Source organism: Flavobacterium sp. J372, assembly GCF_024699965.1.
In the GTDB taxonomy this organism is placed as follows: Bacteria; Bacteroidota; Bacteroidia; order Flavobacteriales; family Flavobacteriaceae; genus Flavobacterium.
On record NZ_JAJOMZ010000004.1, the window covers coordinates 2,026,124 to 2,083,794 of the forward strand.

The 57,671-nt window shown below is 42.1% G+C and carries 48 protein-coding genes and 3 pseudogenes (2 of these 51 running past the window's edge); 21 read left to right on the top strand and 30 right to left on the bottom strand.

The annotated features are described in order from the left end of the window. On the bottom strand, positions 1–556 hold the 5' portion of the coding sequence (locus tag LRS05_RS10020) for an ABC transporter ATP-binding protein (protein WP_257868203.1). It extends 104 nt beyond the left edge of the window; the window shows 556 of its 660 coding nt (coding positions 1–556); the start codon lies at positions 554–556; its stop codon lies beyond the left edge, outside the window. A 245-nt stretch (positions 557–801) separates the two neighbouring features. On the opposite strand from LRS05_RS10020, the gene msrA reads away from it, so the two are divergent. Beyond that, positions 802–1,350 carry a peptide-methionine (S)-S-oxide reductase MsrA gene (gene msrA / locus LRS05_RS10025; protein WP_257869262.1) on the top strand — a complete coding sequence of 183 codons (549 nt, stop codon included), beginning with the start codon at positions 802–804 and terminating at the stop codon, positions 1,348–1,350. A 17-nt stretch (positions 1,351–1,367) separates the two neighbouring features. On the opposite strand, the gene LRS05_RS10030 is transcribed toward msrA, so the two are convergent. From LRS05_RS10030 to LRS05_RS10045, 4 genes are all read right to left on the bottom strand, one after another. After that, positions 1,368–1,697 carry a DUF6787 family protein gene (locus LRS05_RS10030; RefSeq protein ID WP_257868204.1) on the bottom strand — a complete coding sequence of 110 codons (330 nt, stop codon included), beginning with the start codon at positions 1,695–1,697 and terminating at the stop codon, positions 1,368–1,370. A 186-nt stretch (positions 1,698–1,883) separates the two neighbouring features. Continuing rightward, on the bottom strand, positions 1,884–2,378 hold the full coding sequence (locus LRS05_RS10035) for a sensor of ECF-type sigma factor (RefSeq protein ID WP_257868205.1): 495 nt from the start codon (positions 2,376–2,378) through the stop codon (positions 1,884–1,886). After that, the gene (locus tag LRS05_RS10040) at positions 2,371–2,802 is read right to left on the bottom strand and encodes a hypothetical protein (RefSeq protein ID WP_257868206.1); all 432 of its coding nucleotides are present in this window, start codon (positions 2,800–2,802) and stop codon (positions 2,371–2,373) included. The genes LRS05_RS10035 and LRS05_RS10040 overlap by 8 nt, the downstream gene beginning before the upstream one ends. 12 nt (positions 2,803–2,814) lie before the next feature. Then, positions 2,815–3,357, bottom strand: a complete 543-nt coding sequence (locus tag LRS05_RS10045) for an RNA polymerase sigma factor (RefSeq protein ID WP_257868207.1) — start codon at positions 3,355–3,357, stop codon at positions 2,815–2,817. 125 nt (positions 3,358–3,482) lie between these two features. Between LRS05_RS10045 and LRS05_RS10050 the strand changes: the two genes are divergently transcribed. Continuing rightward, positions 3,483–4,139: an HAD family phosphatase gene (locus LRS05_RS10050; protein WP_257868208.1), complete on the top strand. Its 657-nt coding sequence runs from the start codon at positions 3,483–3,485 to the stop codon at positions 4,137–4,139. Continuing rightward, positions 4,136–4,798 (top strand): HAD family phosphatase, encoded by a 663-nt coding sequence (locus tag LRS05_RS10055; protein WP_257868209.1) that lies wholly within the window; start codon positions 4,136–4,138, stop codon positions 4,796–4,798. Before LRS05_RS10050 ends, LRS05_RS10055 begins: the two co-directional genes overlap by 4 nt. On the opposite strand, the gene LRS05_RS10060 is transcribed toward LRS05_RS10055, so the two are convergent. Both LRS05_RS10060 and LRS05_RS10065 read right to left on the bottom strand, forming a co-directional pair. Continuing rightward, the gene (locus LRS05_RS10060; protein WP_257868210.1) at positions 4,795–6,078 is read right to left on the bottom strand and encodes a deoxyribodipyrimidine photo-lyase; all 1,284 of its coding nucleotides are present in this window, start codon (positions 6,076–6,078) and stop codon (positions 4,795–4,797) included. The two genes, LRS05_RS10055 and LRS05_RS10060, sit on opposite strands and share 4 nt — an antisense overlap. 2 nt (positions 6,079–6,080) lie before the next feature. Then, positions 6,081–6,545 carry an SRPBCC family protein gene (locus LRS05_RS10065; protein ID WP_257868211.1) on the bottom strand — a complete coding sequence of 155 codons (465 nt, stop codon included), beginning with the start codon at positions 6,543–6,545 and terminating at the stop codon, positions 6,081–6,083. 140 nt (positions 6,546–6,685) lie between these two features. On the opposite strand from LRS05_RS10065, the gene LRS05_RS10070 reads away from it, so the two are divergent. Continuing rightward, on the top strand, positions 6,686–7,537 hold the full coding sequence (locus LRS05_RS10070) for a DUF2911 domain-containing protein (protein WP_257868212.1): 852 nt from the start codon (positions 6,686–6,688) through the stop codon (positions 7,535–7,537). Between the two features lie 57 nt (positions 7,538–7,594). On the opposite strand, the pseudogene LRS05_RS10075 reads toward LRS05_RS10070, so the two are convergent. From LRS05_RS10075 to LRS05_RS10110, 8 genes and pseudogenes are all read right to left on the bottom strand, one after another. Then, positions 7,595–9,300: pseudogene (locus tag LRS05_RS10075) on the bottom strand (sodium:solute symporter). A gap of 145 nt (positions 9,301–9,445) precedes the next feature. Beyond that, positions 9,446–11,935 carry a PIG-L family deacetylase gene (locus LRS05_RS10080; protein WP_257868213.1) on the bottom strand — a complete coding sequence of 830 codons (2,490 nt, stop codon included), beginning with the start codon at positions 11,933–11,935 and terminating at the stop codon, positions 9,446–9,448. A gap of 1 nt (position 11,936) precedes the next feature. After that, positions 11,937–12,465: pseudogene (locus tag LRS05_RS10085) on the bottom strand (mechanosensitive ion channel domain-containing protein). Positions 12,466–12,472: 7 nt separating this feature from the next. Then, on the bottom strand, positions 12,473–13,057 hold the full coding sequence (locus LRS05_RS10090; protein ID WP_257868214.1) for a Maf-like protein: 585 nt from the start codon (positions 13,055–13,057) through the stop codon (positions 12,473–12,475). Then, complete coding sequence (locus tag LRS05_RS10095; protein ID WP_257868215.1) at positions 13,050–13,946, bottom strand: hypothetical protein; 897 nt, start codon at positions 13,944–13,946, stop codon at positions 13,050–13,052. Before LRS05_RS10095 ends, LRS05_RS10090 begins: the two co-directional genes overlap by 8 nt. A gap of 51 nt (positions 13,947–13,997) precedes the next feature. After that, positions 13,998–14,525, bottom strand: coding sequence for an HAD family hydrolase (locus LRS05_RS10100; RefSeq protein ID WP_257868216.1), 528 nt, complete (start codon positions 14,523–14,525; stop codon positions 13,998–14,000). Continuing rightward, a complete protein-coding gene (locus LRS05_RS10105) occupies positions 14,509–15,270 on the bottom strand; it encodes a Rossmann-like and DUF2520 domain-containing protein (protein ID WP_257868217.1) in 762 nt (253 codons plus the stop codon). Before LRS05_RS10105 ends, LRS05_RS10100 begins: the two co-directional genes overlap by 17 nt. Before the next feature lie 119 nt (positions 15,271–15,389). Continuing rightward, the gene (locus LRS05_RS10110) at positions 15,390–17,309 is read right to left on the bottom strand and encodes a M1 family metallopeptidase (RefSeq protein ID WP_257868218.1); all 1,920 of its coding nucleotides are present in this window, start codon (positions 17,307–17,309) and stop codon (positions 15,390–15,392) included. 148 nt (positions 17,310–17,457) lie between these two features. On the opposite strand from LRS05_RS10110, the gene ccsA reads away from it, so the two are divergent. The 3 genes from ccsA to menD are packed head-to-tail and all read left to right on the top strand — an operon-like array spanning position 17,458 to position 22,919. Next, the gene (gene ccsA, locus LRS05_RS10115) at positions 17,458–20,643 is read left to right on the top strand and encodes a cytochrome c biogenesis protein CcsA (protein ID WP_257868219.1); all 3,186 of its coding nucleotides are present in this window, start codon (positions 17,458–17,460) and stop codon (positions 20,641–20,643) included. 24 nt (positions 20,644–20,667) lie between these two features. Further along, complete coding sequence (locus LRS05_RS10120) at positions 20,668–21,258, top strand: glutathione peroxidase (RefSeq protein ID WP_257868220.1); 591 nt, start codon at positions 20,668–20,670, stop codon at positions 21,256–21,258. Positions 21,259–21,263: 5 nt separating this feature from the next. Continuing rightward, on the top strand, positions 21,264–22,919 hold the full coding sequence (gene menD / locus LRS05_RS10125; protein ID WP_257868221.1) for a 2-succinyl-5-enolpyruvyl-6-hydroxy-3-cyclohexene-1-carboxylic-acid synthase: 1,656 nt from the start codon (positions 21,264–21,266) through the stop codon (positions 22,917–22,919). Here menD and LRS05_RS10130 read toward each other — a convergent pair. Continuing rightward, positions 22,903–23,418 carry a hypothetical protein gene (locus LRS05_RS10130; RefSeq protein ID WP_257868222.1) on the bottom strand — a complete coding sequence of 172 codons (516 nt, stop codon included), beginning with the start codon at positions 23,416–23,418 and terminating at the stop codon, positions 22,903–22,905. The two genes, menD and LRS05_RS10130, sit on opposite strands and share 17 nt — an antisense overlap. Positions 23,419–23,494: 76 nt before the next feature. On the opposite strand from LRS05_RS10130, the pseudogene LRS05_RS10135 reads away from it, so the two are divergent. Both LRS05_RS10135 and LRS05_RS10140 read left to right on the top strand, forming a co-directional pair. Next, positions 23,495–24,324 (top strand): annotated as a pseudogene (locus tag LRS05_RS10135) (S1 RNA-binding domain-containing protein). 500 nt (positions 24,325–24,824) lie between these two features. Beyond that, complete coding sequence (locus LRS05_RS10140) at positions 24,825–31,736, top strand: fibronectin type III domain-containing protein (protein WP_257868223.1); 6,912 nt, start codon at positions 24,825–24,827, stop codon at positions 31,734–31,736. 221 nt (positions 31,737–31,957) lie between these two features. On the opposite strand, the gene LRS05_RS10145 is transcribed toward LRS05_RS10140, so the two are convergent. Beyond that, complete coding sequence (locus tag LRS05_RS10145) at positions 31,958–33,130, bottom strand: serine hydrolase (protein WP_257868224.1); 1,173 nt, start codon at positions 33,128–33,130, stop codon at positions 31,958–31,960. Between the two features lie 221 nt (positions 33,131–33,351). Here LRS05_RS10145 and LRS05_RS10150 point away from each other — a divergent pair, with 221 nt between their 5' ends. From LRS05_RS10150 to LRS05_RS10185, 8 genes are all read left to right on the top strand, one after another. Next, on the top strand, positions 33,352–34,194 hold the full coding sequence (locus LRS05_RS10150) for a 1,4-dihydroxy-2-naphthoyl-CoA synthase (protein WP_257868225.1): 843 nt from the start codon (positions 33,352–33,354) through the stop codon (positions 34,192–34,194). After that, positions 34,195–34,719 (top strand): PH domain-containing protein, encoded by a 525-nt coding sequence (locus LRS05_RS10155; protein WP_257868226.1) that lies wholly within the window; start codon positions 34,195–34,197, stop codon positions 34,717–34,719. Then, positions 34,712–35,719, top strand: coding sequence for a PH domain-containing protein (locus tag LRS05_RS10160; RefSeq protein WP_257868227.1), 1,008 nt, complete (start codon positions 34,712–34,714; stop codon positions 35,717–35,719). Before LRS05_RS10155 ends, LRS05_RS10160 begins: the two co-directional genes overlap by 8 nt. A 62-nt stretch (positions 35,720–35,781) precedes the next feature. Beyond that, on the top strand, positions 35,782–36,219 hold the full coding sequence (locus LRS05_RS10165) for a PH domain-containing protein (protein WP_257868228.1): 438 nt from the start codon (positions 35,782–35,784) through the stop codon (positions 36,217–36,219). Between the two features lie 107 nt (positions 36,220–36,326). Continuing rightward, entirely contained in the window at positions 36,327–37,235 is a 909-nt protein-coding gene (locus tag LRS05_RS10170) for a 1,4-dihydroxy-2-naphthoate polyprenyltransferase (RefSeq protein WP_374707790.1), read from the top strand. Between the two features lie 41 nt (positions 37,236–37,276). Continuing rightward, positions 37,277–37,954, top strand: a complete 678-nt coding sequence (locus tag LRS05_RS10175) for a metal-dependent hydrolase (protein ID WP_257868230.1) — start codon at positions 37,277–37,279, stop codon at positions 37,952–37,954. A gap of 33 nt (positions 37,955–37,987) precedes the next feature. After that, on the top strand, positions 37,988–38,341 hold the full coding sequence (locus tag LRS05_RS10180; protein WP_257868231.1) for a four helix bundle protein: 354 nt from the start codon (positions 37,988–37,990) through the stop codon (positions 38,339–38,341). 22 nt (positions 38,342–38,363) lie between these two features. Next, positions 38,364–39,404 (top strand): o-succinylbenzoate synthase, encoded by a 1,041-nt coding sequence (locus LRS05_RS10185; protein ID WP_257869263.1) that lies wholly within the window; start codon positions 38,364–38,366, stop codon positions 39,402–39,404. A 5-nt stretch (positions 39,405–39,409) separates the two neighbouring features. Here the strand turns inward: LRS05_RS10185 and LRS05_RS10190 are convergent, their stop codons facing one another. The 13 genes from LRS05_RS10190 to LRS05_RS10250 all read right to left on the bottom strand — a co-directional run bounded on the left by LRS05_RS10190 (position 39,410) and on the right by LRS05_RS10250 (position 53,320). Beyond that, positions 39,410–39,877, bottom strand: coding sequence for an acyl-CoA thioesterase (locus LRS05_RS10190; protein ID WP_374707769.1), 468 nt, complete (start codon positions 39,875–39,877; stop codon positions 39,410–39,412). A 65-nt stretch (positions 39,878–39,942) separates the two neighbouring features. Beyond that, positions 39,943–40,518, bottom strand: a complete 576-nt coding sequence (locus LRS05_RS10195; RefSeq protein ID WP_257868233.1) for a Crp/Fnr family transcriptional regulator — start codon at positions 40,516–40,518, stop codon at positions 39,943–39,945. A 45-nt stretch (positions 40,519–40,563) separates the two neighbouring features. Next, complete coding sequence (locus tag LRS05_RS10200; protein WP_257868234.1) at positions 40,564–41,646, bottom strand: endonuclease; 1,083 nt, start codon at positions 41,644–41,646, stop codon at positions 40,564–40,566. Positions 41,647–41,771: 125 nt separating this feature from the next. After that, a complete protein-coding gene (locus tag LRS05_RS10205) occupies positions 41,772–42,935 on the bottom strand; it encodes an endonuclease (protein ID WP_257868235.1) in 1,164 nt (387 codons plus the stop codon). After that, positions 42,932–44,152, bottom strand: coding sequence for an RsmB/NOP family class I SAM-dependent RNA methyltransferase (locus LRS05_RS10210; protein ID WP_257868236.1), 1,221 nt, complete (start codon positions 44,150–44,152; stop codon positions 42,932–42,934). The genes LRS05_RS10205 and LRS05_RS10210 overlap by 4 nt, the downstream gene beginning before the upstream one ends. Positions 44,153–44,262: 110 nt before the next feature. After that, positions 44,263–45,015, bottom strand: a complete 753-nt coding sequence (locus tag LRS05_RS10215; protein WP_308224869.1) for an Asp/Glu racemase — start codon at positions 45,013–45,015, stop codon at positions 44,263–44,265. A gap of 17 nt (positions 45,016–45,032) precedes the next feature. Next, positions 45,033–45,956, bottom strand: a complete 924-nt coding sequence (locus LRS05_RS10220; RefSeq protein WP_257868237.1) for a fumarylacetoacetate hydrolase family protein — start codon at positions 45,954–45,956, stop codon at positions 45,033–45,035. A gap of 99 nt (positions 45,957–46,055) precedes the next feature. Then, positions 46,056–47,162 carry a cupin domain-containing protein gene (locus LRS05_RS10225; RefSeq protein ID WP_257868238.1) on the bottom strand — a complete coding sequence of 369 codons (1,107 nt, stop codon included), beginning with the start codon at positions 47,160–47,162 and terminating at the stop codon, positions 46,056–46,058. Between the two features lie 114 nt (positions 47,163–47,276). Next, entirely contained in the window at positions 47,277–48,260 is a 984-nt protein-coding gene (locus tag LRS05_RS10230) for a carbon-nitrogen hydrolase family protein (RefSeq protein WP_257868239.1), read from the bottom strand. Positions 48,261–48,335: 75 nt separating this feature from the next. Continuing rightward, the gene (locus LRS05_RS10235) at positions 48,336–48,773 is read right to left on the bottom strand and encodes a thioesterase family protein (RefSeq protein ID WP_257868240.1); all 438 of its coding nucleotides are present in this window, start codon (positions 48,771–48,773) and stop codon (positions 48,336–48,338) included. Beyond that, positions 48,773–50,389 (bottom strand): AMP-binding protein, encoded by a 1,617-nt coding sequence (locus LRS05_RS10240; RefSeq protein WP_257868241.1) that lies wholly within the window; start codon positions 50,387–50,389, stop codon positions 48,773–48,775. The genes LRS05_RS10235 and LRS05_RS10240 overlap by 1 nt, the downstream gene beginning before the upstream one ends. A 4-nt stretch (positions 50,390–50,393) precedes the next feature. Beyond that, positions 50,394–52,706, bottom strand: a complete 2,313-nt coding sequence (locus tag LRS05_RS10245) for an FAD-dependent monooxygenase (protein WP_257868242.1) — start codon at positions 52,704–52,706, stop codon at positions 50,394–50,396. Continuing rightward, positions 52,703–53,320, bottom strand: a complete 618-nt coding sequence (locus LRS05_RS10250; protein WP_257868243.1) for a flavin reductase family protein — start codon at positions 53,318–53,320, stop codon at positions 52,703–52,705. Before LRS05_RS10250 ends, LRS05_RS10245 begins: the two co-directional genes overlap by 4 nt. Before the next feature lie 199 nt (positions 53,321–53,519). Between LRS05_RS10250 and acs the strand changes: the two genes are divergently transcribed. From acs to LRS05_RS10270, 4 genes are all read left to right on the top strand, one after another. Next, positions 53,520–55,430: an acetate--CoA ligase gene (gene acs, locus LRS05_RS10255; protein WP_257868244.1), complete on the top strand. Its 1,911-nt coding sequence runs from the start codon at positions 53,520–53,522 to the stop codon at positions 55,428–55,430. Positions 55,431–55,514: 84 nt separating this feature from the next. After that, on the top strand, positions 55,515–56,645 hold the full coding sequence (locus LRS05_RS10260; protein ID WP_257868245.1) for an NAD(P)/FAD-dependent oxidoreductase: 1,131 nt from the start codon (positions 55,515–55,517) through the stop codon (positions 56,643–56,645). Beyond that, on the top strand, positions 56,642–57,355 hold the full coding sequence (locus LRS05_RS10265; protein ID WP_257868246.1) for a methyltransferase domain-containing protein: 714 nt from the start codon (positions 56,642–56,644) through the stop codon (positions 57,353–57,355). The genes LRS05_RS10260 and LRS05_RS10265 overlap by 4 nt, the downstream gene beginning before the upstream one ends. After that, positions 57,352–57,671, top strand: partial view of a type III polyketide synthase gene (locus tag LRS05_RS10270; protein WP_257868247.1) — the 5' portion only. 733 nt of this gene lie beyond the right edge of the window; only the first 320 of its 1,053 coding nucleotides appear in the window; the start codon lies at positions 57,352–57,354; its stop codon lies off the right edge, out of view. The genes LRS05_RS10265 and LRS05_RS10270 overlap by 4 nt, the downstream gene beginning before the upstream one ends.

Here is a 57,671-nt window from a genome sequence, read left to right on the forward strand (position 1 = left end):
GCTGGAAAAATAGCTTGTGCAGGTTTTCAGCGGAAGCAGTATCAAGATTTCCGGAAGGTTCATCGGCAAATATAACAGCAGGGTCATTTATTAGCGCCCGGGCCACTGCAACGCGCTGCTGTTCACCGCCTGAAAGCTCTCCCGGCTTATGATTTATTCGATGCGAAAGCCCAAGATAGTCAAGCAGCTGCTTGGCTTTACCTGAAGTTTCAGATTTAGATTTACCTGAAATAAAAGCTGGTATACAAACGTTCTCCAAAGCGGTAAATTCAGGCAGCAATTGATGGAACTGAAAGATAAATCCAAGTTGCGTGTTCCTGAATTTTGATAATGCCGTATCTTTGAGTGAAAGAACATCTTGTCCGTTGATAACCAAACTTGTACCGGCCTCTTTTGATGGTTTGTCAAGTGTGCCGAGTATTTGCAGCAGTGTTGTCTTCCCTGCGCCGGAAGCCCCCACAATACTTACAATCTCACCCTTAGCAATGTTGAGGTCAACCCCCTTCAAAACGTGGAGCTTATCATAATATTTATGAATGCCTGAAGCCTGTATCATGTCAGTGTTTTCAACAAAGAAACAAACAAATTTATAGACAGAAAAATCTTTTTTGGCACAATATTTCATATATGATTTATAAAGTTTCGTTAAGTAGCAAAAACCCAATCCGCAAATAAGTAATTTAGCATATGAAAACCATCATAATTGCAGCGCTGGCAATGGTTACGGCATCATGCCAGGCAAAAAATAATGAGCCCCAAAACGATATAACTGCAGGGCTGACTAAAGACAATAATATTGAAATGGAAGAATCAAAAAATACTGAAATCGCAATTTTTGCAGGTGGGTGCTTTTGGTGTACGGAAGCATTTTTTACTGATATCAAAGGAGTTACAAAAGTAGAGTCAGGATATATTGGCGGAAAGACTGAAAACCCGACATATAAAGAAGTCTGCAGTGGATATACGGGACATGCCGAGGCCATCAGGATTACATTCGATCCGGCGCAGGTGGGGTATGAAGACCTGCTCGAGATATTTTTTGCAACACACGACCCGACGACTCTTAACCGCCAGGGAGCCGACGTCGGGACGCAATACCGCAGCGAGATTTTCTATACTACAAACGAGCAAAAGGCTAAGGCTGAGAACTTTATAAAGCTTTTAACCGACCAGAAAATCTTTGATAAGGCTATTGTGACCAAAGTTACGGCGGCTCCAAAATGGTACCCGGCGGAAGATTACCACCAGGATTATTACGCGAACAACCCCAATCAGCCTTACTGTCAGGCGGTTATAGCACCAAAGCTGGCTAAGCTGCAGAAGAACTACAAGAGCAAGCTGAAATCATAAAGTAAGATGTAAATAATTCAAGCCCTGCTAATTGCGGGGCTTTTCTGTTGGTAGTAAGAAGCCGAGACCGCAGGCGCGCAGCATCTTTTTTCGAAGGCCCAAAAGAACTTAAACTGACCGAACACAAACCCGAAAAACATCAGTAAAACCTGGTAAATCGGGAAGATGAGCACTATGTAAAGCGGGTAGTAAAAGTAAAAAGGCAGCGTTTCTTTAGTGATGCTGATGGCTCCCAATACAGGTTTCGACAAATATGCAGAGCTGGAACCGGTAATTGCAAACACAATAAATATCATAACTAATTGATAATTAGATGTTATGCCCCAACGCTCCTTCAACTTTTTCATAAAATATTCTTAAAGCACAAATATAAGCACTCTTTTCATAGCTTTTTGCTTCACTTATAGTAAAGTTAGCGAGCAGCATTTAACAACTCGTTTGTAGTCCGTTCTTACAATTTTGTTTAGTTTTATGGTATAAGCTATTTGGATAAACTATTCTAAACTTTTCTACATTAAAAAAATAAGGAACCATTATCGGTTCCTTATTTTTTGTCTTTCATTAATTCTCACCTCACGATTCTTACCCCGCATTTTTGACAAAAGTTGTTTGTTGAAATTATCTTCAGCTTTTTTTAGCCTCAATACCTTAACTGGGCCAATTATAGGCTTCAGTTCATTTATAAGTTTTCGCCGCAGGCCAAAAAGCTCTTCTTCATTAGACTGGATTTCAGCGAGATATGTATTTGCTTCCTTATCAGAAATTTTGTCAAAATTGCTATCGTCCAATTTCTGTAGTAACGGGCGTATCTTGTTGTGCCGCAGTTCAAACTGTTTCTCTTCAAAAGAGTTATACACCGGCCAAAACTTCGCCGCTTCATCGCTGGTGAGGTTTAATTCTGTAGTAAAGTATGATACTTTCAGGGCTTTAATCTGTTCCCGTTTTTCTTTATGTTCCTGCGCAAATACTGTTACACTGCATAGCAGTAAAAGCATCACTAAATTCTTCAATTTCATAATCTTATTCATAAATAGTTATATTTTGTTCATACAAATATTCTTCGGCGGCATTATAATTAACTTCATTAATTGACAACGCGCTTTCAAGCTCGTCAATATCCTGTTGGTCAAGCTGTTGTATGATATCATACGAGCTGATATTGCTTTGGTATGCGAGGTAATTTTCAATCGAAGCGTTATCAGGCTGTACCGCCTGCACACCTGATTTAAAATACATCGTCAGCCCCAAAGCCAATATTAAAACTGCAGCAGCAGTTGATATCCAAACAGTTGCCTTACGGTACAGCGGCATAACTTTAGCTTCTTTTTCAGGCAGCTGCTGCATCAGCCGTTCGGTAAAGCTGTCAAAATAGCCTTCAGGAGTTGTGAAGCCGGTCTTTATCTTATTATTCTCATCCAGTTTAAATCGTTCCATATCATTTAGACTCTGCATTTTACAGAGGGTTTAATTGTTGTTGATGTAATCTTCAATCTTTTTTACTGCGTGGTGGTAGCTTGCCTTCAGCGCTCCGACAGACGTCCCTAAAATCTCGGACATGTCTTCATATTTCATATCTTCAAAATACTTCATCCTGAATACAAGCTGCTGTTTTTCAGGTAGTGATGTCACTGCTTTCTGTAATTTCAGCTGAAGCGCATCGCCCTCGAAATATTCATCGGCCTGCAGGTTATTTATTGCTTTTTCCTGCACCTCACCGGGTTGAAGATTATTCTTTCTCGCTTTTTGGCTGAGGAATGTCAGCGCTTCATTGGTTGCAATACGGTACATCCAGGTAAAAAGTTTGCTGTCACCCTTGAAATTCTCCAGATTTTTAAAAATCTTAATGAACGTGTTTTGCAGCACATCATCTGTGTCATCATGGTCAATCACCATTCCGCGGATATGGTTGTACAACGGCCTGCTGTATTGCTGCACAAGGCTATTAAACGCTGTATTTTGCGTTTCTGGGTCAAGCAATGCTGCAATAAAAGCCTTTTCGTCCTGCAAGTGTAATCGCTGTTTTGGTAATATGACTAAAGTTAGGATAAATGGTTTAATCCCGACATTAATTTTAACTGCAAGTTAATAAGCTATACTTCATCATTTGTCTGTAGAATCGTACCTTTACAGCCATGATTAAAACAGTTATTTTTGATATGGATGGGGTTATTGTTGATACCGAACCCGTTCATTACTACGCTTACCGACAGCACTTTATTGATTTAGGTATTGATGTTTCTGATGAGATGTATGCTACCTTTACCGGTAACTCTACTAAAAATGTTTATGAACGGATTAAGCATGCATACGGCCTTGATCATGACGTTGAACATCTTGTAAACAGAAAGCGGGAAATTTTCAACAATGCGTTTGACGAAAAGGAAGACCTCGCAACGCTTGAGGGTGTGTTTGAACTTATTAAAAACCTGCACAACAACGGTATGCAGCTTATATTGGCATCATCATCTGCAAAGGTTACTATTGAGCGCGTATTTGGACGGTTTGCACTGCATAAATACTTTACGCACATCGTGAGCGGGGAGGACTTCCCGAAATCTAAGCCACACCCGGCCATCTTTAACAAGGCCGCAGAACTTTCAGGGCATGATAAATCAGAATGTATTGTAATTGAGGATAGCACCAACGGGATTGAGGCTGCAAAAGCTGCCGGCATCTATTGTGTCGGCTATAAAAGCTTCCATTCAAAACTTCAGGATTTAAGCAAAGCTGATATGGTTATTGAAAGGTTTGATGAGCTTGATTACGAACGCATAAAAAATCTGCCATGATAAGATGCGTAATTTTTGACATGGATGGCGTAGTGGTTAATACCGAACCGCTTAGCCACGCTGCAGGAAGGGAATTATATAAGTATCTGGGCATCAATGTTCCTGATGAAGTTTATAGCAGCTTTGTTGGCAATTCAGACAAGATGATTGTGGCTAAGCTTAAAGATTTATATGATATCAAGCTTACACATGAAGAACTGCTCGAAGAAAAATACAAGTACTTTTTTTCTGCTTTTGACAATGCGACAGACCTCGACCTGATGCCGGGTGTCAGGATTTTAATTCAGGAATTGCACAGTAAAGGTATAAAATTAATATTAGCCTCATCGTCGTCAAAAAGAAAAATTGAAGCGGTGTTTTCACGATTTGGATTGCATGAATTTTTTGATGCGAAAGTGAGCGGAGAAGACTTTGAAGAGTCTAAGCCTAACCCTGCCATCTTTAATGAAGCTGTACGGATGTCCGGATTTTCAAAAGAGGAATGTCTTGTTATCGAAGACAGTACTAACGGTATTAAAGCCGCCAAAGCCGCGGGATTGTACTGTATAGCCTACGAAAGCGGATATGGACTGCCACAGGATACCTCTGAAGCTGATAAAGTAATCACTGATTTTGCTGAACTGGATTACAACACAATTGTGACGTTTGGAATGGCCTAAGCAACAGCTGCTTTGTACGCTTTTAAAGTGCGTTCACGGGCTTCTTTGTGGTCAATAATAGGCTGGTAATCAATCTCCTGAAATTCAGGTACCCATTTTTTGATGTATTCAAGGTCTTTATCAAACTTCTTTACCTGTTCCATAGGGTTAAATATCCGGAAATAAGGTGCTGCATCAACACCGCTTCCTGCTGCCCACTGCCAGTTGCCTACATTGCTTGACTGCTCATAATCAAGAAGTTTCTCGGCGAAATAGGCCTCACCAAGCCGCCAGTCCATGAGCAGGTGCTTGCATAAAAAGCTTGATACTACAAGCCTCACACGGTTATGCATATAACCTGTGGCATTCATTTGGCGCATACCTGCATCAACCATTGCATAACCGGTTTTACCTTCACACCAGGCCTTAAATTCCTTTTGGCTGTTGCGCCACTGTATATTATCATATTGCGGACGAAAAGCTTTGGTAACGGTTTCAGGAAAATGCCACAATATCTGCATGAAAAACTCACGCCAAATCAACTCCTTCAGGAATGTGTTATTACCTGATTTAGCTGCTGTTTTTACAATCTTCCGTATACTTACAGCACCAAAGCGCAGGTAAGGGCTTAATCGCGAGGTACCTTCAATAGCCGGGAAGTTACGTGTTTCGGCATAATCGTTTATCAGCCCTGACGAAATATCATATGGCTCAGGTTTAATTTCAGAGGCTGTAAAGCCAATATCTTTCAGGGACAGAAAAGGGTAGGAGTGTTTTGCGAATTTTTTAAAATCAGAAGGCTTATTGTGGATTTTTATTTCGGTTTTGCCAAATTCAGAAAGCCATTTTTTTGAGTAGGGTGTATATACAACATAAGGCTCGCCATCGTCTTTAGTGATTTCGCTTTTCTCAAAAATAACCTGGTCTTTAAAAGTATGGAAATCAATGTCCTTAGCTTTAAGTATTTCACCAATTTCTTTATCACGATTGCGTGCGTATGGCTCGTAATCATGATTGGTGTAAACAGCTTTTACATCGTGTTCTTTACTAAGCTTTTTGAAGATGCTTTCAGGTGTTCCTTTAAATATCGCAAGCGACCGGCCATGTTCTTTCAGCTCAGAATTAATAGTGCTTAACAGTTCATGTATGAACGTTATACGCGCATCATCTTTAGGAAGGTCGTCAATTATATTTGTGTCGAAAATGAAGATGGGCAGCACTTCTTCACCCGTGGCTAATGCTGCGTGAAGTCCCGTATTATCTTCAAGGCGTAAATCTCTCCTGAACCAGAATATATTCATGCTTATCCTTTAAATTCACCAAATAGCTCTACCAGCTTTTTATGACGGTAATCAAATATTTCTTTTAGTCTCGGCTTCACAAGAAACGGATGCACCAGCCTGCCTAAAAAGCCCATTGGCACTTTGTAATGAACGATATCTTCCATCTCGACACCTCCGGGTATCTCTTTTAAAAAGTGCTTGTGATGCCAGAAAGCATAAGGGCCATAGCGCTGCTCATCTACAAAAAAAGCTTTTTCCTGTACATGGGTAATCTCTGTCACCCAACTCATTTTCAGTCCGAATAGCGGCGTGATGGTGTATTCAATCACCTGGCCTGCAAACATCTTACGGTCATCTCCTGAAATTGTCTTAAAACCCATGCTGTCGGGTGTTATTACAGCCAGATTCTTGGGGTCGGCAATGAAATCCCATGCATCCTGCAATGAAATCGGCAGGTTTTGTTTTGTGTGTATAGAATAGAGCATGAAGGAAAATTATTACGTGAAATTACAGAATATTGCCTGTATTAAGGGCTGCGAACTCATATTTTTATCAAAGATTAACTTTTGTAAAACCTTAATGTGTAATTTTGTTGTGGTCATTAATTAAATCAAACAAATAAACTATGAAAAAACTTATTGTTTCTGTGGCACTATTGCTGGCTATGGCGGCTACAGCGCAGATACGCACACCACAGGCGAGCCCAACAGCCGTGGTTGAACAAACTGTTGGCCTTACCGAGGTTAAGGTAGAATATTCAAGGCCAAGCGCCAAAGGCAGGGCCGTTTACGGAGAATTGGTTCCGTTTGGAAGGATGTGGAGAACCGGCGCTAACAACAACACAATGATAACTTTCAGCCAGGATGTTGTTATTGCGGGCAAAACGCTTCCGAAAGGCAAATACGCACTTTTCACGCAGCCAAAAGCTGACAGCTGGGATATTATATTTTATGCTGATACCAACAACTGGGGCCTGCCTGAAAAATATGATGACAAGAAAGAGGTGTTGAGGACATCGGTAAAACCTGAGTTCCTGAGCAGGCCGGTAGAGACATTTACAATCGGTATCAATAATCTTGACATTGACTACGGGCATATTGAAATTGCATGGGAAAAGACGATGGTTGCCCTCAAGTTTGAAGTGCCGACCAGAAAAATGGCGCTGGCAAGCATTGATGCTGTAATGGCAGGCCCGACTGTAAATGACTATTTTGCTGCAGCGCAATATTACTACCAAAGCAACGGCGATCAGGCAAAAGCATTGGCGTGGATGAACTCTGCAATTGCTAATTTGCCTAAAGGGCAGGAGGTTCCGTTCTACTTCCTTCGCCAGAAATCTTTGATACAGGCAAAAATGGGTGATAAGAAAGGCGCTATTGAAACGGCTAAGCTTTCACTTGCAGCTTCAGAAAAAGCGAACAATGCTGACTATGTGAAGATGAACAAAGACTCTATAAACGAGTGGAGCAAGAAATAATTCTTTACAGATAATAAACTGAAACTCCCGCATTGCGGGAGTTTTTTTATTTGTAAGTTATGCCGATTCTATTTCTTCAGCAACACCCTTTTGCGGTAATATGGCTTGTAGTATTGAGGACAGTACAATTGTTAGTATTGCACCAATAAAGTTAAGCCACAAAAAGCTGACAACATCAATAGCATAGATATAAAAGATAACACACTGGGTAATTGCAGCTCCCCAAAAAATAGCCTGTGCTTTTACGTACTTCACATAAAAGGCCACCAGGAATATGCCCAAAACCGTTCCGTAAAAAATTGAGCCGATGATATTCACAAGCTGGATAAGGTTCTCAAATAGCGTCCCTACGCATGCAAACAAAATCGCAATTACACCCCACATTAGGGTAAACATTTGTGATGCATTTACAAAATGCTGTTCTGATTTTTCTTTTGACACGTTTCTTTTATAGATGTCAATTGCTGTGGTTGATGCCAGCGCATTTAACCCCGATGCCGATGATGACATGGCAGCTGAAATAATAACTGCCAGCAAAAGCCCAATCAATCCTTTTGGTAGGAAGTTGAGTATGAAGTAGAGGAAAACGTAGTCTTTGTCATTCGTTTCCGCTTTTTTATCAACTTTTTGAATAAGGTCCTTAGCCTGGTTACGCAGGTCTTTTTCGCGGGTGTTCAGCGAAATCATCCGGTTGTGGAGTTCCTTATTGTCAAAATCCTGACTAAGCTGGTCAACATAAAGCATGCTGATTTCTTTTTTTCTGTTGCAACCTGTTCAAGGTCAGCTTCCAGCGCCATATAATCAGCCTTGAATTGAGATTTATCTACAGCAGCCTTATTGTTGGGGTTGAAATGCAGCGGGGCGGAGTGAAACTGGAAGAAAACAAACACCATTACGCCAATCAACAGTATAAAGAATTGCATAGGAACCTTAAGCAATCCGTTCATTATAAGTCCCATCTGGCTTTCGCGGATAGATTTACCGGATAGATAACGCTGTACCTGGCTCTGGTCTGTCCCGAAATATGACAGCATCAGGAAGAAGCCGCCGGCTATACCACTCCATATTGTGTAGCGCTCTTCCGGATCAAACGAAAAATCAACGATATTCATTTTATCGTTAGCTCCGGCAATATGTAATACGTTATTGAAGCTCAGCCCTTCGGGCATGTAATCGAGAATGATAAAGAATGTCAGTATAAGCCCTGTGAGTATTACAAACATCTGCTGTTTGTGGGTGACATTCACGGCTTTTGTTCCACCCGTAAAAGTGTAAATTATTACCAGGACACCTATAATAACGTTCATCAGCGTAAGGTTCCAGCCAAGCAGGGACGACATAATAATGGCCGGTGCGTAAATGGTAAGGCCTGTGCCTAGACCTCTCTGTATAAGGAAAAGCACCGCGGCGAGTGAACGTGTTTTTACGTCAAATCGCTGCTCAAGGAATTCGTAGGCGGTATATACCTTCAGCCTGTGATAGATAGGAATGAAGGTGAGACAAATAACAACCATGGCAATAGGGAGCCCGAAATAGAATTGTACAAAACCCATACCGTCATGATAAGCTTGCCCGGGGGTTGAAAGGAAGGTAATGGCACTGGCCTGTGTGGCCATAACCGAAAGGCCCACTGTCCACCATGGGGTTTCGTTATTGCCGAGAATGTATTCCTGTACGTTTTTGCTGCCTTTGGTCTTCAGTGCGCCATAGATCACTATGAACAGCAGCGTACCGCAGAGTATGAGCCAGTCAACTAACTGCATGCTACGAATATATTTGCATTAAAAAATAAAACACAAGGATATAGAGGATATTCAGCAGTAATACCAGCGAATAGCTTTTTTTCCATGATCCGGATTTATCTTTCATAATCTTTTTAAAAAATCTGACGGCAATCGCGCCGTTTTGTTACTGTTTGCCTAAAGCAATCATATTGGCCATAAGCCTGTAGGCGCCCGTAACGCCTTCAGGCAGTTCACGGAAAAAGCTCAGGCCGGTATAAATATAGTAACCTTTACCATACTTCGCTATAAGCAGTGCACCTTTTTTGGGGCTCTCCCCTTTATCAGCAGATGAAAGTATCGGCGTAAACTCAGGCGCCCATTCATCAGGGTAGTATAATCCCTGTTCCTGAACCCAGCCTTTAAAGTCATTATGTGTTATCTTGTTAGGATAGTTCAGCACTGGGTGATTAGGCGCGAGAAAAGTCACTTTTGCATTTTCTTCAGTTACCCTGTCTCGTGAAATACGCAGTTGGTAGGGCGCGATATCGCGTGTTACAAGATCGCCTGTAGTGTTATATTGGACAATCATATTACCGCCATTGGCAACATAATCAAACAATACCTGCTGCTTGTACACAATATTATCAAGTGTATTATAGGCACGGATGCCTAAAATTACGGCATCAAAACCTTTTAGCGTTTCCGCAGATAGTGCGTCAACGGTAAGCATCGATACTTCATAACCCATCTGCTTCAGGCTTTCAGGTACGGCATCGCCTGCGCCCGCAATGTAAGCAATCTTATGTCCGCGTATTGCAAGGTCGGCTTTTGTAAATTTAGCTGTTGATGGCAGCAAAACCTGCTGGCCTGCAATGTGCGGATAATTTATAGTTACTTGTTCACGGTCATATTGCTTACCGTTAATGGTAGCAACAACTTTTGCTTCAGCCTCCATTGGTGTGGCGGGAGGTGTCACATCAAACGTAACAATCATACCACTTCCGGCTTTTTTCAAAGAAAATGGGGCAGAGGCGGGGTTCACTTTCCATCCGGCAGGCAGTTCAAGTTTTACAGTGCCTTCACAATTATCTTTACCTGTTTTTACAGAAACTTCAATCTTTTGGCTGCCATTGTCTTTAAACAGGTTTACTTTTGTATTTACTTTAGTAGTAACCGGCGGAACAACATCAAGCGGCTGGTACACCTCACCCTGAACGGGATCATTGAATTTATGTACTGCTGTTCGCTCAAATGGAATCTGTACGCCATTCACTTCAACCAAAAATGTAAACGCCAGTTCCCTGATAATGTCCGGTTGGCCTATCTTCTGTAGATCATCCACGCGGTACATGCCTGATGTGCCTTTCTCTGCCAGCCAATATGGTGACGTGTATGGTAGATTTGCAGGGATGATAATGTCAAGAGCGGCTTCATTGTCAACATTATCCTGAAGGGCTATATTTTGTTGTATTGTCTTCTGTTCCGGGAGTATGGTGATAGACTTCAGTGTCATTGGAACGCCGCAACGGCTTATTGCTTCCCATCTGAATTTTGCCGTGCTTCCGGGTGTTACCGAACGGCTGTCGCACACGGCTTCCAGGTAAAGCCCCGCGCACGCGGCTATGATTTCTTTAACTTCTTTTTGCTTGATGGCTTTCCAATGACTGTCTTCAATTTGCCCGATTAGCTTATAAATTTCTACAAGTGCAGGGATAGATGCCGATGGGTTTTTGAAGTCGTATTTACTAATAACAGCATCAACGGCTTTACCTATAGCTGATCCATTTTTTAAGCGGTTCCAGCTTGTGTCTATGCCTTCAAAAAGGTTTTGCTTATCTACAAGGTTATCACCTTTTGTAAGTTCCAGGTATTCCATATCATCACCACGCGCCCCGGTTGCGCCAAATCCCTGAGACTTATGCCTGCTGCGGCTGAGGGCTGCAATCTCCTGGTTTGATTTGCCCAGCAACGGGTAGTAAGTGCCGGTATGCAGGTTGATATATTTTGATTTATCGGCTTTATCAAACTTATCCTTTCCGCCAAAGAACCACCATGATACATTAAAAAGCACGCGTTTCGGTTGCCATGGTTTTACAAACTTAAGCTGCCCCGGTTCATATTTTGGGTCAAGCGCAAGGTTGAAAGCATCCATAGTAAGCATTGCTGATGATGTGTGGTGTCCGTGTGTTGTACCGGGGCTGCGGTGGTCAAAACGGTTGATGATAACATCCGGCCTGAACTTTCGTATTACCCAAACCATATCGTGCAGAACCTGTTCTTTATCCCATATCTCAAGCGTTTCATTCGGGACCTTGCTGTAACCGAAGTCGTTAGCACGGCTGAAAAACTGTTCCCCGCCGTCAATCTTGCGTGCTTCAATAAGTTCTTGTGTGCGGATAACCCCTAACAGTTCACGAAGCTCCGGGCCGATAAGGTTTTGTCCGCCATCACCACGAGTAAGTGATAAATAGCCTGTGCGGGCTTTTTTATCGTTGGCAAGCCAGGAAATAAGGCGGGTATTTTCATCATCAGGATGTGCCGCAATATAAAGCGCCGACCCGAGGAAGTTAAGCTTTTGTAATTTGTTGTATATCTCTGCTGATGATGGCTTTTCCGGCTGTGCATACCCAATCGCAAAGCACAACAGCAGCAGGGCTGAAATGTAATTTTTCATCTTAATCGTAAAATTCTTTTTCTTCCTGTTTTACTGGCACAATGGTTACGCCTTTCTGCAAAAGCAGGCTGTTAGGGTAAGTTATGAGTTCTCCCTGACGTGTTCGCAATAATGTATGAAACGCCTTTATATCTTCAATCTGGGCTTCAATAGGGAAGTCCTTATCATGAACTTTGATAACGTCTCCGATGCGAAACGGGAAGCTGAAAAATAAAACCATCCCGGAGGTGATGTTGCTGAGGATAGACCATTGCGCAAAAAATGCTACACCTATAACTGCGAGCGTACTGGTAAGGAAACCAAATAAATCGTCTGATTTAATTCCCCATATCGCGAATATGATAATAAAGAATACAAGCATCATAAAGAAATTTATGTATTTCATTATTAGGTTAGTACGATGCTCGCTTAAATGAGATGCCTTTGCATACTTTTTTAGATAAACCTGTTACTATAGAGCCCAAGATAATAAACACCACAAGTACAATTGCGGTGGTAAAGCCCTGGGTAAAGTAGGGGTGTTCAGTCATTTTACTTTCAAATAAATTTACAAAGACGCTGGTAAACTTTATCAACCGGCAGGCCTACAACTGTAGCATAAGAACCCTCTACACGGGCAATGGCAACCAGGCCTATCCATTCCTGTATGCCGTAAGCGCCGGCTTTATCATACGGCCTGTAATTATTAAGATAATATTTTATTTCTTCGTTACTCAACTTGTTGAAAGTGACTTTAGTAGTCTCATTAAACGTTTCACTATTGCCTGCATTTTTAATGCAGACTGATGTGATAACTTCATGCGTTTTACCTGAAAGAGACTGCAGCATGGCAAAGGCATCATCATGGTCTGCCGGTTTGCCCAGTGCCTTACCTTCATGCCATACAATAGTATCGCTAGTAATCAGGATTTCGTCATCGCTAAGTGAGTCTGTCATCGCTTTTGCCTTAAGTTCTGCAAGAAAATCTGTTATTTCACTGCCCTGTAATTCGGGCGGATAGATTTCTTCCACATCCTTCAGGCGTATCTCAAAATCAACATCCAGCTCCCGCAGGTACTGTTGCCGACGGGGCGAACCCGATGCCAGTATTATTTTATAGCCTTTAAGTTTTTCCCTAAGCATAGTTCTGGATGTTATACGTTAGTACCATAATTGAAATTGCCGTAAGGGCCATTACCAGCTTTACCACAGTAGCCAGCAGGCTTAAATCTTTTTGTGTCTTTGCACCAAGAACTTTGATTGCGAAGAAAATAAGCGGGCCAACTATAAACACAAGCGTATAAATAAGCATGTAAGTTAGTGAAACGAGATAGGCATTGATATATATTAGTATAGCAGCGATGGTAACAACAGAAAAGCCAAAAACTACTTTTGCAGCGCGGTCACGGCCAATGGCTATTGGTAATGTTGTCTTATTGTTATTGTAGTCGGTATCCATGTTCTGCATGTCTTTTGTCATGGTATATAGCATTGTTAGCAGGAAGCCAATTGCAGCATAACAAGCCAGGAGCAGAAAGCTGTCGGCATAAAAAGCTTTAATCTCTATAATCTGAAGGAAAGGGTAGAAGTTGAACACAGCTATAGACATTATCGCCGCCGAAACACATAGGGATATTAGGGTATTGCCCACAAGTATTGTCTGCCTGAAATTTGTTGCCGAGATGAAAAGCATACATGCCGTCAGTACAAAAACCGCTACAAAACTACCGCGCCCTATAATGTCTGCAAGATAGTAGCCAATACCTACAGCAATAAGGTTAAGCGCACCATAAATATTATAGCCTTTGCCTTCGGAAATGGTATTGCCGTTTTTGCCGGGGCCTGAGATAGCATCCATTAATGCGCCGCCTGCACCTATAAGCACAAAGGCCATGATAAGTAGCAAGTATTGCCAGTGGTTAAGCGCCAGGAGTAATGCCGGCTGCTGTTCAAGATACCCATACCTGAAGACCAGCATGGCAAAAACAAAAAGCATTAGGTGTAAAGGCTTAAATAATTTTATAATGTTCATTTTATAGTTGATTCTATTTGTTATTTGAGATTTTTGAGATTTGAAATTTTCCTAGTCGTATCTCGCATTAAAATGTTCCATCCATTTTCCCTGCACTTTCATAACCTGCTCAATAACATCACGCACACAGCCCGTACCGCCATTTTTGTGTGATATATATTTACTTATTTCTTTAATTTCCGGGGCAGAATCCTGCGGGCATGTAGGCAGGCCAACAAGCTGCATTACATGGTAATCCGGGATGTCATCGCCCATATATAACACCTGCTCCGGCTTTATATTGTATATGTCGATGAACTCATCAAAAGTCTCTACTTTATTAGGTACTCCCAGGTAAATATCCGTAATACCAAGGTTGCGCAGGCGTATGCGCACACCTTCATTTAACCCGCCGGAGATTATACAAACCGTGTAGCCGTTTTCTACAGCCGCTTTCATTGCGTAGCCATCCCTAATGTTCATATTACGGAGCATCTCACCGGTAGGGGTAACATGTATAGTACCATCGGTAAGCACACCATCCACATCAAATATAAATGTGGTAATGTCGTTCATAAGTTCCTTATAGCTTTTCGGCATGGGCTTGTATAGATTGTGTAAGTGTTTTGTAAATGTTTCTTTGGTTATCATTTGTAAGCATCTCCAGATGGGCCTCAATAGTTTTACTGTCGTGACGGATAGCCGGGCCCGTTTGGGCTTTTAACGGAGATAGTTCTTTAACCTTAGCGGCAGTTTCTGTAATCAGTGGCTTTAGTATATCAAACGGCATCTTGTGTTCTGTGCAGATTTCATTTGCCAAAGCGTACATGTGATTGGTAAAGTTTGAGGCAAATACTGCCGCTACATGTAAGGCTTTTCTTTGATTTGATGTGATATTAAAAATATTGCCTGAAATACTGTTTGCCAATGTTGCAAGCAGTTCATAATCTTCGGCTGATTCGCTTTCTAGGCAAATAGGAATGTTATTAAAGTCAACTTCCTTATTTTTTGAAAATGTCTGGAGCGGATAAAAAACTCCGCGCCTGTTGTTTGAATCCAGTGCATCAATTGAAACGCTTCCTGATGTATGAACCACCAGCCTGTTTTTAAAGGGCAGTTGTGCTGATACTTTCGTAATTGCATTATCTGTTACCGCAATGATGTAAATATCAGCTTCTTTCAATCCGGAAAGGTCAGTGGTAATCAATTGCTGTGGAAACAAATGTAACAAGCTTTCAGCACTTCGCGCATAAACCTGAACGATGCTCACACCACCAGCCTTAGAGAAAGCTTTTATAAAGTGCTGCGCTACATTGCCCGAACCTATCACTGTAACCTTTAACATGTGGCTAAATTAAAGAAAATGTAGCAGTGTTGCAATTTACCAATACCTGTAATGTATCAATGTAGCAATTTATCAGCATCAATAAATCGCTACATTGAAAAATTAAAAGAATTGCTATATTATTTGCGTTCCCACTTATTGTCTGAATCATCAACATCAGGCAGGATACGTGCGGGGTCAATGTCAATTAGCCGTACTTTTTTAGCAGATTGCAGTTCGTGTTTCCATTTATTGCCTTTGTACCAGACTTCTACAGGGAGTGTCTTTGTTTCCTCACTGCCATCGGTATAAACAACTTTAAACGTTATCGGCATCGGGATTCCTTTATTTACAAATGTGATGGTAGTCGATTTATTGTTATCTACAACCTCTGTAACTCCTAAGTCAATATTATCGTTGTTGGTAAACCAGCCTTTCCACATCCAGTTCAGGTTTTCACCGGCTCCATTTTCCATTGCTGCAAAGAAATCGCTTGGCTGCGGATGCTTAAATGCCCAGTTTTTTATGTAAGCTTTAAAAGCATTGTCAAAACGTTCAGGGCCAAGTATGTATTCCCTTAGCATCATTAACCCGAAAGCAGGCTTATAATAAGCGGTATATGCCAGGTTCATAGATTTTACAACATCAGGGTATGTTGCAATGCTCTCCCTGTTTTTCCATTTAAACCAATGCACATGATTTTTAGACTTCATCATGTCATTCTTATATTCGCCATTGTTGAACTCGTTTGTGCTGTAGTAGTTTATAAAAGTATTGAGCCCTTCATCCATCCAGGGGTAGCGGCGCTCGTTTGTGCCTACAATCATCGGAAACCAGTTATGGCCGAACTCGTGGTCAGTTACATCCCAAAGGTCTCCGCCTGCACTGCGTGCGCTGCAGAAAGACATCCCCGGGTACTCCATACCGCCTGCATTTGATGCCACGTTAATAGCTGTTGTCCACGGATATTCAAACCAAGTTTTAGAATAATGCTCAATAGAAGCTTTAGTATATTCTGTAGAGCGGCCCCAGGCATCATTGCCTGCAATTTCAGCCGGGTATACACTTTGGGCTATACACTTTTTATCTTTTGAAAGATTAATACGTGCGGCATCCCAAACAAAAGCTTTACTGGCCGCGAAAGCAACATCACGTGTGTTCTTCATCCTGAACTGCCAGGTTACCTTACCACTTTGCACGGGGCGTGTTACAGCAGCATTAGCAGCCTCATTAGGTGAAATTATATATACAGATTTATCACTCTTTTTAGCCTGCTCAAAACGTTCTCTTTGCGTTTTGGTCAGTACATCTTTAGGATTTATCAGCTCTCCCGAGCCCACGATAATATAATCATACGGTACTGTTATCTTATAGTCGAAATCACCGTATTCCGAATAAAATTCGCCTGCACCAAGATATGGTTCAACATTCCATCCGTTTACATCATCATATACAGCTGCCTTGGGGTACCATTGTGCTATAGAGTATATAGTACCCTTATCGGTTTTCAATTGGCCCATACGGTCAACGCCACGCTCAGGAATCTTAAATTCAAAATTCATGCTTACCCTTGCGCGCCCGCCATTTGCTTTAAGTGGTTCGTTGAAAAACACCTGCATGCGCGTATCATTTATAAGATATTTGGTTGATGGCTCACCCTTAGTCTTAGCAATAAGATTACTGATTTTAAACCCTCCGCCACTGTCGCCAGAAAAGCGCTCGCCTGCACCGGGTGTTGTAAGCGTACCGCGTGAATTCTCCATAAAGCGGTTCTGCTCCAGGTGCATCCAGATGTATTTTAATTCCTGCGGGCTGTTATTGTAATAGGTTAGGGTAATAGTGCCGCGTAATGTTTCTGTTGCATCGTCAAGCTCTGCTTCAATAGTATAACTTGCTTCATTTTGCCAGTATTTTGGCCCCGGCACACCCGATGCCGCACGATATTCATTACCGCGGCGGTACATAACATCATCAAACAAATGCTGGTTGTTGGGTGCTGCTTCCTGAGCAAGTACAGAAAAGCCGCATAACGATAACAGTATAAATGCCTTTAATCTCATTGATAGTAGTTTTGGGTTAGCAATGTTTTAAGCTAACGTCAAATATAGCACGTTCCGCATAAACCCTGCAATTATTTTTATCGTATAAATTCCTGTTTTAAAACTGAAGTTTTAAGTACTTTTGCACCACAATATTTCCTTCCTTCAAATGAAAAAAGTTATTTCATTCCTTTCCTCAACCCGATTAATGGCTGTTTTATTTTTAGTGTTTGCGCTGGCTATGGGTATCGGGACTTTTATAGAAGATGCTTACAATACAGATACTGCACGTATATTTATTTACAATGCCTGGTGGTTTGAGGCTATAATGGTGCTTTTTGTGTTTAACTTTTTTGGCAACATGAAGCGTTACCAGCTGCATAAAAAAGAAAAATGGGCAACACTTTTGCTGCACGTTTCCTTCATTCTCATAATGATTGGGGCCGCGGTAACACGATACATAAGTTTTGAAGGTATGATGCCGATACGTGAGGGTGCTACTGAAAGCCGTTTTTATAGCGATAAAACATATTTAAGCGTTTTTGTTGATGGAGAGTATCAGGGTGAAATGCGCCGCAAGACCTATGAAAAGGCTATGCTGCTGTCGCCTGTGGCTAATAACAACTTTTCAATTGACAATAAATTTGGTGATACAGATTTTTCGATTGAGTATAAAGATTTTATTCTTGGCGCCAAAGAGGTAATTAAGGAAAGTAAAACCGGAGACCGTTATATAAAACTTGTAGAAGCCGGTGACGGTGGCCGCCATGAGCATTACTTAAAGGCAGGACAGGTGCAGAGCATTCATAATGTGCTTTTTGCTTTCAATAAACTGACTTCCGGCGCTATCAATATAATTGAGAAAGACGGAAGGTATTTTATACAAAGCCCTTTTGATGGCGATTTTATGCGTATGGCCGACCAGATGAAAGGCAAAGTGGAGAGGGATACCGAGCAGCCGCTGATGTTCCGCTCGCTTTATAATATGGCAGGCACACGCTTTGTTTTTCCTGAAGCGCCTATTACCGGTAAAATTGTATATGAATCAAACAACGATTATAAAACCAAGGAAGATGCTGCGCTTGTGGTAAATGTAAAGGCAGGAAATGAGCAGCAGGAAGTTACATTGCTCGGAGGCAAGGCAAAGATGGGCGTACCGCAATCGGTTAAGGTTGGCGGATTAGAGTTTACTCTTATCTATGGCAGTAAGACTTACGAACTGCCATTTGCCATTAAGCTAAATGACTTCATAGCTGAGAAATATCCGGGTACAGAATCAAGCTATTCGTCATTTGAAAGTAAAGTTACGGTTGAAGATAAGGAGCAGAACAACACCTTTCATACCCGAATTTATATGAATAACGTACTTGATTACAGGGGCTACCGTTTCTTCCAGTCGGGTTTTGACCCGGATGAACTTGGTACCAACCTTTCTGTAAACCACGACTTTTGGGGCACATGGATAAGCTATATAGGTTACTTCTTATTGTACATAGGGCTTATGGCAATATTATTTGATAAAAATACCCGCTTTGATGACCTCAGGAAAAAACTGGATAAAGTAAAGGCTAAGAAAGCTAAGTTAGCAGCGATTGCAGTTCTATTGTTTGGATTAAGCGCTTCTGCGCAAAATCATCAGCATAATAAACCAACTGAACAGCAAATTGACTCATTGCTTAATAAATATAAAGTAGACCAGGCACATGCAGATAAATTTGGGCGCCTAATCATTCAGGATGCCGGAGGAAGGATGAAGCCGCTTAACACCTTCTCGTCTGAACTGTTGCGCAAAGTAAGTAAAAGCGATACCTATAAAGGTTTGGACTCAGACCAGGTTTTCCTGTCTATGGCAATGATGGACCAGCTTTGGTTTAGCGTACCGATTATTCATCTTAAAAGGGGTAACGATAGCCTGCGTATAGTGGCCGGCCTTGAAAAATCGGCCAAATATGCTGCACTATCTGATTTTTTTGACCAGCAGGGCAACTACAAGTTGGCCGGTATACTGGAAAAAGCCTATCGGGAAAATACCCCGACTCAGTTCCAGAAAGACTATATGGATATAGGTAAGCGTATAGACCTACTTTATTCAGCGCTTACAGGCCAAATACTTAAGATTTACCCAATACCCGGCGATGAGAATAACAAATGGCTTTCTTATCTTGAACTTACCGAAACAAAAGATTATGACCTGCAAATGGGCAGGCGCATGCTGCCGTTATATTTTATGCAGTTAGGCAAAGCTGTTGAGAGTAAAAATTATGCTGATGCTGACAAAACTCTTGAGCACCTTAAGACTTTCCAGCATAAATTTGGAAAAGAAGTTATTCCATCTGATGATAAAGTAGAGGCGGAAATACTGTACAACAAGTACGATATATTCAAAAAGCTGTTCAGCTGGTATCTATATGCCGGATTATTGATGTTCATTTTCGCTATAATCAATGTATTCAACTCAAAAAGATGGGTTAGTATTGGCGTCAATATCTTTAAATGGATAATATTATTGTTGTTTGTGCTGCATACTGCCGGCCTTATCGCTAGGTGGTACATCTCAGGCCACGCACCGTGGAGTAATGCCTATGAATCTGTAATATATGTAGCATGGGCTACAATGTTCTTCGGTATTGCTTTCGGGTTCGGATTTAAACTAAATATACCAAAAATTGGATTTGAAAAACCTAAATCTGACCTCACTCTCGCATCAACTGCTTTTGTCGCTGCAATGATATTGATGGTTGCCCATTGGAACTGGACAGATCCGGAAATTGGTAACCTGCAGCCTGTACTAAATAGCTATTGGCTAATGATTCACGTAGCTGTGATTGTGGGCAGCTACGGTCCGTTTGCACTGGGAATGATACTTGGCCTGGTAGCATTGATACTCATGCTTTTTGCCAACAGCAGAAACCGTGAACGGATGGATCTTACAATAAAGGAGCTTACATATATTAATGAAATGGCTCTTACCATTGGCCTGGTGATGCTTACTATTGGTAATTTCCTTGGTGGGCAGTGGGCTAACGAGAGCTGGGGCCGCTACTGGGGGTGGGATCCTAAAGAAACCTGGGCATTGGTAAGTATTATGGTATATGCGTTTGTTATTCATATGCGTTTTGTGCCGGCATTGCGTGGTACCTGGATATACAATTTCTTTAGTGTCCTGGCATTTGCTTCAATACTGATGACCTATTTCGGGGTGAACTTTTACCTTACGGGGCTGCATTCTTATGCAAGCGGAGAGGTTCGTACGCCGGCTTATTTCTTCTATATGGCCTTGGGAGTATTCATTCTTGGGGGCTTGGCACTGATTCAGTACAGAAAGCATTTCCGTAAGGGCAGGATTACAGCATAAACAAAATTTTAATACCTTTAATGTATGAAAAAGACAGTTGCATTATTAACAGGATTATTACTTATAGGGCTAACTGCTACAGCACAGGTAAAGTCTGCCAAAGCAAAAACCCAGACATCTAAAAGCAAAAAAATGGAAAACAATATATACCAGTTTAAGGTTACAGATCTTTACGGAAAACCTTTTGATTTTGCATCGCTTAAAGGCAAAAAGGTTATGATTGTAAACACCGCATCAGAGTGCGGGCTTACTCCGCAATACAAAGACCTGGAGGCGCTTTACAAAAAATATAAAGATAAAGGCTTTGTAATTGTTGGCTTCCCTGCAAATAATTTTATGGAGCAGGAGCCGGGTACAAATAAAGAAATTGCGGCTTTTTGCGAGCGTAACTATGGTGTGACCTTTCCAATGATGGAAAAGATTTCTGTGAAAGGAAAAGATATAGCTCCAATATACGCTTTCCTGACGCAGAAGAGCAAAAATGGTGTATCTGACAATGAGATGCTTTGGAATTTCCAGAAATTCCTGATTGACGAAAATGGCAGGCTCGTGAAATCTATAAACCCAAAGACATTGCCAACCGACCCTGAAATCGTAAACTGGATAAAAGAGTAAATTAGATGCTTTATCCTAAAATACCTTTAGCGCAAAGCATTATAGAAATTTGCCGCGCTAAAGGAATTACTGACATAGTAATATCTCCCGGGTCAAGAAATGCCCCGCTTACAATCGGTTTTGTAAATAACTCCGCTTTTAAATGTTATAGCATTGCCGATGAGCGTTGTGCAGCTTTTTTTGCGGCCGGTATGGCACAGCAGCTGAAGAAGCCTGTAGCGGTGGTTTGTACCTCGGGTTCCGCTTTGCTAAATTACTATCCTGCTGTGGCTGAGGCTTTTTATAGCCAGATTCCGCTTATTGTTATATCTGCCGACAGGCCATTAAGTAAGATTGATATAGGCGACGGGCAGACTATCCGTCAGCAAAATGTATATTCAAATCATATATTATTTAGCGCCAATTTATTAGAAGATGCATCTGTTGGGAATGATGAATTGATAAACCAGGCAATCAATACCTCTGTTTTAGAAAAAGGCCCGGTTCATATTAATGCGCCATTTGAAGAGCCTTTATATGAAACAGTTTCAGAATTATCTGTAACACTTAAAATAAATTTACTGAAGACGCAGGAAAGCACAGCTCAGGATTTAACACAATTTTCACATATTTGGAATACTGCTAAAAAGAAGCTGATATTGATAGGAGGGAATGACCCCAATGCAATTAATATTACCCTGCTAAAAAAACTGGCTGACGATCCATCTGTTGTTGTGATGACAGAAGTTACGAGCAACCTGCATTATGACACTTTTCTTAATAGCATCGACACCATAATTACGCCTTTCACTAAAGAAGATTTTATTGCATGGCAGCCTGAAGTTTTACTGACTTTTGGAGGAATGATTGTATCAAAAAGGGTAAAAGCCTGGCTGCGGACTTATCCTCCCAAACATCACTGGCATGTAGATTTGCTGCGGGCATATGATACGTTTGGCGTTTTGACGGAGCATTTTGAGATGGAGCCGGATGCCTTTCTTTCAGCATTTTTACAAGATGTAAAACCTGTAGAGAGCAGTTATCGTGAAAAAGCGCTCGCTACAAAAGCTTTACGGAAAGTAAAGCATAATGAATACCTGGCAAAAATCCCTTTCTCTGATTTTAAAGCATTTGAACTTATTTTGCCTGCCTTGCCGGATGATTCACAACTGCAGATAAGCAACAGTTCGCCAATACGTTATGCGCAGCTTTTTGACGTGAACCCAACTATTGAAGTTTTCTGCAACCGCGGCACCAGTGGTATTGACGGCAGCACATCTACAGCAATAGGGGCGGCTTTAGCAAGTGGAAAACAAACGACGTTGATTACAGGCGACATCAGTTTTTTGTATGACAGCAACGCTCTGTGGAACAACTATATCCCGAAAGACTTCAGGATAATTATAATAAACAATGCCGGCGGTGGTATATTCAGGATATTGCCGGGGCATGACGAGACGCCTGTATTCAATACCTTCTTTGAAACTATGCATAACTATACTGCAGAACATTTATCTAAAATGTTTGGCTTTGAATATGTGCCAGTAAATGATGAGGCAGGATTGAAAAATGCGCTGCCAGGATTTTTTGCAAGCTCAGCTAAGCCTAAAATACTGGAAGTGTTTACCCCAATGCGTGAAAACGATAAGATCTTATTGCAGTATTTTAAGGAGCTGGTTTAGAGGCAAGCTTGTCAAGATAAAGTAGGCGGATAGCCTCAAAATAATCTGTAGAGAATGTTATACACCTTATTTGATCTATCGCAAATTCGTAATCAAATGCCTCTTCAACATTTCCTTTTGAGTCAATAAAGTCGATGATTAATTTATTTCCAATGATTTTATTAATTTTTCCATAAGATAATGCTTCATTATCTTCATCTTGAAATTCGAATAGGCCAAATTTTTGTTCTGACCATTTTAGAAATCCAATTGTATCTGTGAACTCAATCTCATCGGGAATTTGAGGTTTAACGCCTTTCAGTGTAAAAACTTTTTCCAATAGTCTTTCCTCTCCTCCGTTGATACGATTGGATATGAATGACTTTTTATATACGGTAAAGCCATCAAGTGTATAGTCAACAGGTATATTCTTAACTAACAGCCATTCCTCATTTTCCGCAAGAATAAGCCCTGTGCGTTGTTCTTCCCATCCGTCAATATTAAATGATTCTACATTCATAATTTCAAATTTATAATTTTATTCTTGTATATCTGTAATTATCAAGTTTAAACAGTATTATTCCTACCTTTGCACTATGATAAACATCGGTAAATACAATACGCTAAAAATAGTTCGCGAAACACAGGTAGGCCTTTATCTTTCTGACGGGGAGACAGATATACTTCTGCCCAACAAATATATTCCGCGTGAATATGAAATAGGTGAGGAGCTTATTGTTTTCGTATATCTCGACCATGAAGAGCGCCCTGTCGCTACCACGCTTGAGCCGTATATTTACCTTGATGAGTTTGCTTTACTGCGCGTAAACTATGTAAATAAATTTGGCGCATTCCTTAACTGGGGGCTTGAAAAAGACCTTTTCGTGCCATACCGCGAGCAGGCCCGGCCCATGGAAGTTGGCAAACGTTACCTTGTATTCATGTACCTCGACCATGAAACCAACAGGCTGGCAGCATCAAGCAAGCTTAACCAGTTTTTAAGCAATGATGAGCTTACGGTTGAGGAAGGGGGGAGGTTGACCTGATAGTATCTCATATAACAGATATGGGCATTAATGTTATCATAAATGAAAAGCACAAGGGCCTTATGTACAAGAATGAAGTGTATGAAGACCTGCGTACCGGCGACCGTATTAAGGGCTATATTAAAGCCATTCGACCTGATAATAAAATTGATGTTTCTCTTCAGAAAAGCGGGTTTGAAAGAATTGAGCCAAATGCAGAAAAGATTTTGGATGAAATGCGAGCAAACCGGGGTTTCCTACGCCTTAACGACAATAGCCATCCTGAAGATATAAAGACTGTTCTTAAAATGAGCAAGAAAACTTTCAAGAAAGCTATAGGCACGCTTTACAAGCAAAAGCTTATAGAAATTAAGGAAGATGGTATTTATCTTTTAAAATAATAAATATATTTAATCGACTTTAATTTAAGCTACAAGGTTAGATTCTTCTCTTAGCACTTTATATAATTTTCCTGAAATATATTTTATTGCTAAAACAGTTACGTAATATTACGAAAACGTTTTAGTGCCTGATGTTTTATGTAAGAAATTTATTTAAGTATTTAAAAATGAGGTTATTCAATTTGACCAAATTATTAAATAAAATTAATGAATTTGGTTAAATTTATATAATATATTATTTTTTAAGTTTTAAAAATGCTATTTAAATAAATATTCACTAAATTTTAAGTTAATTTTTAAAGTTAACATTAGTTTAGTAAATTTATCTACTATTTAAATATCACTTTATGAACCAAAACTACCAGTTTTTGGCCAGGGGCTCGTCAGCTCCAGCCAAAATGTGCAGGAGTGCCATAGCGCCTCCTCTCGAGCAAAGCAGTTTTAGGGAACGAACATGGCGTTCGTGCCTAAATCTGAAAAATTATTGTACAGCGTTATTAATGCTGTTTTTTTTGCTGTTTTCATCATGGGACGCCTTTTCACAGGTAAGCATTAATGAAACTTTTGACGGTACTACCACACCCCCTTCAGGCTGGGCATACACCAGTTTTTCAAGAACTACTACCGTGCCTTGTGCAGGTGCAGGTGCAATCAGGAAAAACCAGTGGTCGTCTTCCACAACTGGTAATGCTACTACACCTACCTGGACTTCAAACGGACAAAATGTATCAATTCAGTTTTCGTACAAACTGTTAAATTACAGCAGCTCGACTCCAACTGTTGCAATGCCAAACAGTCCGGCATGGGGGAGCATCATAACTGAATTATCAACCAACGGCGGTACAAGCTATGGTATTACTGTTGGTACAATTGATGCTACAAACCATGTTGTAAGTACGTCATGTGCTACAAAAAGCTATGTGGTACCAGGATCATCAGTTCCAGCTGCAAGCTCATTAAAAGTACGTTTCAGGCTAACATTTGCAGGTTCTACACCTGATTATTTTGTTTATCTGGATGATGTAGTTATAACACAAGTAAGCTTAAACCCACCAAGTTGTATTACTTCGCCTACAGCACCTACAAACAATGCTACTGCTGTAACTTCACCGGTATTTACATGGCCAGCGGCCAGCGGCGCTCCAACAGGATATAAATTTTATCTTGGCACAGATGCCCAGGCTACAAACGTACTTAACGGTACAGATGTAGCTGCCGTAACAAGTTATACTTACACGGGTGCGTTAACTCCTGCTACAGTATATTATTGGAAAGTTGTACCATATAATGCTAATGGTGATGCAACATCATGTACTGCATGGAGTTTTACTACCGGTGCTACACCCGCATGTTTAAGTACTTCAGCGCCTGCTTCAGGTACAACAACCAGCTACTCTACCCAAAGAATCACCTGGAGCGCTGTAAGTGGCGCAACCAGTTATGATGTATATTTTGGTACTACAAACCCACCTGTATTTGCAACTAATCAAACAGCATTATCTTATGCTCCGGTACTTGCTGCTAATACAACATATTACTGGCGTGTTGTGCCAAGAAACATAACTGGTGGCTCAACTGAATGTGCAATAAACACACTTTCAACAGCCAGTGCTATATATTGTGTGCCTTCAACAACAAACGGATGTACAGATGGAGACGTAATTGCCAGGGTGCAGCTTAACACACTTGACAATAATTCAGGTACAGGATGCCCAAGCGGCACATTAGGTTACTCTGATTATACTTCCAACTCATCGCTTACCACAACACTCCAGGCCGGAGCATCATATCAATGTAAAGTATGGGCAGGGCAATATGGAGAAGGTTATGCAGCATGGATAGATTATAACGATGATGGCACATTTGCATCAAATGAGCGTATAGGATATTCTAACGGCCAGGTTGCAGGTAGCGGCAGCGTAGGTGTTCTTGGTTCTTCCGCAACATTTACAATATCGCTCGCATGTAACCCGCCTGTGGGTGTACACCGCATGCGTGTTAGGGCAATGTTCAACACCAATGGTATAGATGTAACGCCATGCGGCAGTAATTCTTATGGTGAAACAGAGGATTACCTTGTAACAATAACTGAGCCGGCAGCGTGCCCGCAGCCATCAAATCTGGCGGTTGGTACAATTACGGCTACTACAGCAAACCTTTCATGGGTATTGGGCTGCGCAGAAACTGCTTGGGAAGTGTTGGTTCAGCCTGCATCTTCACCTGCTCCTACTGCAGAAACCACAGGTGTTTCGGCTACAGCTGTAAACTATGTAGCTGAAGGCCTAAGTGCCGGTATTCCGTATAATTTTTATGTACGTGCAAATTGTGGCCCTGAAGATGGAGTAAGCCTTTGGTCTGGCCCTATAAGCTTTAATACACCGCCAAACCAGGCACCTGAATGTGCTACACCGTTGCTGCCGGAAAACGGGGCAACTGAAGTAGCTCTTGGTGCAAATGCATCTGTAAATATTTCATGGTCACCAAGTACAACAGGACAGGTGGCTACATCATATGATGTTTATTTTGGCCAAACTCCTACTACACTTACAAATCTGGGTAATACTACAGGTACTAACGTAAATATTACTGGCCTTGTTGCCGGCCAGACAAATTACTGGAAAGTTGTTCCTAAAAACAGTGTAGGTTCTGCCGATATAGATAACTGTACTTTATTTAGCTTTACTACGGCTATACCGCCGGGGGATACCTGTGCTACTGCACTAAACCTTGGAGCATTGACAAGCCCGTATACATCTACAACGGCAAACTTTACAAACCACATTAATCTTACATGTGACGCGTCTGGGGAACTTTCTCCTGATGGATATTACTATATAGATGTACCTGCAAATTATACTTTAAATATTGCACAGACGGCCAACGGATATGACTCTGTTATCTATGTAGGCTATGGTACATGCGGTAATCTTACTTCAATCAGCTGCTTTGATGAACCTGATACGCAGGCTACAAGCTGGATGAACTTAACCGGAGGTACTGCTCGTGTATATTGGATTCAGGATGGTTATGGTGACTCAGGCTCATTCACACTTACATGGTCTTTGGCACCACCGCCTGATTGTTTGCCTCCAACAGCATTAGTAACTAATGTAAGCGGTACATCAGCAGATATTTCATGGACAGCTTCAGAATCAGCCCCAACTGGCGGTTACCAGTATGAAGTTCGCAGGACCGGCGCTGTACTTAGTGGTAACACAGGACTTATTGCAAGCGGTACAACTACCGATAATTCAATACCTACTGTAACCGGCCTTACTATTGGTACTACTTATACAGTATATGTGCGTTCACTTTGCTCTGAAACCATTTCAAGCTCATGGAATTCAAAAGCATTCCTGGTGCCTGTTGCCAATGACATTTGTTCAAATGCAATTACACTTACTTGCGGAGGCTCAACTACGGGCACTACAGTAGGAGCAACAAATGACAATATGCCTGTTTGTGGTATTACCGATTTAACAACACAAAACTCTGCCGGTGTTTGGTATAAATTTATAGGCGATGGCAGTGATGTAACAATCACAACCTGCGGCCCTACACAGGTAGATACAAGGATGGCTGTTTATACAGGAGAATGCGGCGCGCTTAATTGCCTTACAGGTAATGAAGACAACTCGAGCTGTACCACTGCAACATGGTCATCACAAGTGTTGTTCAGCACTGTAAATGGTGGTGAATATTATGTACTTGTATATGCCTACGGCGATACAGCTACAGTAAACTTTAATATTGCCATGAGCTGCGTAGTACCTTGTACTCCTGCAACAACAAATGATAACTGTGCTACTGCGGTTGCACTTACCCTTGGTACTCCGCTATCAAGCAACAATACATGCTCTACACCATCTACAGGTGTGGCATATCCTAGCTGCGGCAGCCAGTTTTCTTCATACTATGACACATGGTATACATTTAACTCAGGCAGCAACACAACGCTTGAAATTGCGCTTACAGCTACGGCGCCTACAGCAGTAGGTTATGCGCTTTACACAGGTACTTGTGGCGGATCATTTACACAAAGGGCTTGTAACCTTACAGGCGTTGCAACAAATGTAACAGTAACAGCTAATACTAACTATTTCCTAAGGGTGTATACTGATGGTATTGCAGGCAGAGGTAACTTTACTGTAAGCGTAAAAACACCTTGCTTAAGGCCTACAGGCGTTTCAGCGTCAGCTATAACAGTAAATACTGCTACTGTATCATGGACACCTTCAACCAGCAACCCATCTAACGGCTATGAGTATGAAGTGCGTTTCGCAGGTGCAGCAGGCAGCGGCGAGAGCGGACTTGTAGCAACCGGTGCAACATCTTCAGCAACTGTAAACCTTACAGATTTACTTGAAGATACACAGCATACAATCTACATCCGTTCAGTTTGTGGCGCTGAAGATTATGGCCCATGGACAACAGGTACTAATTTCACTACACTTACAGGCTGTTACAGGCCAACATCTCCGGGTGTTGCAAATGTCACTGCTACTGCAGCCACATTAAGCTGGACTCCTCCTACAGAGGCGGTGCCTCAAAGTGGCTATGGTTGGGAAATACGTACATCTGGTGCTGCAGGTACAGGTTCAACCGGTTTGGCAGCTTCAGGAAACACATCAGGTACAACTGTAAATACAAATGCATTGTCACCATCTACTGCATATACATTATATGTACGTTCTCGTTGTGGCGGCTCATCATTCTCAGGATGGACAACAGGTGTTACATTTAACACTACACCGGCTAATGATGCTTGTTCGGGAGCTATTGCAATTACCTGCGGAGGCCCATCACTTACAGGCACAACTGTTGGCGCAACAAACGAGAATATGGCAGTTTGTGGTATAGCCGGTGTTACCGTGCAAAACACACCTGGCGTATGGTACAAATATGTAAGTAATGGTACTGATGTTACTTTCAGTACATGTAATGCCGGCTCAGGCGATACGCGTATTGCTGTGTATAAAGGTACCTGCGCTGCTTTAACATGCGTTGGTGGTAATGATGACAACTCTGGCTGTACAGCTTCAACATTATCATCTGAAGTGACCATTGCTGATACACAGGAAGGAGCAACATACTATATATTAGTATATGCATTTTCTTTCAGCAGCCCTGCAACAACAACAGTTAATTTTGTGCTTACTGCTACTTGTGCACCTGCCTGTACACCTGCTGCAGGAAATAATGAAAGCGCAACTGCACAAACCATTTTCTTTGGCTCTACACCAAGTAATAATACATGTGCAACAGCCAGCCTTGGTCTTGATTACCCTAGCTGTGATAGTGCTTTTGCTACATATTATGATGTCTGGTATAAGTTTAATACCGGTTCAACAACATTTGTTGATATGAGCCTTACATCATCAAGTCCTGTTGCGGCAGGTTTTGCATTGTATTCAGGAACTCCGGGTGCACTTACTCAGGTAGCATCTACTTGTAATACTACCGGTGCATTAACTTCGGTTACAGGCCTTAATGCAAATACAGTTTACTATTTAAGGGTATATTCTACAAGCAAAACAGCAAGAGGTAACTTCACCGTAAATCTTTCAGTTCCTTGCAGGGTACCAACTGGCTTACTAGTCACAAATACTGCAAACACTGCAACGCTTTACTGGACAGCTTCAGCGTCATCTCCTATGGATGGATATCAGTATGAGGTGCGTACTTCAGGCGCTGCGGGCAGCGGTTCTACCGGCCTTGCTGCAAGTGGTACAACAACATCACTATCTCAGGTAGTTACAGGCCTCTCTGTAGATACTAACTATACTGTATATGTGCGTTCGGCATGCGGAAGCTCAAGCTTCAGCCCATGGACATCAGGTGTTGCATTCCGTACAGGTTTCTGTGTACCGGCACCTACAAGCGGTATTGGTGATGGTATTACTAAAGTATCTTACGATAGTGTAAACAATGTTACCGGAGCCGAATCTGGAAATTATGCAAACTACGCTGCTATGAGCGGTATAGTGCAGAGGGCTAATGTGGCAAATGTAAAAGTTAAGACAGCTACTGCCGCAAATGTTAAGGTTTGGGTTGACTGGAACAATGACTTTGACTTTAATGATGCCGGTGAAGAAGTATATAGCGGTGCAACGGTTAGCGATAGCCTTACAGCATCATTTACCGTACCTATTTCAACATCTGTAGGTAACCACAGAATGAGGATTGGTGCAGGAACTTCATCTTCATTAACACCGTGCTATACAGGTACTGCTGCTGCATTTGAAGATTATACTTTAAATGTTGACACAATGGGCCCTGTACATCTTAATAACGCCGCGTGTAACAGTACAGTTACAAGCTTTACATCAGCATTGTATACAACTACAGCTATTGGCGCGCAGGCTTACAGATTCAGGGTTAAAAACGGCGCATCAGAGCAGGTTATAGAAAGAACAACAACTTTCATTTCTCTTAACATGCTTACTGCACCGGCTTACGGAGTTACATATTTAATTGATGTAGCTGTTAAACTAAACGGAGAATGGACAGACTATGGTAAAGAATGTAAAGTAACAACAGTAAATCCTGTTCAGTCCAGCAAGCTAGAACTTTGTAACACAGGAGGAACATCTGTGTCATCATTTGCAACACCATTGTATGCTGTTAATGTACCTGCAGCAACAAACTACAGGTTCCAGGTTACATCTTCACAAGGTACAGTTACGTTTGACAGGCCATCAAGGTTCTTTACAATAAGCATGCTTGCTTCATATGACTATAATACTGATTATTCAGTGAGGGTTGCAACTCTTTCAGGAGGAGTGTGGTCGGCATATGGTGATGCTTGTATAATACGTGTTGATATGCCTACTTCAACACTAACTGCACAATATTGTGGTGGTACAGTTACTAAGAAAGGCCTGCCTATTTATGCTACAAACGTTCCTCGTGCAATTTCATACCGTTTCAGGGTAACTTACAATGGTACACCTTATGAAATCAACAGGAGTGTAGCTTACTTCACGCTTAGCCAGGTACCTACATTTATTCCATTAGGAGCAACAGTATCTGTTGAAGTAAAAGCACTTACAGCAGGCGCTGAGTCGGCATACGGCGCAGCATGTAATGTAACTCTTCTTAATCCTAACGGAAGGCCTGGTGCAGATAATGAATCTGACGCTGAGACAGCCAGAGCATCTGAAACTAAGCTTTCCGGCTTCCCTAATCCTTTCAGAGAAACGTTTGTGTTAAACTTTACAACTGAGAGCGAAGAGATGGTTAATATTGTAGTATATGATATGACCGGGAAACTTGTAGATAAACGTACAGTATCGGCTAATGAACTGCCAACGCTGCAAATTGGAGACAATTTTGCTGCAGGTGTTTACAATCTTATCCTTACGCAGGGTGAAACAATTAAAACACTGCGAGTGGTAAAGAACGTTAACTAATACATAGTTGCATTATCTTTAAGATGCCTCTTCCTGTAAAGGAAGGGGCATTTTTATTAGTACACTCTGTCTGTAAATAAGACAATTCTAAAGTGTTATTGTGCAAGACTTTCATGCTATATGCAACAATAAGCAAGGAGAGATTTGCCCCCGATTAGTACTGAACATCCATATAAATAAAACAGCCCCACTGTTATAGAAGGGCTGTTTTAATATTACATTTATTCCGGTGAATCGTCTTTATCTGCTTTGATAGGGTAGGTGCCGAATAAAGGTGACATCTTCCAGATTTTGTAGGGTTTATAAGAAAACCGGTTTGAAAGTGCAATCATGGTAACAGTATCTTGCTTAAGTGTCACATATGAAGATGTATTGCCGTGCCACCAGCCGTTGTGGTAAAATACTTTCTCACCTGTTTCCCATTCGTGCAGCCTTATGCCAAGCCCATAGTTTTTTACGCCCTTGTTTTCATAACTATACCCCTTAAACACCTGCTTAACCAAATCAGGGCTTAAAAAATCATCGCTGTAGGTAGCAAGGTCAAACTTCAGCAGGTCACGAGGCGTTGAGTATATGTTTTTGTCGCCATACACATCATCAAGAAAATCAAACCCATAAAGCACATTATTGCCTTTATAGCTCTGGCTGGCTGTTGCCTTATGCTTTTTATAATCAAATACATAAGTATTTTTCATGCCTATAGGGCTAAAAATAAATTTTTGCATTGCATCGCGGTAATTCATTTCTGTCGCTTTTTCAATAATGAGCGCAAGTATGGCGAAGTTGGTATTACAATAACCGAACTTTTTATCAGGCCTGAAGTAAAGGCCGAATTTGTGCTTAGCCAGCAGGTTCAGTACATCCTGGTTGGTAAGCATGGTACGGTTCCATATCTTTCGGTCATCAGCAAAGTAGGCATAGTTTGGCAGCCCGCTCCGGTGGTTCAGCAGCATTTTAATCGTAATGCCATCATAAGGAAATGTCGGCAGGATGGTATTCACTTTCTGGTCAAGCGAAAGCTTATCTTTATCAATAAGCTTAAGCACCAATGCTGCGGTAAGCACTTTACTTACCGAAGCTATGTGTATAGGTGTATTTTCAGTGATTTCTTCTTTTTTACTTCGGTTACTGAATCCGCCATAGGTTTCATAAATAATTTCTCCGTTTTTGGCAACCAGCATACCGCCGCTCAGGTCATCTTTGGGCCAAAGCTTTTTGTAGAAATTATCAACGCTGTTGTGTTTTGATGTTTTATAAGCTTCAGATACTGTATTAAATTGCGTAACGCTATCATTGTTGCCTGAAAGATTATCAGCAAGATGCCTGCCTTCATTTTTGCAGGATAACAGTAGTAAAGGTGAAAGTATGTAGGGTATATATCGTGTAAATCTCATTAATATAAAATTGGCGTAAAGTGGCAAATATAAAGAAACCGAAATTTTTTTGCCGGGGTTTTTATAGAAGGTTAACATCAAAAAAACTGAAAATAGTATAGAAACGCCTACTAAGGATTTGATAGCAAATAAATTACATAATGATGATTTTCAACATTCCTAAAAAAGTATGCCGCTATCATTAAAAACCATTATTTTTACAGATAAATATAACTATTGCCATGAGCGAAATAAACTGGAAAACTGTAAAAGAATTTGAAGATATAACCTATAAGAAATGTGATGGTGTGGCACGCATAGCCTTTAACAGGCCTGATGTACGCAATGCGTTCCGCCCGAAAACAACCAGCGAACTGTTTGAAGCTTTCCTTGATGCCCGGGAAGATACTTCTATAGGCGTAGTACTGCTTTCAGCAGAGGGGCCATCATCTAAAGACGGTGTGTATTCATTTTGCAGCGGAGGCGACCAAAAGGCTCGCGGCCACCAGGGTTATGTAGGCGATGATGGTATGCACAGGCTGAATATCCTGGAAGTACAGCGCCTTATACGCTTTATGCCAAAAGTGGTTATAGCAGTTGTTCCTGGCTGGGCAGTAGGTGGCGGGCATAGCCTTCATGTGGTGTGTGACCTTACGCTGGCGAGCAAAGAACACGCGATTTTTAAACAAACTGATGCAGACGTAACCAGCTTTGACGGAGGGTATGGCTCGGCTTACCTTGCTAAGATGGTAGGGCAGAAGCGTGCCAGGGAGATTTTCTTTCTTGGGCGCAATTATTCGGCACAGGAAGCTTATGAAATGGGTATGGTAAATGCCGTTATACCTCATGCTGAGCTTGAGGACACGGCTTATGAATGGGCACAGGAGATACTTGGTAAATCGCCAACTGCAATTAAGATGCTGAAGTTTGCTTTTAACCTTACCGATGACGGAATGGTAGGCCAGCAGGTGTTTGCCGGTGAAGCAACCCGTTTAACTTACATGACTGAAGAAGCCAAAGAAGGCCGCGATGCATTCCTTGAAAAAAGGAAACCGAATTTCAGGGATATTAAATGGATTCCGTAAATGGAAAATTTCAGCAACGAAACTATTGATGTAGCTACACTTCCAAAATTTGAGGAAACTGCACTTGCCGGCCTTGAGCCTGCATACTGGAAGGTGGTACTGTTTAATATTGCTTTAACTTTTTTGATTATAGCTTCGGCAGCCTATTTGGTATTTTATTTTGCAGATAATCTTCCTGTTCAATTTTGGATAGTGGCAGTAGCTTTTTTCACAGGGCTTTTATTAAGTGTAATTATCGCCATGATAAGCTTTAAGAATAAAGGTTACGCCTTCAGGGAACATGATATCATTTACCGGACAGGGGCAATTGCCATAAGTACGCATATTATACCTTATAACCGTATACAGCACGCCGCGTTGCATGAAGGCTTCATATCTAGGAAACTTGGCCTCGCCGCTGTTGAGATATTTACCGCAGGTGGTGACGGCAGCGACATGAAGATTCCGGGCTTAAAAAAAGCCCAGGCTGAAAACCTCAGACAGCTTATTGTAGGAAAGATTATAAAACAATCAGCTGATGAATAGTGACTTTACCCAACCGCAGCGGCAATCTTTTGTTGGGGTTGTGGTAATGTTTGCCGACACCTTCCAGAAATTTGCCCGTGCCATTTTTCCGGTCGTAATTGGCCTGGCTTTCCAGATCAATAAAATCGGGAAGGGTTATTTTGTACTGGGGGTGGGCGTTATATTTACCATAATAGCTATAATTGCTTATTTAAGATATCGGAACTTTACTTTCTACATTGATGAAGAAAACGAAGAATTCATTATTAACGAAGGCATAATCAACAAAAGCCGGCTTGCCATACCGCTTGATAAGATACAGCAGGTAAACATAAACCAGTCGTTGCTGCAGCGGATTATAGATGTTCATTCGCTTGAAGTGGATACCGCCGGTACAAATAAGCAGGAAGTATCTATTAAGGCTATATCTCAGGAGCTGGCTGCATCGTTAAAGACCCGCCTGATGGATGGTGGAAAAGGTGAGGATGTTTTAACTGAGGAGTATGTGGCTGGATCTACTGCTGAAACCGGGAAACCTTTGGTAACAATATGCCTTGCCAGCCTTTTCAGGACAGGAATAACATCAAATTATGCGCGGAGTTTTGCGCTGCTGCTTGCATTTACTATATCGACATTTCAATATATTGAAGATTATATAAATGTTGCAGGATTTGACGATGATCCGCTTGACGATTATATTAATGCTGAACTGGCCCTACGCTTCCTGACGTTTATAATTATTGGCGTTATGGCGCTTGTACTTGTCATTAACCTGAGCCGTACAATAATACGGTACTTCGGCTACAAAATTATAAAACAGCAAGGTGCGCTGCTGCTTTCGTACGGGCTTATCAATACAAGGAATACAATCCTTCGCCCGAACAAAATCCAGTACCTGACCCTGGGACGCAATTATTTCCAGAAGAAACTAAATGTGCAGGACTTAAAAATCCGCCAGGCATCAGGTAATGAACCTGCAGATAATGAAAAAAGAAAGCTGCTATTGAAATCCCCGGATTAAGCACTGATGAAAAAGACAGTTTGCTTCAACTTCTGCTAGGCGCTCTACCTGAAAAAGGAGTTATGCTCAAACCCAATATCCGTAAAATAATTGTGCCTGTCTTTTTCTGGCTTGTGCTGCCTTTAAGCATTTATTTCGGTTTAGGTTACGCTGCTGAGCCTAGTATATTCAACTTCATCAATTTTGTGCCGGTGTATGTTTTAGCTATCAGTATCCTTATTTACTTTGCTTTCCGTCATAGCAGGTTGTATGTAAGCGAAGGTTTCATTATAAAACAAAGCGGCGCGTGGGATATTGATGTTGACTACCTACAGCCACACAAAATACAAAGCATGAAGCTCACACAATATTTCTGGCAAAAAAGCGCCGATGTAGGCAAGGTAAAACTTTACACAGCTGGAGGAGCCATAAACTTCGGGCCGGCTAATTATAAAAAACTAAAGCAGTTTGCCAACTACTGGCTATATCAGGTAGAAGCAGGGAATAAAGATTGGATGTGAGTCCGATGATTCGATTTTCGACTGGTCGACTTCAGAAGCGACGGTTGCAAATCGAATTCATCCTATAGTCGAATCTAAAAATCGAACAATCGAAGATGTCAAAAAAAATAAAAGCCTGGATAAGCGCGGCACGTTTAAGAACATTACCACTTTCGGTTTCAGGAATTCTCGTGGGGAGTTTCTATGCTTTTGCACAAGGTTACAATAATTGGACAATACTTTGTTTGTCTTTGCTGACAACCCTCGGACTGCAGGTTCTGTCAAACTTCGCCAATGATTACGGTGATGGCGTGAAAGGTACTGATAATGAAAACCGGATAGGCCCGCAGCGCGCGTTGCAGAGCGGCGCCATTACGCCTTCAGAAATGAAGCGCGGCATTATTATCACTTCTGTATTAACGCTGGCATCTGCTGTTATGCTGATATATGTTTCGTTCGGCAGTGAGAACTTTGGCTACTCACTGTTCTTTTTCTTCTTAGGGTTAGCAGCAATTGCAGCAGCAATCAAGTATACCGTAGGGGCATCAGCATACGGCTATCGCGGGCTTGGTGATGTTTTTGTGTTTATTTTCTTCGGATTAATAAGTGTATTAGGATGCTATTTCCTATATGCCAAGACTATAGATGTACTTTTGTTTCTTCCGGCTGTGTCTATTGGGTTGCTAAGTGTCGCTGTGCTTAATCTCAATAACATGCGAGATATAGTAAGTGATGCCATGTCGGGTAAAAATACGCTCGTGGTACAGATGGGCGCAGCTAAAGCGAAGATATATCATTTCGTTATCATCCTGACAGCCTTGATTTTGACGGTGATATTCGCTATCTTGTATAAGTTTGAATTGAAGCAATATCTGTTTATTATAGCTTATATCCCGTTATTATTGCACCTGATGGTTGTTGCCAAAAACAGAGAGCCCCGAGACCTTGATCCTGAACTGAAGAAGGTAGCGCTGAGTACTTTCTTCTTATCAATACTACTTTGCGTATGTTTGATGATGTGGCAGGCTAAAGGATAGAATGGGGATCAAATCAACGAATTAACAAATTAACTCAAAATATGAAAATCACAACTTACGGCCACGCCAGCCTTGGCATAGAAGTAGGAGGCAAGCACATTATTGTTGACCCTTACATTACCGCAAATGAAGCGGCATCAAATATTGACATCATGCAGCTAAAAGCTGATTACATCCTGATTACCCATGCTCACGGCGACCATATTCTTGATGTTGAAGCTATCGCTAACAATACCGGTGCAACAATTGTATCAAACGTTGAAATTACTAACTATTATGAAAAGAAAGGCTTTAAAGTACACCCAATGAATCATGGCGGCAGCTGGGATTTTGATTTTGGTAAAGTAAAATATGTAGTGGCGCACCATTCAAGCTCTTTTCCTGACGGCACATACGGCGGCAACCAGGGCGGTTTTGTAATTGAAGGTGAACATAAAAACATTTATATAGCCGGAGATACCGCGGTGACATTTGACATGAAGCTGATACCAATGCGTACTCGTCTCGATCTCGCCATATTGCCAATCGGCAGCAATTTTACCATGGATGTTGAGGATGCCATCATTGCGTCAGATTTTTTAGATTGCGATAAGATACTGGGTTATCATTATGATACTTTTGGGTACATCAAAATTAACCATGACGAAGCTAAGAAGAAGTTTTTCGACAAGGGAAAAGACTTGATGCTTTTGGAAGTTGGGGAATCTATTGAACTTTAATAATTACGAATTTCAAATTACGAATTACGATTGATGAAAAACGAGAATGTAGTACAACAAAAAAGCTATGCATTTGCAATTCGTATAATTAACGCATATAAATATCTTCACACAGAACAAAAGGAGTATGTGCTTTCAAAGCAGTTACTACGCTGCGGAACATCTATAGGAGCAAATATAGAAGAAGCTATTGGTGGCCAAAGTCAAAAAGATTTCTTTGCAAAATTAACAATCGCCTATAAGGAAGCACGCGAAACGCAATATTGGCTTCGGCTTCTTCGTGACACTCACTATCTTACAACTGAACAAAGCGATAGTCTGATAACTGATGTAAACGAATTGCTCAGAATCATCGGAAGTATTCAGAAAACACTGCGTAATTCGTAATTCATAATTCGTAATTAAAATGATAAGAGCGCGATATACAAAGTATATTCTCAATTTCAAGCGTCCGAGCGGAACTTCCCGAGGCGTTATGACCCAAAAAGAAACTTTCTTTATCTTTCTCGATGAAAACGGGAAACAAGGGATAGGGGAGTGCGGCCTGTTGCGGGGTCTCAGCTTCGATGACCGTCCGGATTATGAACAAAAACTGCAATGGGTGTGCGATAACATTCATTTAGGTGAAGCAGCTTTGTGGGAAGCACTAACAGAATTCCCTTCCATACAATTTGGAGTGGAGACAGCATTTCGTTCGCTTGCTTCAGAAGATAATTTTGAAGTATTCCTTTCTGAATTTACAAAAGGGAAAGCTTCAATCCCAATAAATGGTTTGGTGTGGATGGGTGATGAGGGGTACATGAAACAGCAGATTGAAGAGAAATTGGATCAGGGTTTCAACTGTATTAAATTGAAGATAGGAGCAATAGATTTTGAAAAAGAGATAGGGCTTTTACGATTCATCAGAAGCAATTTTTCAGCTGAAGAAATTGAAATCAGGGTTGATGCAAATGGTGCTTTTACTTCATACGAAGCTTTATATAAACTTAAAGAATTGTCTGAATATCATATACATAGTATTGAACAGCCAATTAAAAATGGACAGCATGACAGCATGTCAGACTTGTGCAAACTAACTTCGTTGCCAATTGCATTGGACGAAGAGTTGATTGGAGTGCTTTCTTACAGCGATAAAGAAAATCTATTGCGTAAAATTCAGCCTCAGTACATCATTTTAAAGCCAAGTTTGGTGGGTGGATTTCGCGGTTGCGATGAGTGGATAGCCCTTGCCGAACAATACAACATCGGCTGGTGGATAACCTCTGCTTTGGAGAGCAACATCGGACTCAATGCCATTGCCCAATACACCTTTACAAAAAACAACCCTATGCCGCAGGGCCTTGGCACAGGTTCGCTTTATACAAATAATTTTGATTCTCCTCTTGAAGTGAAAAACGGAATGCTTCATTATAATCCCAGATTGGAGTGGGATTTGAATAATATCGGGTAATGATGTTATCTCCCTCGCAATTCAGCTACACGTTCTTTAACGCCTGAAAATCGCTGTAATTCTGATGTCTGTAAATTGTCTGCTGTTTCCTGAAACCATGCAGGGTGGTTATCACGCTTACCGGTTTGTAGATTTACGTAGGTGAAAGTTGTCCACAGTACTGCTTTCAATTGTTGGCAGCTTTCATCAAACATTATCATCTCGACCAATAGCGAGCCTTCTGTAGCTTTAATAAGCGCTGATTGTATACATACATCTTCGTCATATAAAGCAGGTCGCAAATACACGATTTCGTGATGGCTCACCATCCATGAGAGGCCTTTCGCATACATATCGGCCATGCTGATGTTGTGAAATTGTTTCAGGTGGTCTTCGCGCGCATTGAGCATATAGTTTATATACGCTGCATTATTAAGATGCTTAAAAGGGTCGCAGTCGTTGAAGCGAATCTTGTAATAGGTTTTTAATTCCATTGTGATTGATTTGATATTCAAAGGTCTTACAGCAGGCAGCCATTTCCTTTGACAATTATCAAAAATTACCCACGGGCGCGTATACGGCTCAGGGTCTCCTGTGTAATGCCAAGATAGGAGGATATCATTCCCAATGGTACACGCTGCAGTAGTGATGGATTTGCAGCAATGAAGTTGGCATAGCGTTCCTGTGCCGCGGTAAATTGCAAATCTGTAAGGCGTTGCTGCATCTCTGCCAGTTCAAGTGTAATCAAATGGCGGCCCAAACGCTCTATGTCATGATGTTCATCATACAGCTCTTCGAGTTTTGTATAAGGTAGAGACCAGATTACAGATGGCTCAAGCAGCTCAGTCTGCCTGTTATCGGGCTTTCGGGTAAGCCAGGTATTTATTGAGCAGGTAAACTCGTTTTCAGCATTAAAATCATCAATAACTTCACGGCCGTCTTTCATATAAAATATCCGGGAAAGCCCCCGCTCGATATAGTATACATGGGTGCATATGCTTCCTGCAGGCACCAGTACATGCCCTTTAGGCAGCTCTTCTTTTTTCATATACGACAGCAGCTTTGCCCGGCTTTGTGGGCTGAGCTTTACAAAAGGTGAGAGCCTTTCAAAAAGGTTGGTGCTTGCTGTCATCATAAATCAAATATAAATAAAAAACCTCCTGATGAGGAGGCTTATATACTAGTTCACAATGATTTTTTTAGTGACGCTTCCGCCGGTGCCTTCCAGTTTGAGGAAGTAGAAGCCCTGAGGCAAATCTTGTAAAACATATTTATTGTCGCTAAACTGCGGGGCGTCAATATTCTTAACCACTTGCCCGTTGATATTTATCAGCTGAAGGTTATCAATTACTGTTTCACTGTACACATTTATCATGTTTCCCGTAGCCGGGTTAGGGTAGATGCTTATATTGGCTGCAGCTTCAAAATCTGATGTTCCTGCCGGTGTGCCCCATATTGCCTGTACATATTCAGGATGGTCTATATATGGGTTACGGTTGCCCTGGAAAGCATAGACTGCATTGTTACGGGTAATTTCACGCGGGCTTACCGGGTCTTGGGCATGCCAGGTTAAAAGTACATTCTTAAACCAGTTTGAAAAACACTGTGTTTTAGTGCCGTTCAGCATTTCGTGGCTATAATTCTGCATTTTGTCTTCATACCTTGTAGCAAAGTATAGCAGCGCTCGTGCTACATCACCTTTAAACTCATCTATCGGTTCAAACACAATCCCTGAATATCCTGCTGAATAACCCGAATTAAGGTTATTGCCACGCTTAGAGCCGTTAGTTGACGTCCACGTAGCATTGCCTACTTTACCAAATGCGTAATTGCTGCGCTGGCCATTAACTTTACCATCAGTTGGGAAAAGGTGGTGGGCATCATTTCGCATAGGGCTGGCTTCATTAAATACACTTTGGGGCATTATGTGCTCACGGTTAAAGCAGTCGCCTTCAGAACTATAATTACCACACCTGTCGCCTGCTGAAGTTGCAGAATAACTGTATGAGTCAGGCCCGTTTGGTTTTTCAGAATAGATGTCTAGTATTGTCCCGTCATTTTCATAGAAATAATCACGGTCACTGGTTTTATAGCATTCATACAGCGCATCATATCCCTGGTCATTATGCCCTTTAATTATATTATACAGCTGCGTTTTTAGAGCATAGCCTGTGCCGGTGGCATTATTATAATATCCCGCCGGAATTTGTGCAAAGGCAAATCCTGATGAAAGGATTGCCCCAAAAAATAAAAATCTTTTCATTTACAAAAATGTTAGCCGGCAAATGTATATTTATTTTTTTGAGTTAATGATAAATTAACATTGGAAAGTTGTGTGAAAAAATAAAAAAGCCCGGATAGTCCGGGCTTAAATATGTCTTAGCTGTGTCAATTCACTAGAACCTTTTTTACGGCCGACCCTTCAGCAGTATTAATTGTCAGGATATAAAAGCCTTGTGGCAGGTTAGACAGAGTAACTGAACCACTATCTGGAACCGGATTTTGAATTGATGAAACAATTTGTCCGTTGATGTTTATAAGGCGTAATGAAGTAATCTCAACTTCTGATGAAATATTAACTGTGTTTGATGTGGCAGGATTTGGATAAACTGCAACTTTTGTACTGATGTCAAACGTATCAGTTCCGGCAGGAGTGCCCCATATTGACTGTACATATTCAGGATGGTCTATAAACGGGTTTCGGTTTCCCTGAAAGTTGTAAATAGCATTGTTAAATGCAACCTCTTTAGGGCTCACAGGATCATTTGCATGCCAGGTAAGCATAATATTAAGGAATGTTGTGCTGAAAACTTTATTGGTTGAACCATCAAACATTGCTTTTACTTCAAGGGTATTGGCAGCAGCGCTGTAAAAATCGTCCATATCATCCTGGTATCGTGTGGCGAAATAAAAGAATGTTCGGGCAATATCACCTTTAAATTCATCTATAGGCTCAAAAACTTTTCCTGAAAAACCTGAAGAATATCCGGAATTAAGGTTATTTCCTATTTTAGAATTATTAAGGGTTTTGCAGGGTGTATTGGTGGCGCCGGCATTACAGCCGTTTGTTACTGTGCCTGATACCACACCAAAAGGCAGGTTATCACGCCAGCCATTAACTTTACCGTCACTCGGTACAACATGGTGAGCATCGCTATACATAGGCATCGCCCCGTTGCCAAAATAAGCCTGAGGTATTAGGTGTTCTTTATTATAGCATTGTCCTTCGGTGGTATAATTGCCGCATTGCTGGCTTGTACTGGTATAGTTATATGGGTCAATGCCTGTTGGGTTTTCCGAATATATGTCAAGCAACGAGCCGTCATTCTCATAAAAATTATCCCGCAGAGAAGTGCTGTAAAGGTTCCATAACCCTGTCGTATACGATTGGGGATTATGCCCATTGGTAATAATTGTTCTTAGCTGATTTTTAAGCGTGTATCCTGTTCCGGTCGCGCTGTTGTAATATCCCGTTGGGATGGCTTCCGTAGTAAATTGCGCGAGCGCAGCTACCGAGAACATCAGCATCAAAAGCGTAGTTTTTAATTTCATAGCTTATTTTTTCTCTCAAGCAAAGCCATATAAAATCCGTCAAAACCTGATTCTGAGGCTAAAACTTTATTTTCTTTTACAAAGGTAAATTCTTTACCGATATCTGTTGTTAAGAAACGCTTAACTTGCTCCTGATTTTCAGAAGGTAACACTGAACAGGTTGCATATACCAGCTTACCGCCCGGCTTTACTATCTTTGAATAACTTTCCAATACTTCAGCCTGCACCTTGCGTATATTATCTACAAATTCCGGCTGCAGTTTCCACTTGCTGTCAGGATTGCGTTTTAATACGCCCAATCCGCTGCACGGAGCATCAATAAGCACCCGGTCGGCTTTTTCGTGTAGCTTCTTTATTACTTTGGTACTGTCAATAATACGGTATTCAATATTAAATGCACCATCGCGCTTTGCCCTTAGCTTCAACTGCTTTAGCTTGCTTTCATAAAGGTCCATAGCAATTAACTGTCCCTTATTATTCATTAGCGATGCCATATGCAATGTTTTACCGCCGGCCCCGGCACAGGTATCCACCACGCGCATGCCCGGTTCAACCTCAAGAAAACGCGCTACCATTTGTGATGATGCATCCTGCACCTCAAACAACCCTTCTTTAAAAGCATCCGTAAGGAAAACATTCGCCCTTTCTTTAAGAATCAGCGCATCTGGGTATTCTTTAGGCAATTCAGTTTCAATGTTTTGGTCCATCAGGATAGCCCTAAGCTTCTCGCGAGTAGTTTTTAGTGTATTTACGCGAAGTATCACTTTTGCCTGCTCATTTTGCGCCGCAAGTTCTTTTTCCCATTTTTTCTCACCGAGTTCTTTTACGCCAAGCTCATCCATCCAGTCAGGCACCGACTCACGGTATTTCCTTATTTTTGAAAGCTCGTCAAACCTGCCTTTTATTTTGCGAACAGGCGTACTTTCAAAATATTTCCAGTCAGGCAGGGTAATACCGCGAAGCACAGCCCATACCGCAAAAATGCGCCATAGGTTGTCACGGTCATAAGGCTCTTTTACCTCGGCAATCTCGGCATACAGCCTTTTCCAGCGTACTATTTCATATATTGTTTCGGCAACAAACTTACGGTCGGCGCTTCCCCATCGTTTATCTTTTTTTAATGCCCGCGCTACAACCTTATCGGCATACTCACCATCATTAAATATAAATCCTAGTGAATCTATAACCGTAAAAACTAAATTCCTGTGTAATCTCATTTTCAAAAATTGGAAATGCAAAGGTATTGAAAAAATCTGCCCCGCAGATTGATAAATTGTGGGGCAGATAGGTGAAGCGAAAATCGTATTAATACAATGTTAAATACTTGCTAGTACTTTCCACTGAGTAAAGTGCCGCCAATTGGCACTTTTGTATCAAGATTTAATTTTTTCAGCATTTCGTAAACGGTACACACCGCTGCAGATGTTACCGGTATGCCAATTTCTTTTTCTATTGCGTCAATCGCTTCTAATGAAGGCATTTGCACACAGGCAGACACAACCAAAGTGTCAACTCCGGTCAGGTCAAGGCGTTTGTAGATATCAAGAAGGTTCATTGGGTTTTGTGCCGCAACTTCAAGATTATCAGGTATTTCAAGCGCTATGTAGTCCATAACTTCAAATCCCTGATGCCTTATGTAGTCCACAACCAATTCTGTTAGTGGCTTCATGTACGGAGTTATAACCGCTATCTTCTTCGCACCCAATACTTTTAGTCCGTTAATTAAAGCCCCGGCACTCGTAACGATAGGAGTCGGCGAGTCATTTTTAACCGTTTCTTCATAGATATTTGCCTCACTTACACAATGATAGCCCCGGCCCATGCTCATAATTGCTACAAGGCAGGCATAACCCATTACATCTACCTTGGCATCGCTTAGTTCCATAGCGCATTTCAGGCTTTGGGCATCCATGGCTTCCAGTTCTTCTTTGGTTACCTTTTTCATTCTCATCCGGCTGGAATGGAATGTAAATCGTTCAGCGGCAATGGTTTCCCTCGAGCGGAACATCGCCGGAATCTCAGTTTCCATTGTAATATTCGAGCTTGGCACAATCTGGCCAATCCTATATGTCGTCTTCATTTATAATTTGATGCTTGTTATTTGGAATTTTCTTCCGAATCTACAATCGTATTCCTCAATGTTCCTATGCCTTCAACCGTTGCTTCCACCACATCGCCCGGCCACATAAATTCTTGTGGGTCACGGCCTGCGCCCACGCCTGCCGGAGTTCCGGTTGCAATGATATCGCCAACATCCAGTGTAAAAACAGTACTTAAATCATGAATCAGATCTGCAATGTTGAACAGCATGAATTTTGTGTTACTGTTCTGTTTTTCAACGCCATTAACTGTCAATGAGAGGTTAAGGTTTTGCGGATCGGCTATCTCGTCTTTTGTTACCAGAACCGGACCCATCGGCGCAAAAGTATCCTGCCCTTTAGATACTATCCATTGCCCTGCACGCCTGCAATCACGTGCGCTAATATCGTTTATTACAGTATATCCGTAAACATGATCCATCGCATTTTCTTTGCTGATGTTCTTGCCGCCTTTACCAATTATTACAGCAAGTTCGACTTCATAATCAAGCTGTTGCGTAATCTTTTGGTTATGAATGATATCACTGTCATGCCCTGTAACTGCAGATGGCGGCTTAGAGAATATTACAGGCTGTTGCGGCAGTTCTTTGCTTGTATCGAGCGTGCGTGCTGACTCTGCCACATGCTCGGTATAATTCAAACCAATCCCGAAAATATTTTTACGTGGACGTGAAATTGGCGCGAGTAACGTTGCGTTGCCTATTGGTAGCGAGTTATCAAGTAATTGTTCCTTGCTAGCATTATTATAAAGCAGTGTCAGTGCATTAAGTCCTTCCTGACCTAAATCAATAAAGTCCAGCATATTATCTGGCATAGGCACCTGCATGGTACGACCCAGTTTCTCAACGTCTATTATCATTTCACCATCCAGAAAACCCAGTCGGGCAGGAGTATGGTTAATGCTATAAGTAAGTAATTTCATTATTTTACGTTTGTTGTTTTATTAATTTATTATCTGTCACATCGAGCATCGAGATGCGTTTATTTTCTCGACTGCGCTCGAACTGACAACCCGCAATTCTTAACCCGCAACCGCTTGAAAACCTTCCGGATGTGCCATTTCCTGATATAGTCCAAGCGACTCTATCACTGGCAGGTCATGAAAGGAAAACAGGCAGGCATCTTCAGTCGGATTTAAATTTACATGTTCATGGTATGCCCATGACGGCACGCAGAAAATATCCCGCTCTTTCCAGTCAAAGCGCTTACCGGCAATGATGCTGTATCCCTGGCCCTTAGCACATTGGTACACAAATGAACCCGTATGCCTGTGGGCTTTGGTATGTTCGCCGCCGCGTAATAATTGTATTGAAGCACCCATTGTCTGCATCACATGTCCGCCTGTTTTTGGGTTGGTGTAATGCATCAGGATACCATCATATTCAGAGCCTGAATTAACCTTTGCGGCCTCAAGCAGCGCCGGGTAGACATGCTTCCAGGAGTATTTAAATAAAGGTGAATAGGGCTTATCCCATTCTGTATCAGCAGGAACCAAACCAACACCACTATATGTCATCGGCGAGTGATTGACAGGTGAAACCAACGGCTGCTTACCGTCAAAAACTGCATAATCATTGGCTTCAAGTGCATTCACCAGAGGAATGTCAAGCCCATCCTGCCATATACAAGTTTTACCATCAGCCTCAACGCCATGCTCATGCCAGGTGCTGTTAGGTGTTATCACAAAGTCGTTCACTTCCAGCATTATCTTGTTGCCGTCAACCACGGTATAGCCACCCGATCCTTCCATAATAAAGCGAAGGGCAGATGCTTTATGTCTGTGTGCCGATGTACTTTCACCCGGTCGTGTCACCTGAATCCCTGTATATAGCCAACCCACGGCAGCGCTAACATCCCGGCGCTTATCATTCACCAGGTATACTACCCGGCGACCGGCCTGTTCAGGCGTAACAAGTTCTGATGATTTAAGCACCAGCGAACGCAAATCCTCATATTTCCATAGCATAGGCACAGATGATGTGCGCGGCTCCCAAGGCTCAATATCGTTGGCTACTGTCCACAAGGCTCCTGCGCCGAGTGACTCCAGTTCTTTGTAGTAGGCTTCCAGTTCCGGCGTGTCCTGTACACGGGCGCGGCCCAGAACGCTGTCGTCAAATTTCGTTTCCATAAGCTGTTTATTTGAAGTGGATGGTGCGGGCTTTACCGGCAATCCATGTTCCCGCCATCGGCTTTATCTCCCGCAGCGGAGAGGATATCGCCTCTGTCGGGGCTATTCAGTTTTTCATTTTTCCTTTTGCAGGCTTTCCTCATCGTCAGTAAACGTGATGTTTTTCCTGGGCGCCGTGTTAACCCGCAAGTCAAAGATATCAAAGCGATTGTAATGCCCCAGTATGTCATGCATCTGCTTAGGCTGTATGCACTTAGCCAAATCAATATCTGCATAAACAATACCTTCTTCATCAATCAAAGGCTCGCCTATAACTGCGCCATTAGGCCCAATAAAGCCTGTAAAAGCGCTATCCTTTCGGGTAAGTAATTCTTCTGCATTCGGCACATCTTCTTTCATCATCTCGATAATCTCCTTCGAAATTGTTGAACAAGATACAATGGTAAATACTTTCCCTTCAAACGAATGTGCCGCCGCACGTATCTTTATTGCCTCTGCCATATTGTAATCGGGCGGGGCAACCGGCAGCGAAATGTAATTTGCAATGTGTATCAGTTCACCTTGCGCGAGCAAGGCAAAACGCGCCAATGTATTGGTATTCTCACCACACGCCAGCGTTCCTATAGGCCCAATCTCTGTGTTATATACTTTCAGTGACGAACCGTCACCGCCTGTCCACGTGAGTTTTTCAGCCCAGGTTGGTACCAATTTACGGTGTTTACCAACTATATTTCCGTGATTATCAATAATCAGGTTGGTATTATACAACTCGCCAAAGCTTTGCCCGCGTTCGTTCACGCCAATAACAACATGGCAGTTATTTTCCCTGGCAGCATTACAAAGCATTTCGGTTTCCGGACCCGGGACATTGATGCTGTTTACATACAATTTTTCATACCACCTGCTGCCCTGTACCGGTGTCATAATCCAGTTCCAGTACGGGTATGCAGATATAAAAACCTCAGGGAATGCCAAAAGCGATGCTCCATTTTTGGCGGCTTCAGCAATGATGTTACAAGCCTTATCGGTAGTGGCTTTCGCATTAAGAAAAACAGGAGAAGCCTGTACCGCCGCAGCTTTAAACTTCGTTAAATTCACTATTTTAAATTTTGAATTATAAATTTTAAATGGCTGAGTTGAAATCTTAAATCGTAACTCATAAATCTTAAACCCTTAAAACCTCATATCAGGAATCACATACCTTTCAAGTTTTGCCCGCATCTCATCAGGAAACGGGCTGGCCTTTATATCATTACGGTCCGCGTTAAAATCAACCCTTACCAGCGACACTTCACCTTCAAGGCATATCGAACCATCTTCATGCTCAAACTTAAACCCGCAGTTCATGGAAGATGAGCCCAGCTTCTTTACCCAGAAATATTTTGTAAGCTCATCGCCCAGGCGCGCTGCCTTTTTAAACTGTACTTTCAGGTCAACCGTAGGGATACCGCCTGTTTTATGTATGTTTTTGAAAGGCATATCAAGCGCTTCCTCGTAAAAATCTTCAACAATGTTATTCAGCATTTCCAAAAATCGCGGGTAAAAAACTATCCCGGCATAGTCCACATGCTGAAAGCGTACTTTTTCTTTTTTGATGAATGTATTTTCCATTATGCCTGTAATGTATTTTTTAGTTTAAATCGCTGTATCTTACCTGTTTCAGTTTTAGGCAGCACATCCACATATCGAATTTCCCGTGGGTACTTATAGGGTGCAGCCACTTCCTTAAACCAGTCCTGTATAGTTTTTGTAAGCTCGTCACATGCCTTTTCCTGCTCATTCAAAACGATATAAGCACAAACCAGCATACCTCGGTTTTCATCCGGCAGGCCTACTACGGCACATTCTGCAACATCAGGGTGGGTGAGGAGTACACTCTCTACCTCAATGGCAGCAATGTTATACCCCGAAGATATGATCATGTCATCACCGCGTGCCACAAACCAAAAGTAACCGTCTTCGTCTTTGCGGAAGATGTCGCCGGTAATGTTCCAGCCATTTTGAACATATTCCATCTGTTTTTCAGGACTGTTCAGGTATTTGCAGCCGGTAATGCCACGAACAGCTAATCGACCTGGAGAGCCATCTGTAACTTCGTTTCCGTCGCTGTCTATTATTCTTGCCTCGTAGCCGCGAATGGCCTTACCTGTTGCGCCTTTGCGCATATTTTGTTCATTCGACGATATAAAGATATGCAGTATTTCCGTAGAACCGATACCATCGATAATCTTTAATCCAGTGGCTTCATACCAGTCTTCCCAAACTTTAACAGGCAACGTTTCACCTGCCGAAACACATTTGCGTAGTGAAGAAATGTCATAATTCTGGACTTTTGTAGCCAGCACCCGCCACGCCGTAGGAGCAGTGAAGCAAATTGTAATCTTGTGGTCTTGTATGGCTTGCAGTAGTAATTCAGGCGTGGGTTTCTCTATCAAAAAAGTTGATGCCCCATAATAAAACGGGAACAGCACCAGTCCGCCAAGCCCGAAGGTAAAACCAAGTGGCGGGCTGCCTGTAAATATATCATCTTTTGTAGGTTGCAGTGAATATTTAGGGAACGCCTCGCATATCAGCAATATATCCTTGTGGTAGTGCGATGTCATTTTTGGCTTTCCCGTAGTGCCTGATGTAAACCCAATGATTGCCAGGGAATCAGCCATCGTGTGGTAATTACTGAACGTTTTTGGCTTGTTACCCATCAGCGTTTCAAGCTTTGACATTGTTTTACCTGAGCCGTCAAAGGTAATTACCTGTTTCAGGAACGGCGACTCCACAGCCATTAGCGCATCTTCAAGTGTATAATCGCAGAAAGCGTGGGATATCTCTGCACACTCAATCATCACACTGAGTTCTTTTTCCCGAAGTAATGGCATAGTTGCCACCACAATTCCTCCGGCTTTCTGAATCCCGAACCAGCATGCCACATACATGGGGTTATTTGCGGAGCGTATCAGCACCCGGTTCCCGGGCACAAAATCAAGGTTATCTTTTAAAACATGAGCAATCTGGTTGGCTTTCTCGTATAGCTCCTGAAATGTCCATGTTGCATCAAAAGTGCGGATGGCAATCCTGTCTCCATCGCCTTCAGCTATATGCCTGTCAATCAGCCTCTCCACGCAGTTCAGTGCACCGTCAAACTCAAAATCCGGATGTCCAGTAAAACAATCTGCCTGCAGTTCTTTTGGCGGCAGGTGGCTATGGGCAAAATTATCTTCGTAATGTTTCATGGCACTACTTTTTATGCGTTGCAGGCTTCAGCGCCTTTTTCATATTTTCAAGCGACTTACGCTGCCCGGCAATGTAAGGATAATGGTGTGATATGGCCGACATATATTGCTGTGGTACACCAACTTCATCTAGCTTATTTGCTTTAAAGCTTTCATATGCCTGGGCATTACGTACAAATGATGGGTCGAGCAAAAGTGTTTTGCCAAGTGCAACCAAATCAGCCCTGCCATTAAGCAAAATTGTATTTATCTGGTCAATGTCCTGAATGTATCCCGCTGTGATGGTAGGGATGTTTACTTCATTTCGAACCATATCGCTGAAGGGCGTTTGCCACATCCTGCCAACTGCCGGTTTCTGATGTTCAACTGTCAAACCTGTCGATACATTAATGATGTCGGCACCGGCTTTTTTAAAGGCTCTGGCTATTGTCAGCACATCTTCTTCGGTAATACCGCCTTTAGCCCAGTCTGATGCCGAGACACGTATACTCATGGGTTTTTCATGTGGGAAAACAGCACGCATTTCAGTAAATACTTTTAGCGGGAATTTCAGCCTGTTTTCAATGTTTCCGCCAAATTCATCTGTCCGTGCATTTGTCAAAGGTGACAGGAATGAAGCAAGCAGAAACCCGTGGTGCGCCTGAAGCTCTATCATGTCAAAACCGGCAGCATCTGCATTTTTAGCCGCAGTAACAAACTCTGAAGTAATAATATCCATATCCTCAACCGTCATTTCGTGAGGCACAGGCATCTTATCGTTAAATGAAATCTCAGATGCCGAGAGCAATCCCCAGGCATTTTCAATCGGTTCGTTATTGCTTTCCCAAGGGAATTTCACCGCACCTTTCCGTCCGGAATGGCCAATTTGGATAGCTATTTTGGCCGAACTGTTTTCATGGATGAAACTTGTAACTCGTTTCCAGCTATCTGTTTGTTCCTGAGAGTATATACCGGGACATCCTAAAGTTATTCTTCCGGTTGGTGATATAGCTGTAGCTTCCGTAATTATAAGCCCTACACCGCCTATTGCACGCGAACCGTAATGCTGCAGGTGCCAGTCGGTAACAACCCCATCTTTTGCTGAATATTGTTCCATCGGGCTCATGACAATACGGTTGTCGATTACCATTCCGCGCAATGAAAATGGCGTAAATGCTGCCGGAGTTGTTGGTGTCGAATCTGCGATGCTGCTATTGAATTCTGTTAAAACCTTTTGTGTAAATGCAGGGTCACGCAGTGCAAGGTTTTCAAAAGTAACTTTCTTGGCGCGGGTCATTACGCTGAAAGCGAATTGCATGAACGGGTGCTGTATGTGCCTGTTCATATCTTCAAACCATTGCAACGACACGTTTGCGGCATGCTGAATCATCTCAACACTGTTGCGGCGCAGCTTTTCGTAGTGCTCAAAAACTGCCTGTGTATCAGTTTTATATTTTATGACAGAGTCGGCCAAAGCGATCGCACATTCCATGGCGAGCTTTGTGCCTGAACCGATAGAGTAGTGGGCGGTTGCTTTAGCGTCACCCAGCAAGACAATGTTGTCTTTGTTCCAGCGTTTGTTGGTGATAACAGGGAATTGCCTCCAGTGCGACCTGTTAGAAATCAGGCCATGGCCGTCAAGCTCTTCCTTAAAAAACTCCTGAAGTTTTGCAATGGTATCCTGTTCATCTGTAACATTAAATCCTGCTTTTTGCCAGGTTTCGTCTGTTGTTTCAAAAATCCAGGTACTCATTCCTTCTTCATACTGGTAGGTGTGGGCTACAAAAGCGCCGTGTTCCGTATTCCTGAAGAAATAGGTAAAAGCATCCAGCGGGCGGGTAGAGCCCATCCATACAAAGCGGTTGCTCTGCAGTTCTATTTCAGTCCCGAAATCAGCCGCAAATTTGTCGCGTATAGCGCTGTTTATACCATCAGCAGCCACAATTATATCTGAGTCCGCAAACCGGCTTAAATCGTCCACATTCGCTTCAAAGTGAAGGTTAACACCTTCTTCACTGCAACGCTGTTGTAACAATTGAAGTAATGTCTTTCTTGAGCACCCACAAAAACCGTTGCCGGTAATGCGTACTGTTTCGCTGTCTCGGGCAACATCAAGCTCATCCCAATAAGCAAATCGGCTGCGGATAAGCTCGTAAGACTCAGGGTCGCGGGTAAGGAACTCGCTCAGCGTTTCATCTGAAAACACTACGCCAAACCCGAAGGAATCATCGGCCCTGTTGCGTTCATAAACATCAATTACACAGTCAGGCATTGCTTTTTTCAGCAATATCGAGAAGTATAATCCGCCCGGGCCGCCGCCTATTACTGTAATTTTCATGGTTTTATAAAAGGCCTTTTTATTTCGAAAACCTCACCAAGTTTTGCGTAGTTCCACCCCTCAAGGCGCGCAATAGGCTTATAGGTTTCGCGGTTAATCTTATAGTTGTCAAGCAATACGCTGTCATCTACATGAAACATTATAATTCGGCCTATCATTATAGTTGCACCGCCATCTTTATGGCCCTCAAGGCTGTAATGATGCACTAATTCACATTCGAAGTGAATCGGGCTTTCGGCTACTCTGAAAGGCTTCACTAAAGTTGAAGGAATTGCCGTGAGTCCTGCATATTCAAACTCATTGTCATCGGGTGGGAGGTTGATTGATGTATTGTTCATAGCTTCAACAAGCTCTTCAGTTGCCATGTTTACAACAAATTGCCCTGTCTCAAGTACATTGTTAAGCGTATCTTTATTGGTGTGCCCCGAGCGAACTGTCGAGAACATCACGTGGGGCGGGTCTTCGCCTACAGCATTAAAGAATGAAAACGGCGCGAGGTTGGGAATGCCATCTTTGCTGATGCTTGATATCCAGCCGATAGGACGGGGAATTACCGCACCGGTAAGTATCTTATAGATGTTCTTGCTGTCGGTTGTGTTTGGGTCAATCTGCATTATTGGTTGTATTGCCTCACAAATTAAAGAAAAATAAACCGCTCAATCGTTATCGTTTTTGTGATAAAATTGTGTTATGTATAATTTTTTGAGTGATTTATTTTTAATTATTTGAATCATGGAAGGTTTATCATGATTTGTTTCATGATAATTTGTAAGGTTATTATATTTACAAAATCAACCTAACGAACAAACAAACATGAGTTATTACCAGGTTAAAAGCTTAGAGCAATACTTTAAACATTATAACAAGTCTATCCGCGAGCCCCGTAAATTCTGGGAAAAGATAGCCGACGAGAATTTTACATGGTACCAGAAATGGGATAAAGTGGTGGAATTTGACATGCAGGAGGCCGAGGTGAAATGGTTCCTCAATGCTAAAGTGAATATCACAAAAAACTGCATTGACCGTCACCTTGCAAAACGTGGAGAAAAGACAGCCATCATATTTGAGCCGAACAACCCGGACGAAGAAGCGCTGCATATAACCTATAACGAGCTGTATGACAGGGTGGCTAAGATGGCAAATGTGATGCGCGACCGTGGCATAAAGAAAGGTGACAGGGTATGTATTTACCTGCCGATGATTCCGGAACTTGCCGTAGCTGTCCTGGCCTGTGCAAGAATAGGCGCAATACATTCAGTTGTATTTGCAGGGTTTTCGGCTTCGGCAGTGGCAACGAGGATAAATGATTCGCAATGCCGCATGGTGATAACATCTGACGGTGGATACCGCGGCAATAAAACCATTGACCTTAAAGGTATTGTTGATGAGGCGCTGCAAAAGTGCCCCGGTGTTGAAGAAGTACTGGTTGTAAAGCGTACCAATACTGAAATCAACATGCAGGAAGGCCGTGATATATGGCTGCAGCCGCTGCTTGATGAAGCTGTACCGAATAACGTAGCTGAAATCATGGACGCTGAAGATCCGTTGTTTATATTATATACTTCGGGTTCAACAGGTAAGCCTAAAGGCATGCTGCATACTACGGCAGGTTACATGGTTTATTCAGCTTATACTTTCAAAAATATTTTTGCTTACGAAGAGAATGATGTTTTCTGGTGTACGGCTGACATAGGCTGGATCACAGGACATTCGTATATATTATATGGTCCGCTGCTCAACGGTGCCACTACTGTAATTTTTGAAGGTGTACCATCATACCCTGATTTTGGCCGTTTCTGGGAAGTGATTGACAAGCATAAAGTTACACAGTTCTATACGGCTCCAACGGCTATCCGCTCGCTTGCTAAAGAAAACTGGGAATGGGTTGATAAGCACGACTTGTCATCGCTAAAGATAATAGGGTCTGTAGGTGAGCCAATCAATGAAGAAGCATGGCACTGGTATAATGACCATGTCGGAAAAAAGAAATCTCCAGTTATAGATACGTGGTGGCAAACCGAGACCGGAGGCATAATGATTTCGCCAATTCCATTTGTAACCCCAACAAAACCAACGTATGCTACATTACCATTACCGGGTGTACAACCTGTATTGATGGATGAAAAACGCAACGAAATTGAAGGTAACCAGGTTGTGGGGAGCCTTTGCATCAAGTTCCCGTGGCCGGGTATGGCACGTACCATTTGGGGTGACCACCAGCGGTTTAAGGAAACGTATTTCTCAACATTCCCCGGGAAATATTTTACCGGAGATGGCGCCCTGCGTGATGAAGTGGGTTACTACAGGATAACCGGAAGGGTTGATGATGTTGTAATTGTGTCAGGGCATAACCTTGGCACAGCGCCAATTGAAGATGCCATAAATGAACATCCTGCCGTGGCAGAGTCAGCAATTGTGGGCTTTCTGCATGAGGTTAAGGGCAATGCACTGTACGGATTCATCATTTTGAAAGAATCAGGCTCAGGCCGTGACAGGGATAACCTTATTAAAGAGATTAACGAGCACATATCCAGCCACATAGGCCCGATAGCTAAGCTCGACAAAATGCAGTTTGTATCAGGTTTGCCGAAAACGCGTTCAGGTAAAATCATGAGAAGGATACTGCGGAAGATAGCGGAGGGCGACTTTACAAACTTTGGCGATACGACTACATTGCTCAACCCTGAAATTGTTGATGAAATTAAGGACGGACGGATAGAATAACATTTAAAACCCTGCTAATTGCAGGGTTTTTTATTTAAGGAAACTATAACATTTCCGCATACGGTTTTTCCTAAATTAGCAAATATGGAAAACCAACCTGATGTACTTATTGTAGGCGGAGGCCTGGCGGGGCTTACAGCTGCGCTACATCTGCGTAAAAACGGGCTTCAGATCACTGTAATTGAGAAGGATAGCTATCCGCGGCACAAGGTATGCGGCGAATATGTCTCCAACGAAATTATCCCATATTTAAATTGGCTTGGGATTGATATTTATGAGCTAAATCCTGTTAAAATTAACAAGTTTGAGTTTTCATCAAATTCAGGCAAAAAGGCCTTGGCAAATCTACCTTTAGGAGGTTTTGGAGTAAGCCGTTACGCGCTTGATAACTATCTGTACATCAAGGCTAAAGATGCCGGTTGCACGTTTGTAAATGACACTGTTACTGACATCCGGTTTGATAATGAAATGTTAATGGTAAATACTTCGGACACCACATTTACATCAAAAATCGTAATTGGCGCTTATGGCAAGCGGGCCGGGCTAGACCAGCAATTATCCAGGAATTTTTTTGTTAAAAAATCGCCCTGGCTGGCGGTAAAATGTCACTATACCGGAGATTTTCCAGATGATGTCGTCGCGTTACATAATTTTGATGGTGGTTATTGTGGAATATCAAAAGTGGAGAATAATACGATTAACGTGTGTTATCTCGCTGATTATAAAACGTTTAAAAAATTTAAAAATATTGACGATTACCAAAAATCTGTGCTTTCTCAAAATCCGCATTTGCTTCCTATTTTTGAGAAGTGCAGAGCAGTATTTAACAAGCCTTTAACAATCAGCCAGATTTCTTTCGAAAAGAAAAATCCGGTCGAAAACCATATCATCATGACAGGCGATACTGCCGGGCTCATCCATCCGCTTTGCGGCAACGGAATGGCCATGGCAATTCACAGCGCAAAAATCGCATCTGAACTTATATTTTTATTCCATACGGGAACAATCCGTACACGGGCAGAACTCGAAAAACGCTATGCCGCAGAATGGAGAAAGAATTTTGGCAGGAGGATAAAAGCGGGAAGGATGCTAGGATATGCATTGCAGCATAAATCACTTGCAAAGGCACTGACAGGATTTGTTTCGGCTTTCCCGGCAGTACTGCCCCTGATTATAAAACAAACACACGGCAAACCAATACAAATCGCGCAATGATAGGGCCTGACATTACATACCGCAGCACCGAGGCCGAGATTATGGACGATTTCTATATTGAAGGGGACGAACTGCACGGCGCGCTTGACCAGATTGCGGGTATAAACAAAATGCTCGGTGGCAACGCCATAACCCTTGACGGTGTGAAACAGCTATTGAAAAACCACGACAAAAGCGTGGCTGTAACCATCGCTGATGTGGGGTGCGGTAATGGTGACATGTTAAGGATGCTGGCAGATTACGGGATGCGGGAGGGTTATACATTCAACCTGATTGGTGTGGACGCTAATCCTAATACCGTTGCTTACGCAAAACAACTGTCGGCTACGTACCAGATCAAATATCTGTGCCTTGATGTGTTTAAGACTGATTTTGAGAACCTTAAATATGACATCGCCCTGTGTACGCTCACACTGCATCATTTCAGCAATGAAATGATTGCAAAGCTGCTTTCAACTTTTGAAACCAATGCTTCAATAGGAATCGTAATAAACGATTTGCACCGCAGCAAAGTAGCCTACGGGCTGTTTAGGGTAATAAGTCCCGTACTCGGACTGAACAAGATGGCCCGGCAGGATGGATTGGTGTCGATCCTCCGAGGGTTCAGGAAAATTGAAATAGAAAAAATGGCTGAAAACCTCGGCCTGAAAAAGCATAGTATCCGTTGGCGCTGGGCTTTCAGATACCAATGGATAATTGAAAAAACATGAGTGTAAAAATTATAGCTGCAGCAAAGCAACTTCCTGAATATTCGGCTTCTACAGAAGAAATACTTGAACTTGTCGACGGATGGATGGCAGGGCAGGAGGACCGTTTCATCCGGAAGGTGAAGAAGATATTTGAAGGCGCTGCGGTTGACAGGCGTTATTCCATAATGCACCCGGAAGAGGCTTTTACGGCAACATCTTTTGAAGAAAAAAATGATATTTATTCGCGCGAGGCGATTAAACTCGGTGAAAAAGTACTGCAAAACGCACTTGATAAGGCAGAGTGGGAGCCTCAGAGCCTGGACTATATCATAACCGT

Bases quoted from the DNA above. Each gene is read 5' to 3' on its own strand.
- msrA (WP_257869262.1), top strand. From the start codon at position 802: ATGGAAGAATCAAAAAATACTGAAATCGCAATTTTTGCAGGTGGGTGC.
- LRS05_RS10030 (WP_257868204.1), bottom strand. From the start codon at position 1,697: ATGAAAAAGTTGAAGGAGCGTTGGGGCATAACATCTAATTATCAATTA.
- LRS05_RS10035 (WP_257868205.1), bottom strand. From the start codon at position 2,378: ATGAATAAGATTATGAAATTGAAGAATTTAGTGATGCTTTTACTGCTA.
- LRS05_RS10040 (WP_257868206.1), bottom strand. From the start codon at position 2,802: ATGCAGAGTCTAAATGATATGGAACGATTTAAACTGGATGAGAATAAT.
- LRS05_RS10050 (WP_257868208.1), top strand. From the start codon at position 3,483: ATGATTAAAACAGTTATTTTTGATATGGATGGGGTTATTGTTGATACC.
- LRS05_RS10055 (WP_257868209.1), top strand. From the start codon at position 4,136: ATGATAAGATGCGTAATTTTTGACATGGATGGCGTAGTGGTTAATACC.
- LRS05_RS10060 (WP_257868210.1), bottom strand. From the start codon at position 6,078: ATGAATATATTCTGGTTCAGGAGAGATTTACGCCTTGAAGATAATACG.
- LRS05_RS10065 (WP_257868211.1), bottom strand. From the start codon at position 6,545: ATGCTCTATTCTATACACACAAAACAAAACCTGCCGATTTCATTGCAG.
- LRS05_RS10070 (WP_257868212.1), top strand. From the start codon at position 6,686: ATGAAAAAACTTATTGTTTCTGTGGCACTATTGCTGGCTATGGCGGCT.
- LRS05_RS10080 (WP_257868213.1), bottom strand. From the start codon at position 11,935: ATGAAAAATTACATTTCAGCCCTGCTGCTGTTGTGCTTTGCGATTGGG.
- LRS05_RS10090 (WP_257868214.1), bottom strand. From the start codon at position 13,057: ATGCTTAGGGAAAAACTTAAAGGCTATAAAATAATACTGGCATCGGGT.
- LRS05_RS10095 (WP_257868215.1), bottom strand. From the start codon at position 13,946: ATGAACATTATAAAATTATTTAAGCCTTTACACCTAATGCTTTTTGTT.
- LRS05_RS10100 (WP_257868216.1), bottom strand. From the start codon at position 14,525: ATGCCGAAAAGCTATAAGGAACTTATGAACGACATTACCACATTTATA.
- LRS05_RS10105 (WP_257868217.1), bottom strand. From the start codon at position 15,270: ATGTTAAAGGTTACAGTGATAGGTTCGGGCAATGTAGCGCAGCACTTT.
- LRS05_RS10110 (WP_257868218.1), bottom strand. From the start codon at position 17,309: ATGAGATTAAAGGCATTTATACTGTTATCGTTATGCGGCTTTTCTGTA.
- ccsA (WP_257868219.1), top strand. From the start codon at position 17,458: ATGAAAAAAGTTATTTCATTCCTTTCCTCAACCCGATTAATGGCTGTT.
- LRS05_RS10120 (WP_257868220.1), top strand. From the start codon at position 20,668: ATGAAAAAGACAGTTGCATTATTAACAGGATTATTACTTATAGGGCTA.
- menD (WP_257868221.1), top strand. From the start codon at position 21,264: ATGCTTTATCCTAAAATACCTTTAGCGCAAAGCATTATAGAAATTTGC.
- LRS05_RS10130 (WP_257868222.1), bottom strand. From the start codon at position 23,418: ATGAATGTAGAATCATTTAATATTGACGGATGGGAAGAACAACGCACA.
- LRS05_RS10140 (WP_257868223.1), top strand. From the start codon at position 24,825: ATGCTGTTTTTTTTGCTGTTTTCATCATGGGACGCCTTTTCACAGGTA.
- LRS05_RS10145 (WP_257868224.1), bottom strand. From the start codon at position 33,130: ATGAGATTTACACGATATATACCCTACATACTTTCACCTTTACTACTG.
- LRS05_RS10150 (WP_257868225.1), top strand. From the start codon at position 33,352: ATGAGCGAAATAAACTGGAAAACTGTAAAAGAATTTGAAGATATAACC.
- LRS05_RS10155 (WP_257868226.1), top strand. From the start codon at position 34,195: ATGGAAAATTTCAGCAACGAAACTATTGATGTAGCTACACTTCCAAAA.
- LRS05_RS10160 (WP_257868227.1), top strand. From the start codon at position 34,712: ATGAATAGTGACTTTACCCAACCGCAGCGGCAATCTTTTGTTGGGGTT.
- LRS05_RS10165 (WP_257868228.1), top strand. From the start codon at position 35,782: ATGCTCAAACCCAATATCCGTAAAATAATTGTGCCTGTCTTTTTCTGG.
- LRS05_RS10175 (WP_257868230.1), top strand. From the start codon at position 37,277: ATGAAAATCACAACTTACGGCCACGCCAGCCTTGGCATAGAAGTAGGA.
- LRS05_RS10180 (WP_257868231.1), top strand. From the start codon at position 37,988: ATGAAAAACGAGAATGTAGTACAACAAAAAAGCTATGCATTTGCAATT.
- LRS05_RS10190 (WP_374707769.1), bottom strand. From the start codon at position 39,877: ATGGAATTAAAAACCTATTACAAGATTCGCTTCAACGACTGCGACCCT.
- LRS05_RS10195 (WP_257868233.1), bottom strand. From the start codon at position 40,518: ATGATGACAGCAAGCACCAACCTTTTTGAAAGGCTCTCACCTTTTGTA.
- LRS05_RS10200 (WP_257868234.1), bottom strand. From the start codon at position 41,646: ATGAAAAGATTTTTATTTTTTGGGGCAATCCTTTCATCAGGATTTGCC.
- LRS05_RS10205 (WP_257868235.1), bottom strand. From the start codon at position 42,935: ATGAAATTAAAAACTACGCTTTTGATGCTGATGTTCTCGGTAGCTGCG.
- LRS05_RS10210 (WP_257868236.1), bottom strand. From the start codon at position 44,152: ATGAGATTACACAGGAATTTAGTTTTTACGGTTATAGATTCACTAGGA.
- LRS05_RS10215 (WP_308224869.1), bottom strand. From the start codon at position 45,015: ATGAAGACGACATATAGGATTGGCCAGATTGTGCCAAGCTCGAATATT.
- LRS05_RS10220 (WP_257868237.1), bottom strand. From the start codon at position 45,956: ATGAAATTACTTACTTATAGCATTAACCATACTCCTGCCCGACTGGGT.
- LRS05_RS10225 (WP_257868238.1), bottom strand. From the start codon at position 47,162: ATGGAAACGAAATTTGACGACAGCGTTCTGGGCCGCGCCCGTGTACAG.
- LRS05_RS10235 (WP_257868240.1), bottom strand. From the start codon at position 48,773: ATGGAAAATACATTCATCAAAAAAGAAAAAGTACGCTTTCAGCATGTG.
- LRS05_RS10240 (WP_257868241.1), bottom strand. From the start codon at position 50,389: ATGAAACATTACGAAGATAATTTTGCCCATAGCCACCTGCCGCCAAAA.
- LRS05_RS10245 (WP_257868242.1), bottom strand. From the start codon at position 52,706: ATGAAAATTACAGTAATAGGCGGCGGCCCGGGCGGATTATACTTCTCG.
- LRS05_RS10250 (WP_257868243.1), bottom strand. From the start codon at position 53,320: ATGCAGATTGACCCAAACACAACCGACAGCAAGAACATCTATAAGATA.
- acs (WP_257868244.1), top strand. From the start codon at position 53,520: ATGAGTTATTACCAGGTTAAAAGCTTAGAGCAATACTTTAAACATTAT.
- LRS05_RS10260 (WP_257868245.1), top strand. From the start codon at position 55,515: ATGGAAAACCAACCTGATGTACTTATTGTAGGCGGAGGCCTGGCGGGG.
- LRS05_RS10265 (WP_257868246.1), top strand. From the start codon at position 56,642: ATGATAGGGCCTGACATTACATACCGCAGCACCGAGGCCGAGATTATG.